The organism is Pseudomonas sp. UBA3153, from assembly GCF_002364635.1.
GTDB lineage: Bacteria > Pseudomonadota > Gammaproteobacteria > Pseudomonadales > Pseudomonadaceae > Pseudomonas_O > Pseudomonas_O kuykendallii.
Genome location: NZ_DEYR01000021.1, coordinates 1 through 48,563, shown reverse-complemented (window position 1 = coordinate 48,563; position 48,563 = coordinate 1). Strand labels below are relative to the sequence as shown.

Here is a 48,563-nt window from a genome sequence, read left to right as displayed (position 1 = left end):
TCTTCCGATCTGTCGACGCCTGGCGTCTTCGCCGCACGCCCTCGCCGCGCCTGCAGCGGCGCCTGCCGGGCAATCTGCCGCTGGGCCGCAGCGAGGAGGTGCGCCTGGACGTGACGCACGACCAGGCGCGGCCGCTGCATATCGAGGTCTTCGACCACGTGCCGGACGGCCTGGCCTTCGAGGAGCTGCCGCAGAGCGTCGAACTGCGTCCGGGCGAAACCACCGAGCTCGGCTATCGCCTGCGACCGCTGGTACGCGGGCATTTCCGCTTCGCCCGCTGCGAGGTCGGCCTGCCCAGCACGCTCGGCCTGTGGCGCGCCCGACGCCTGCTGGAGCTGCCCGGCGAGACCCGCGTCTACCCGGATTTCGCCCGTCTCTACGGCGCACAACTGATGGCGGTGGACGACTGGCTCAGCCAGCTCGGCGTACGCCAGCGTCCGCGTCGCGGCCTGGGCCAGGAATTCCACCAACTGCGCGAATTCCGCGACGGCGACACGCTGCGGCAGATCGACTGGAAAGCCACCGCGCGCAAGCGCACGCCGATCGCCCGCGAATACCAGGACGAGCGCGACCAGCAGATCATCTTCCTGCTCGATTGCGGCCGCAGGATGCGCAGCCAGGACGATGAGCTGGCGCACTTCGACCACGCGCTGAACGCCTGCCTGCTGCTCAGCTACGTGGCGCTGCGCCAGGGCGACGCGGTGGGCCTGGCGACCTTCGCCAGCGAGCACGATCGCCACGTCGCGCCGGCCAAGGGCCATGCGCAACTCAGCGTGCTGCTCAACGCGGTGTACGACCTCGCCAGCAGCCAGCGCCCGGCGGACTATGCGGCGGCGGTCAGCCAGTTGCTCGCCCGCCAGCGCCGCCGCGCCCTGGTGGTGCTGGTCAGCAACCTGCGCGACGAGGACGACGAGGAACTGCTCGGCGCGCTCAAGCGCCTCGGTCGCCAGCATCGGGTGCTGGTCGCCAGCCTGCGCGAGGAGGTGCTCGATCGCCTCCGGCAGACACCGGTTCGGGGCTACGACGATGCCCTCGCCTACTGCGGCACGCTCAACTACCTGAATGCCCGTGGCGGGCTGCATGATCGTCTGGCCGCCAACGGACTGCCGATCCTCGACGCTCGCCCGGGCGAACTCGGTCCGGAACTGGTCGGGCGGTATCTGGCGTGGAAAAAGGCGGGCGTTCTGTAGAGCGGGGATGGCGCCCATCCGTGGGCGCGTGGGGCGTCACTGCGGCGACGTCACCTTGGGGCTGAAAGCGAAGTACTGGCGCAGCACCTGGACCAGCTCGACGTACTCGGCCGGCGGCGCCACCAGGGAAAAGCCCGAATCGTAGCTTCCCGGCGTGGCGTCTTCCTGGCTCCACTGGCAGGTCGCATAGAAGTCGACGAAATGAATCTGCCCGTCCTGGCCGGGAATCTTCAGGCGCATGTCGAAGCGCGCATCGGTCAGCATCGGCCACTCGCTGATGAGCATCAGCCCATCGACCGAGACGTTGCCCAGGTAGCCCATCGGTTTATCGGTATGCCGGTTGAACACCTTCAGGTAGTACGGCAACTGATGGCGCTCGATTCGAGACGGTAGACGCATGATGGCTTATCGCTATGAATGTGGGTCGAGTATGGTCCGAGTTCAGGGTGGCTGAACAGCCGTCAGGCGCAGTCCGCTGCCAGCCGCGCGTCGATTTTGCGACGGGCGGTATTCAATTGCTCGTCGCTGTAGAACACCCGCTCTCCTTTATCGTCGCGGTAGTAGAGCCTCCTGCCGCTGTTCAGCGCACCGAGGTTACCGCGCAGCGCGCGGCAGCGCTCGCTGCGGCTCGACTGTTTCTGTTGCGCCTCGACGGCCTTCTTCGCCTGCTCCTCGCGGCGTGCCCCGAAGAAGCGCTCGGTGCGTTCTTCACGCGCCTGTGTGGCGGCGTCGCGCTCGATCGCCTGCGGGTGCACATCGACCTTTTGCGCGCCAGCCGGCGGCCGCTCCCCGTAATTCAGCGTGCCCTTGGCGTCCGTCCAGCGGTAGATCTCCGCGGTGGCGAGCAGAGGCAGCAGGATCAGGACAAGCCACCAGTGGCGCATGCTCGGTCATCCGTTACGGGCCAAAAGGATCAATGCGGCGGCGGTGCCGGAATCGGCTTGGCGGGCACCGCCGGCCGAGCTTGACCCAACTGGTCGAGGGTTTCCAGCCGCGCCCGCGCCCGATAGGCGTATTCGCTGGTCGGGTAGCGACTGATGATGAACTGGTAGGTCTGCGCCGCATCGACGAACAGGCTCTGGCGCTCCAGGCACTGCCCGCGCAGCAGGGATATCTCCGGCTGCAGGTAGTTGCGCGAGCGGCTCTTGCGCTCGGCCTGGGACAACTCGAGCATCACCTGCTCGCAGTCGCCCTCGTCGTAGGCGCGGTACGCGTTGTTCAGATGGTGGTCCAGGGTAAAGCGGGTGCAACCCGCGACTCCGGCAAGCAACGCCAGGGCGATCAGACATCTCATGGGCAATCTCCTCCGATGGGCAGCGTATCGGCGTGGCGGGGGATTTCTGCAGGGAATGCGCCGCATCATTTCGTCGGTTGCCAGACGCGGGCGACGTAGTGCACGCGAACAATGACTACACCGCCCCGGCATAGTAGCCTCGAAACTTGCCTGAACCACGGAGCTACTGCATGACCTCGCGCCGCACCAAGATCGTCGCCACCCTCGGCCCGGCCAGCAACTCGCCGGAAGTGATCGAACAGCTGATTCTCGCCGGCCTCGACGTCGCCCGCCTGAACTTCTCCCACGGCACGCCCGACGAGCACAAGGCGCGGGCCGCGTTGATCCGCAGCATCGCCGCCCGGCACGGTCGTTTTGTCGCCCTGCTCGGTGACCTCCAAGGGCCGAAGATCCGCATCGCCAAGTTCGCCAACAAGCGCATCGAGCTCAAGGAAGGCGACAGCTTCCGCTTCTCCGTCACCTTCCCGCGCGACGCCGGAACCGAAGAGGTGGTCGGCATCGACTACCCAGACCTGGTCAAGGACTGCGATATCGGCGACGAGCTGCTGCTCGACGACGGCCGCGTGGTCATGCGCGTGGAAGGCAAGAACGACGAGGAACTGCACTGCCGCGTTCTGATCGGCGGCCCGCTGTCCGACCACAAGGGCATCAACCGTCGCGGTGGCGGCCTGACCGCCCCGGCCCTGACCGAGAAGGACAAGGCCGACATCAAGCTGGCGGCGGAAATGGACCTGGACTACCTTGCCGTGTCCTTCCCGCGTGACGCGGCGGACATGGAATACGCCCGCAAGCTGCGCGACGAATCCGGCGGTACCGCCTGGCTGGTGGCGAAGATCGAACGCGCCGAAGCAGTAGCCGACGACGAGACCCTGGACGCACTGATCCGCGCCAGCGACGCGGTGATGGTCGCCCGTGGCGACCTCGGCGTGGAAGTCGGCGACGCCGAACTGGTCGGCATCCAGAAGAAAATCATCCTGCACGCGCGCCGCTTCAACAAGGCGGTGATCACCGCCACGCAGATGATGGAATCGATGATCTCCAGCCCGATGCCGACCCGCGCGGAAGTCTCCGACGTGGCCAACGCCGTGCTCGACTATACCGACGCGGTGATGCTCTCCGCCGAGAGCGCCGCCGGCTCCTACCCGGTGGAAGCGGTGAAGGCGATGGCGCGCATCTGCCTGGGCGCCGAGAAGCAGCCGACCAGCCAGAAGTCCAGCCATCGCCTGGGTCACACCTTCAGCCGCTGCGACGAAAGCATCGCCCTGGCGGCGATGTTCACCGCCAACCACTTCCCCGGCGTGAAGGCGATCATCAGCCTCACGGAAAGCGGTTTCACCCCGCTGATCATGTCGCGCATCCGCTCCGCGGTGCCGATCTTCGCCTTCTGCCCGAGCCGGGAAACCCAGGCACGGGTGGCGCTGTTCCGCGGCGTCTACACCATCCCCTTCGACCCCACCACGCCACGCACCGAAAGCCTTAGCCAGGCAGCGGTCAACGAACTGCTGCAACGCGGCCTGGTGGAACAGGGCGACTGGGTGCTGCTGACCAAGGGCGACAGCTACCACACCATCGGCGGCACCAACACGATGAAGCTGCTGCACGTCGGTGAAGCGCTGGTTTGACGCCCGCGCGCAGGAACGAAAAAGCCGCTCGATGAGCGGCTTTTTCATGTCCGGGCGAGATCAGGCGAAGCGCGAAAAATCGGGCTCGCGGCGTTGCATGAAGGCGCTCAAGGCCTCGGCGGCTTCGGGCGAGCGCAGCCGCTGACCGAACAGCGCGCCCTCTTCCTCAATCACCCGACGCAGTTCCTCACGCCCCGGCGCGCGCATCAGCCGTTTGGCGTCGGCCACCGCCGAAGGGGCCAGTTGGCCGAAGCGCAGCGCCATTTCCCGGGCCTTGTCCAGCGTCGCCTGCCCGCTGCCCAGCGCTTGGTTGGCGATGCCCCACTGGGCCGCCTGCTCGCCGCTGAAGCTCTCGCCGAGCATCAGCAGTTGCGTCGCCCGGGCGTGCCCGAGCAGGCGCGGGAGAATCAGGCTGGAGCCGTATTCCGGGCACAGACCCAGGTTGACGAAGGGCATGCGCAACATCGCATCGCGGCTGACGTAGACCAAATCGCAGTGCAGCAGCAGCGTGGTGCCGATGCCGACGGCCGGCCCGGCGACCGCGGCGACCACCGGCTTCTTCAGCTCGAAGAGCGCACTCATGAAACTGAACACCGCGCTGTCCAGGCCGCTCGGCGGTGCCTGGATGAAATCGGCGAGGTCGTTGCCGCTGGTGAAGCAGGCCTCGCCCCCGGAAATCAGCACCGCACGAATCGCCGGGTCGGCATCCGCGGCCTCGAGTTCTTCGGCCAGGCGCGAATACATCGCGCGGGTCAGCGCATTCTTCTTGTCGGGGCGATTGAGCTGCAGGCTCAGCAATCCCGAATTGCGGTCGGCAAGAACGTGATCGGACATGGTGGCTCCGGGTGGCGAAGGCCCCTCGAATCCCCGTCGACGGTGGAAGGACGGTCAGCGTTCGACGGGCCCTTCAGGCACGTGGCAGGAAGACGTCGGCCAGCAGGTTGGAACGGGGAATGCCGGCCAGGTAAAGCGCTCGGGCGAATTCCTCCACGCGCGCAGGCTGGCCGCAGAGTAAGGCGACGGTTCGCCGCGGAACAAGGCGGAATCCGGCCAAAACACGCGGCAACTCGGCCGCCGTGACCAGCTCGACGCTCAGCTGCGGATGCTCGGCGGCGAGCTCGCCAAGCTCCTGCGCCAGGTAGTGGGCGTGGACGTCCCGGGCCAGGTGGACCAGCTTGATCGGGCCCGTGTGCCCCTGGCGCAGGGCCTCGCGCAACACGCCCCAGAGCGGCGCGAGCCCCGTGCCGCTGGCCAGGATGAGCAACGGACGTTCGCTCCAGTCCGGGTCGTAGTGCAGGGCTCCCCCGCGCACCTCGCCGACGCGCAGCGCATCGCCAACCCGCAGGGTGCGCGCCGCATCACTGAAGGCTCCCGGCTCGCGGCAATCCAGGTGAAACTCCAGCCCGCCGTCGCCCGGCAGGCTGGCGAAGGAATAGGGTCGCGAGGTGCCGTCGGCGGCGAACAGCTGGACATGCTGCCCGGGCTGATAAGCCAAGGGACGCGCAGGCTGCAGGCGCAGGCGAAGCACATCCGCCGGGCGCCAGTCGACCTGCTGCACCTGAGCGGCTACCGCGTCGACGGCGGGATCGAACACTTCGACACGCAGGTCACCGACCACCCGGCACTGACACGACAGCCGCCAGCCCGCCGCGCGGCGGACGTCATCCAGCGCCCCGGGCAACGCATCCTCCACCTCGCCGGCGACGCAGCGCACCATGCAGGCATGGCAACTGCCTGCGCGGCAGCTGTAGGGCACGCGGACTCCGGCGCTGTTCAGGGCATCGAGCAGGTTGCTCCCCGCCGCAACCGACCAGTGCCGGTCGCGGACCTCAAGACGTGGCATCGACGCGCGCCCAGTTCGCCTCGCAACGGTTGCGACCGCCGCGCTTGGCCCGGTAGAGCGCCTGATCGGCACGCTGCAACGCGTCGTCCAGTTCATCGCCAGGCTGCAGCAGGGTCATGCCGATGGACAGGCTCAGACCCCTGACGTCGGCATCGTCCAGTTCGATGCGCGAGAACCCGTCGCGCAGACGCTCGCAGCACAGCAGAACCTGGTCGGCATCGCTGTTGGGCAGCAGCAGCACGAACTCCTCGCCACCATAGCGGGCCAGCACATCGCGATCCCGCAGGCTGGCGCGGGCCATGCTGGCGAACTGCTGCAGCACCCGGTCGCCCACGGCGTGGCCGTGCTCGTCGTTGATGCGCTTGAAGTGATCGAGGTCGATCAGCGCCATGCCATGCTGGCGGCCGGCGGACAGGTTGCTCAGCTCGCGATCGGCAAGACGCAGGAAATGCCGGCGGTTGTAGAGGCTGGTGAGTTCATCGGTGGACGCCAGGTTCTCCAGCTGACGCATCATCCCGCGCAGCGTGTCCTGGTGCGCTTGCAGGGCGAAGCGCCGCTGGCGCATGCGCTCGCGCAACTGCTGCACGTAGTTGGCGATCAGGCTCAACCAGCCGAACACCAGGAACAGCACGCACAGCTGCAGCACCATCGACGACGACAGAGCGCCACCGGCGAGATAGACCTCGAGCCCGGTCATCCCGGCGAAACAGAGGAATGCGAACACGGCGCAGCCGACGAAGCGCAGCGGGCGCAGCTGGAAGATACCGAACAGCAGAATCACGACGTAGAACACCAGCAGCGTGCCGCGACCCTCCGCCATCTGGAAGATAAAGAAGGTATGCCAGGCCGTGGCCACCAGGACTTGGGTCTCGGTGAGGCTCGGGTCATCGAAGCGAAGGTTCAGGTCAAGGCGGAATAGCAGGAAAAAGGCGAACTGGCTGAGGATCACCAACAGCGAGCTGACCACCAGCACGGTCATCGATGAGCGGTACAGCCCGAGGCCCATGCCCAGCCAGGTCAGCGCCAGAACCAGGCCGTAGGTGGCCGCGGCGATTCCGAATCGCCGAAGAAAAAGCCCTTGTAAATCATACCACTTGGACTCGGAAGTCATCTGCTCACGGGCTCCATCCCATACTGGCAAGTGGCCGCCAATGTACCTCTCCACCCCAAGCCTTGCCTAGCGACGGCAGCGAAGGCCAGGGGCGATAGCGACTGTCGACAGGCGGACGTGCGCGGTATACTGCCGCGCCCTTTGCACCGCACCCGCGCGCCAGCATGCAGGCCGGCGCCACAATGATGTTCCCGACGTTCATAGAGGAGCGCGCCCCGTGACCCTGATCAAGCAAGACGACCTGATACAGAGCGTTGCCGACGCTTTGCAGTTCATTTCCTATTACCACCCCGTCGACTTCATCCAAGCCATGCACGAGGCGTACCTGCGCGAAGAGTCGCCGGCGGCCCGCGACTCGATGGCGCAGATCCTGATCAACTCGCGCATGTGCGCCACGGGGCATCGTCCGATCTGCCAGGACACCGGCATCGTCACCGTTTTCGTCAAGGTCGGCATGGACGTGCGCTGGGATGGCGCCACCCTGAGCCTCGACGACATGATCAACGAGGGCGTGCGGCGCGCCTACAACCTGCCGGAAAACGTCCTGCGTGCCTCCATCCTTGCTGACCCTGCAGGCGCCCGGAAGAACACCAAGGACAACACGCCGGCGGTGATCCACTACTCCATCGTTCCCGGCAACACCGTGGAAGTTGACGTGGCGGCCAAGGGCGGCGGTTCCGAGAACAAATCGAAGATGGCCATGCTCAACCCGTCCGACTCCATCGTCGACTGGGTCCTGAAGACCGTGCCGACCATGGGCGCCGGCTGGTGCCCGCCGGGCATGCTCGGCATCGGCATCGGCGGCACCGCGGAAAAGGCGGCGGTGATGGCGAAGGAAGTCCTGATGGACGAGATCGACATCCACGAGCTGAAAGCCCGCGGGCCGCAGAACAAGATCGAGGAGATGCGCCTGGAGCTGTTCGAGAAGGTCAACCAGCTGGGTATCGGCGCCCAGGGCCTGGGCGGCCTGACCACCGTGCTCGACGTGAAGATCATGGATTACCCGACCCACGCCGCTTCCTTGCCGGTGTGCATGATCCCCAACTGCGCCGCTACCCGTCACGCCCACTTCATTCTCGACGGCTCCGGCCCGGCAGAGCTGGAAGCGCCGTCGCTGGACGCCTACCCGGAAATCGTCTGGGAAGCCGGCCCGAGCGCGCGCCGGGTCAACCTCGACACCCTCACGCCCGAGGAAGTGCAGAGCTGGAAGCCGGGCGAAACCGTGCTGCTCAACGGCAAGATGCTCACCGGCCGCGACGCTGCGCACAAGCGCATGGTCGACATGCTGAACAAAGGCGAGCAACTGCCAGTGGACCTCAAGGGCCGCTTCATCTACTACGTCGGCCCGGTCGATCCGGTCGGTGACGAAGTGGTTGGCCCGGCAGGCCCGACCACGGCGACGCGGATGGACAAGTTCACCCGGCAGATCCTCGAACAAACCGGCCTTCTGGGCATGATCGGCAAGTCCGAGCGCGGCCCGATCGCCATCGATGCGATCCGCGACAACAAGGCGGTGTACCTGATGGCCGTGGGCGGTGCCGCCTACCTGGTCGCCCAGGCGATCAAGAAGTCCAAGGTTTTGGCTTTCGCCGAGCTGGGTATGGAAGCGATCTACGAGTTCGAGGTGAAGGACATGCCGGTAACCGTGGCCGTCGACACCAAGGGCGAGTCGGTACACATCACCGGTCCGGCGATCTGGCAGAAAAAGATCGCCGAGAGCCTGGCGGTGGAAGTGCAGTAACTTCCTCGCAAACATGAAAAAGCCCGGCCAATGCCGGGCTTTTTCATGTTCGTCGCCTATAAGAGAACGCGCATAAAAAAGCCGACCTCTCGATCGGCTTTTCTTCGCTGCGCCCGATTACAGGCTCAACTTGCTCCGGTTCTTGTCCAGCGTGGCCGCGCCGATGCCTTTCACTTCGAGCAACTCGTCCACCGAAGCGAACGGGCCGTGCGCCTCACGGTACTCGACGATCGCCTTGGCCTTGACCAGCCCGATCCCCGACAACTCGCGCTGCAGGGTTTCAGCATCGGCGGTATTCAGGTTCACCGAGGCGACCTTGGCGGCCTGCTCCACCGCGGGCTTGTCAGCAGCAGGCTTGGCCGGTTCAGCGGCAAGAAGGGAAAAAGACAGTGAAGTCAGTGTGGCGAGGGACAGGGCAGAAAGCCATTTGCGCATGTGTGTAACTCCTTATGAAATGCGATGGTGCGGTACATCCATAACCGCTGGCTAAAAGTAGCCCACGCACTTTTCGCGTCAATTGGAGTTACGGCTTAATCCCGGTTATGGGCGTGCGTGATAAGGACGCAGGGCGCAGGCATGCAATGCCTCAAGGCTCGCTCTTACGCTTCTGATGGATCCAGTCGACGATCTCGCCTTCCGGCGCATAGCCACTGACGGTCTCCCTTAGAATCTGCCGGACGCGGTCATAGTCGTCAGCGTCCACCGCCGCGAGCAGGTTCGAGAGCACGCCCTTGAAGGCCTCCCACGGCAACCACTCCTCATTGGCGCGCATGATCATCGGATGGTCGGTGGGTGTGACACCCTCGGCTCCGATCAGCAGTTCCTCGTAGAGTTTCTCGCCGGGACGAAGGCCGGTGAACTCGATGGCGATGTCGCCATTGGGATTGCTCTCCGAACGAACGCTCATGCCTGCCAGACGAATCATCTTCTCCGCCAGATCGACGATCTTCACCGGCCAGCCCATGTCCAGGACGAACACGTCGCCGCCCTGCCCCATCGAGCCGGCCTGGATGACCAGCTGCGCCGCTTCCGGAATGGTCATGAAGTAACGGGTGATATTGGGGTGCGTGACGGTCACCGGGCCGCCCTTGCGAATCTGCTCGTAGAAGCGCGGAATCACCGACCCCGACGAGCCCAGCACGTTACCGAAGCGAACCATGGTGAAGCGCGTCTTGTTGACGTGGTGAACCGACGGCTCCGCCTGGAACAGCAATGGCGCGCTCTCACGGCTCAAGGCCTGCAGCACCATCTCCGCCAGGCGTTTCGAACTGCCCATGACGTTGGTCGGCCGCACCGCCTTGTCGGTGGAGATCAGCACGAAGTTCTCGACACCCGCCTTCAACGCGGCCTGCGCGGTGTACAGCGAGCCCATCACATTGTTCAGCACGCCCTCCGCAATGTTGTGCTCGACCATCGGTACATGCTTGTAGGCGGCGGCGTGATAGACGGTGTTCACCTGCCAGGTGCGCATCACATCCTTGAGCCGCTCACGATCCCGCACCGAGCCGAGTATCGGCACCAGTCGCAACGGTAGAGACTCTCGGCGGATGCGTTCCTCGAGTTCGCTGTGAATGCTGTAGAGGTTGAACTCGCTGTGCTCGAACAGCAGCAGCGTGGTCGGTGCATTGAGCAGGATCTGCCGGCACAGCTCCGAACCGATCGACCCGCCCGCCCCGGTGACCATCACGACCTGCCGACGAATGCAGCGCTCGAAGAGGGCCTGGCGGGGGGGAACTGCATCACGGCCCAACAAGTCCGCCACGTCGACTTCCCGGAGGTCACTGACACTAACCCGGCCACTGGCGAGGTCCATGACATCGGGAACCGTACGGACATGAACGGGATAGGCCTCCAGCGAGCTAAGGATCTCTTTACGTCTCGAACGAGACGCCGAGGGAATCGCGAGCAATACCTCCTGGACCCCTGTCTCTTCGACCATCCGAGCGATATCGCACGAAGGATAAACCTTGAGACCCGCAACTATTTGGCCGGCGACACGTTCATCGTCATCGACGAACGCTACGGGGCGCATACCTTTACCCATTCGCAAGGCCGCTAAGAGCTGGTTGCCGGCCGCGCCGCTGCCGTAGATCGCAACTTTGAGCAAACCCTCATCGTGACGAAGAAACGGCACATGCCGTCCGGCCATCAGCCAATCACCCAGGAAGTACTGACGCATAAACAAGCGCAAGCCGCCAAGCATGAGCAGGCTGATCCACCAGTAATTGAATACCAGGGACCTCGGAACTATGACGTCCGCGCGATAGAGGTAGATGTACAGAGTTAGTACCAGCGACGACAGCGTCACCGCCTTGAAAATCGCCAACAGCGCTTCGTTACCGAAGTAACGCATTACTGCCCGGTACATGCCCAGACGAATGAAAATCGGGATGGCAATGAAGGGGGCAATCAGGAACAACCAGGCGTAATCGCCAAATGGGTCAATCGGGTCATCGATACCCAAACGCACGACAAAGGCCAACCACAGCGCTATCCAAACCAGAACCACATCCGCGCACACCTGCAGGACGCGTTTGTATCGTCGCTGCAGATTAATCAGACGGTCTCGCAGCAGAATCCCGCTTTTACTTTTCAACCGCGCCACGCTCAGCCCCATCCATGATCAGATGCCACATTATTGCTGCTCTTGCTTTCCTGCGTTGTATTTCATGGCCAGAAGGACCAGCGGAGTACACGCCAACCCAAAACCCAGAAATCCGTCCAAATAGCCCACACCTACCGCAAGAGCGACAGGCAGTAGCCAACAAACATTGATCGCCAAGACGGTCATCGTCACGGGCAGATGCCCCTCATGTCGGCGTGAGGCGTGCTGGTACGCGTGACTGCGATGGGCCTCGTACACCTTGTCGCCACGCAACAACCTGCGCAGCAAGGTCCAAGTCGCGTCGACGATGAACACCGCCAGCAGGATCATCCAGCACCACAGCAACTGTGGAGCAACCCAACCGGCCTGCAAGGCGAGAACTCCAATCGCCATACCAAGAAACCCGCTGCCGGCGTCACCCATAAAGATTTTCGCTGGAGGAAAATTCCAGTACAGGAAGCCCCCGGCAGCCACCGCCAATAGCAGCGGCAAAAGGGCGAGATCCAGTTGGCCTATGAGCACATAGAGCAGCGCTCCGCTCGCACATACCGTCAGCGTCTCAACGCCAGCGATGCCGTCGATCCCGTCCATGAAGTTATACAGATTGAGCAGCCAAACCAGAAAGAGCACGGCTACCCCATAGCCGGCCCATCCAGCCTCCACGACGCCCCCGAATACGGCCACTGGCGGCAAACCACCAAGCCAGGCCAGCGCCCAGATAGCCGCGACGACATGTGCCAGCAAGCGCCAACGTGCAGCCACATGACCGTGATCATCCAGAAATCCGATGACAGCGACCCAGCCCCCGGAACCCAGCAGGGCGAATGCAGTAGGCCATGACAACGCATCGAGACCAGCGAGAACGAGTACCCCCGGAAGGAAGCTCAATACAATGGCCACGCCTCCACCGCGTGGCGTAGACACGGTGTGGGAGCTTCGGGCGTTGGGTATGTCCATCAAGCTGTGAGCCAGTGCGTAGCGGCGCAGAATGGCGGTAAGCAGTAACGAAAGAACCGCCACGGTGGGAATCAATAGCCACAGCGTCATTTGCGCCGCCGCTTCAGAAAATCCTTCGCCGTGATCCGAAGCGCCGCATCGAGCGCTACTGGCGGCCTCCAATCCAGTAGGGATTTGGTTTTACCGATATCCACCTGTAACGACTCACACAGCCGTCGCGCGACCTCACGTTTGCCGACCAATGAAGCTCCGGCTTGCAAAACCCAGGAAGGAACGGGCAGCAAGCGAGCCGGCTTTCCAAGTGCATGAGCCATGCGTTCAAGCAACTCAGTCGTGGAAATGTCCTCATCATCACTGACCAGAAAGACCTGATTGGCCGCGGCAGGATGGTCGACACAGAGGACGATGAGATCGACCAGATTATCGAGGCCAACCAGGCTGCGACGGTTATCGAGCGCACCGAGAGGCAAGGGGAAACCCTTGTTTAGCCAATTCATCATGCCAAGGAAGTTGGCTTTTACGCCGGGCCCGTAGACCAGCACCGGCCGGATGATCACAACATCCATATCCGTTTCCCGCGCCAAGGCATTCAGTCCTTGCTCAGCTTCCCACTTGGAGATGCCATAGGCATCCAGGGGGGCGGGAGCGTCTGCGCTGGTAAAGGGCGAGCCTGCTGAAGTGGTCTCTCCATTGACCTTGATGGAGCTGAGGAAAATGAAACGTTTCACACCCAAAGCAGCCGCTTGAGTAGCCAGTTTCAATGTGCCCTCGACGTTGACCTTGCGAAACTCGCTGAGTGGATCGGCAACTGTTTCATTGACGACATGCACCCGTGCGGCTGAATGAATGACACAGGAAACCCCAGCGAGCAGGCCGAACCAATCCGTATCACCATCAATGCCGCTAACAAACTCTCTGTCCGAACGCGGCCTCTTCCTATCTGGACAGATCACCGACTCGCCGTTGAGCACTAATGCGCGCAGTATTGCCTGGCCAACAAAACCGGTGGAGCCAGTTAGAAGAACGATACTCATAGCGGCGAGGACGTATCCTTTGCGGCCCGTAGACCGTGGAAGTAAAACCGCCACAGGTAGCGGACCAAACTGCTCACGTACCAACGGAAGTGTTTTGAAAAAAAAGCCCTATTTCGAAAGGCAGCGAAGTGTACAGCGCGAACATTCGGGATATAAAGCACTCTTTGCCCTCGCGCTCTCCATGCTCTCAGGCAGATATCAACATCCTCGAAATACATGAAGTAGCGCTCATCGAACCCTTCAAGCGCCTTGAATAACTGCACAGAAAAAACCAGGAATGAACCAGCAGCCCAATCGCACACTACGGGAGAGGTAATCGTCGACTTATCCAGAGCCGTGCCATCATAGGAAAACAGGACTTTTTTAAGGTAGTCGCCCAGTCGCGGAAATCGGCGTATAGAGGAATCAAAAAACTGGTATTGTTCATCAATAAACAAATTAATACCCGCAATCTGCGGTCTGTGAAGGTCAAGACTGGAGGAAAGCGCCTCGAGCATTCCTGGCAGGATCCATACATCCGGATTACAGCATATGAAATAATCGGCCGCCCGGAAGTGAAAACTTTTCTCGAAGTATCGAAACGCCCTATTATTGTTAGCACCAAACCCCAACCTTACTTCTTGCGCAATATAAGCAATGCCATGTGCACTACAAAAATCACGCAACGAAGATTGCCCAATATTATCCACCACACAAAGATACAGATTCTTTACGCTTAAAAAATTGGGGAGTGCAGAGATCAGAAAGTCGGCATGACCGTGGGAAACAATGCAGGTAAACAATCTGACAGTCACGCACAATCTCCGACACATCGACGGCAACAAAAGCAGCGGGCCCGTCTCGAAAAACAGCACAGATCCAGGGAAGACAGCATCGCAAACTCTACTCCAACGTGTTCCAGCATGGGCACCAGAGAGACGGCGTGTACTGTCATGACCCGATTTTCAACATGGGCGTCGTAAAAACTCAATTATTCGCACCACCATCTGGCTATTTTCTACCACGATCAGTTTGGACGTGGGATCAATACCTTCCGCGCCGACAGGACTGGCAATAACGGTCGCACCCGCATCCAACATCTGCAAGACCTTAATCTTTACACCCGCCCCGAATAGCAATGGCGCGATACAGAGCGCTGCGGCCCGGAATGCAAGAGTCGGATCATCCACCGCACCTGTAACCTTCAAGCCCGGCACTATCCGCCCCAACATCCGCAAGCCCAAGCCTGGAGCAAGGCCAATCACCCAAAGCGTGGCGCTGGGAAAAGCCCGGCGCACTCGCCACAGGCGAAACAGGGCGAAATGAGCAATAGATTGGCCATTCTCAGGGCGGCCCATGTTGCCGAAAAAAACCATATTAGGACCTTCTCCGAACTCAGCGACGACGTCGACAATGGGGCGTCCATTATCGACTCTCCCGACGTTCAGCGCTTGCGCCGGCCACACGCTGATTTCCCCTGTGAATCCGAGTTCCTGCAATAGGTCGCGGTCTTTGTTGGAAAGCACATAGGCGTGGGAAACACGCCGAAAAAGTGATGACTCTATCCGCTTCACAAATGACGAGAACAGTCGCTTCAAGAGCGATCGCGATGTCTTTTGGTTGACGATGTCATGAACAAAGTAGTGGATCGGCAACCCGTCAATATGACCGGAAAATCCCAAAGAAGACGGAAAGTCTATCCAGACCTCCGTAGGCTTCTTTTCCAAGATCAGCCGGCGCAGCGCCGAAACGGCCTCAGGGAAAACACGCGTAAAGAACCAGGGAGCAATCCATGCTCCAGAAAGAAAGTGACCTATCAGCGCGTGCAACGTAGCCCATCGGTTCACCGCCACCTGGGTATAGGAATCACAAAATTCCATGATCTCGATATTCTTTCGCTGATAGTCAGGTGTGACACACAATACGTCCAACTGCTGTACATCGTTACGCAGGCGGCGAATCGTTTCTGCACTGATAGCCTCTCCCGCGCCGATGCGCCCCATCCCACCGGGATGGAAAGAGGTAACAAACAGTACCCGCCTGCGCTGCTCCAAAGATTGCTCCACAAGACCACCTGACAAATCAATCATTCAGACAACGACTACCCAGAATTATCCGTAGAACATTCGCGGCCTTCCTGAACTGGCCTCTCCTTAGCCTATTGAACAAGGCGACAAACAAGCCCAACCACACAGTGATGATGTATTTCGGATCATTCAGCCATGTAAAAAACAGGCGATTTCTGAGCACATAGAAGTCGGCCAATTCCCCGGTTCCGACCTGGGTACTGGCGCCTTCCTTGTGATAGACGATGCTTGACGTGGCGACGCCAATTGAATATCTACCGCGAGCCCGATATGCCAGATCGATCTCTTCGAAATACAGAAAATAGCGTTCCTCAAGTAAACCAAGATCACGGAGGAGACGTGCGCGGATAAACAGTGAAGCGCCGATGACATAGTCGATACGTTGGTCGACCTGATCATCTGGATAAGTGACGGCACTGCTTTCATTGATTTTATAATGCAGGCTGGTGGCGATCCACGGGTTGAACAAACCACCCAGGCCTTGAATCTTGCTGCGATCATGGTGATACACCAGCTTCGAGCCGCAAATACCGATATCGGGACGAGTACTACAGCGCCTAATCAACTGCTGCAGACTATCGACATCCACCTCCGTGTCGTTGTTTAACAGCCATACATACTCAGTATTGGGGTATGCCAGAGCCAGACGAATACCGACATTGTTGCCGCCTGCATAGCCAAGGTTTTCACCGGTCTGCACCAAATAGAAACCAGGTTCTGACCCGTGACTATGTCGCTCCGCCTGAACACGGGACAGCTCCCGCAAAGGATGGCGCCGCAGATAGTCATGCCTGTCGCGCTGTGTGATCAGCCAGTCGCGGATGCGCTCATAAGAGCCGTCGCCCGAGCCGTTGTCACATACGACGATCTGAAAATCCGGGCCCTGCAACTCGAGCAACGATCGCACACAGGCGATGGTGTCGTCGGCACCACGCCAGTTCAACACCACGATAAAGATCATGGGCTACCGATCCGTTTCCCAGGATTGGTCACCTTGATCAGGTACTGGTATTCGAACAACGGCTTGAACAAGCCCAGCGTGGCCCAGTTCAGGTAATGGGTCTTGCGCCCCCTTTCCAGGCCCGTAGAGCTGACTGAGTCCAGTATCAAACCAGACGAGCTCATCAGCTCGATGGCAGTCTGTCTGGTAAAAAAACGCAGATGGGTGCGATCCAGAATCCCGGAGTTCTCGTACTGCCAACGTCCCTGCAACAACAGCGGCAGTACCACGCGAAAGTGACGGACATTGGGAATGCTGGTGATGATGCTTCCCCCCGGAGCCAACAACTCTCCGATACGGCGCACCGCCTTCCAGGGATCTACAAAATGCTCGAGCACATCGAGGCATAGAATCAGGTCAAAACCCGCGAAATCCTCGGGGAGCCCGATCACCTCGAAGTCGCCACAAATGACGCAGTCCACCTTCGCTCTGGCCGCATCCGCCGAATCACTGAAAAGCTCTATGCCGTAGGTGGTTCGCGTGCGGCCCAGATTCCTCACCCACTCGAGGGTATCGCCACGGCCGCAACCGATCTCCAGGACCCTTTCCAGTCTCTCCGGCAGCAGTTGCGCGATCTCGTCGCGAACATGGGAGTAGTAGCCGGCATCATTGCCGCCTGTAACCTCTGCAAGCATGTCCAGCCCTTAGCGTTTTTTGCCGAATACGCGGTAAACCGCCTCGAGAAAGCCCCTGCCATTTCTAAGATCCGGCTCCAGGTGACACCCCTCAGCCCATTCGTTCCAGGCGTTGATAAACACCAATTGCTCGTCTTCTGGATAATCCGCGACGCGGTTTGCGGCATCGCGTAGCCATGTTTCGAACAACTGCGGATCATCGTTCTGAATAACCGTGGCACCGCAGCGGCGGCGTGCGGAGTTGTCCCAGCTGGGAATCACGCACGGGAACAGCCTTGCCGAAGAACGAGCCGCGCCCATCGCTGTTCGGACCAGCGTCCGGTAGTCGAAGCGGTTGACCGTAGGCATTTCAGAAATCGAACTCTCAAGCTTCAGGCGACGCAGCACATGGTTGAACGCCCTTGGCACAACATTACGCACGTAACCCAATGCACTCTGACGCAACAGAGTGCGTGAGTGTGGTTCGAAGCCGACCAAAGCATCAAAACCAAGATCGACGGTTTGCTGGTCGGTCAGAGTGTGCATGTGACTGCGGACTGCGCACAGGTATATGCCGGGCAGCCCCTGGTCAGCGGCAGCTCGACGCCATTGACCGATCGTTCGGGCAATGTCCGGGAACTGGTCGATGCGGTAGATCAGGAACACCGGCTTACCGCCCACTCTGATGTAGCGGCTATCGGCGAAGGCTCTGCCCAGGTACGCGAAATGCGCCTCGGGATCGTAAGCCTCCAGATCCTGGCCGATCAGAATCTCGTGCTCCTGGCCGTCCCAGCGACGGCTCCAGGTTTCATTGGCCCAGCATACGCAGAACGGCAAGTCCGGCTTCTGCTCGGCCAGAACCGCCTCCAAAGGGCGCTCCAGCAGCAGTTGGCCATTGAACCAATAGTGGTAGTAGCAGAACCCACCGATGCCGTACTCCTTGGCCATCTCAGCCTGAGCAATCCGAGTTTCCAGCAGGCGCAAATCATAGAAACCCAGGTCCGCTGGAATATGCGGCTGGTAGTGACCACCGAACCGTGGCTTAGCCTTGGCGACATTGGTCCACTCTGTGAAGCCCTTGCCCCACCAACGATCATTCTCCGGCGTCGGATGAAATTGGGGGAGATAAAATGCGATGGCTTTCATAACGTCCCGAAGCTTCGCTTCTCCATGTGTTTAATCAACATGGCAGGCGCTCCTGCCACGACGGCGCATTCGGGAACATCCCGGGTTACCACCGAATTGGCGCCGATGATGGCGTGATCGCCAATGGTGACCCCGGACAGAATCACCACTCCCTCGCCGATCCACACCCCGGAACCGATCCGCACCGGTCCTTTCGAGTGCAGGCGGCGCTTGGCCGGAGGGATGGCGGGGTCCAGCGAAAAGGTGTCGCCGTGTGCGTGGTCAGTAATAAACACCCGGCTGGCGATCAGCACGTCATTGCCAATGCTGACTTCATCGATACAGCCCACATGGCAGTGGTAACCGAACGTTACCCGATCACCGATGGTGATTCTGGGCATGTATCGCGCCCCGCCGAACTCGTCGAATGCCTCGATGATCAGGCCCGTTTCGGCCCTCACCAATTGCCCCAGAAAAATATGCTGCGGGTTATGGATGCTAGCCGTGGAGCGCAGGTAAGTGCCCTCGCCGACTACGGCGAAACCCCGCGCGCGAATACTCCAGGCCGTGTAGGCGAAAAAACCATCGAACAACCGCGGCAACCGGCCAGGTACAAACGCCGCGACCAAGCGAGCGAGCGTCCTCACGGACGACCTAGGAAGCGACATGACAACTCTCCGAAGTAATCGCCATCAGCCCAGTCATTGCGCGGGCCTGCGTAGAGCCCAATGCATGAACATCGTCACGGAATCCAATTTCAGCAACAGGCACAGCGTCACAAAGACCAGTAAGAACAGGCTGCAGCAAACGATCAGATACGCCAGCGGAATGGGGGTAACGGCAACCATCAATGGCAAGACGCCCCACACCACCGACAAGGCCGTCGCACTGGCAACCGATATCTTGGCCAGCTCACCAAGCACCGACATGATCGGAGCCTGCGGCAGATACACCCAAACGACGATAAACCCGAAAGGTAGAAAATACAGAACTTCGACCAGTAACTTGGCGCTCGGCAGACCGATATAGCCCAACAGCGCGACAGCCGCGAACACCGTACCCATCATTAAAAAATGGCCCAGAGAACCAAACAGCGAAGGCATTTTGGTCTTATGCAGCGCCAGGGAAACTCGGCCGTTGATGGTAAAGACCACGATGCAGGGAATTGCCAGCGAGAACAGTTGTAGCGCATGGGCAGTAATCGCCAGGCTCTCGGAAGAGTATTTGCCCCGTCCCAACAACACGGCGGTTATCTCTGGCGAATTGAAAGCCATCAACACGCTCAACGGCACCATGACCAACAGCGCCACCTTCACCGCTACGCCGTAAAGCATGCTCAGGGCATCCATCTGCTGACTGGCCGCCAGCATGGACAGCCGCGTATTCAAGACCTCTATAACCGGAAAGGCCAGGAGTGCTATGGGCAGGGTGTAGATTTTCTGCGCAAACGCCAGCGCGGTCAGTTGTCCGGCCGGCAAGCCGCTGGCGACATAGTCGAAAAAGAACACCGATATCATGCTGATGATGCTGGCAAACCAGAACGGCTTGACGACTCGCATGAAGTCAGCCATATCGCCGTTGGCGCTCAAGCGCGGCCTCGGCACCCAACCCAGGGCTTTCATACGCCAGAGCAGAAACGCAAACTGCACCACACGCGACGCCGCCGCACTGATCGCCAGGCTTTCATAACCAACGGTACTGGCCATCGCCCACACACCCAGAACGTTGATCGCAGGCTGCAGGACAATGCTCTGCGCCGCCGGAACAAAGGCTTCTTTCGCCTGTAACAGCACCCGCAGATACTCGTTCAGCACCGTCAGAGCAAAAACCACGGAAAAGTAACGAAGAATCCGCTCGTTGGCGATCAACAGCTCCAGGTTGAAGCGGGACACCAGAGCGAACAGCTGCGCCGGGAACAACAGAATGACCGCTGCCCCCAGTGCCGCCAGGATCGCCAGATAAAACAGAAAGGCATTGGCGAAGGCGATGGCCCGCTCGCCATCACCCGCCTGCATCAGCTTGATGTAGAGCGGCAGGAACACCGCGCTGAATACCGTCGTGATCAATGCCGCGACGACCACCACAAAACCCGAGGCGAACACAAAGACGTCGGTTTGCGCCGTGGCGCCAAACATATAGGCCACGAGAACAAACGACAGGTAAGTAAGGATCGACCCTGTCGCACTGATTGCCAAGTTGCCCAAGGCGACCGAAAACAATGAGCGCTGGGGCAGCTCGCCTGCAGATGTCATGGGCGCGGCAGCATCCGTTCGAGCGTCGCCAGAAACATCGAATAGACCTTGTCGCTACTCAGCGTTGTATGGGCGATCTGGTAACCCTGCTCGGCAATCTGCTCAAGCTCATCAGCATGCTGCTGGTAGTACGCCACCCGCTCCAACAGGTGCTCCAGGGTACCGTCATACGCCACATAGTGAACGCCCGGAATCATGCCGATATCCCGGTACATGGGATTGTCCAGCCCGAAATACGCAGTACCACAGGCCATCCCTTCGATAAAGCTGATACCTGGAAGATCACAAATTTCCTCAGGTACGGCGAACATTCGATAGGAGTTGAAGAACTGGACGATGTCGGCGTTGTAGTAGTTGCGTTGCTTGACCAGAGATTGCGCCTCGGAAGCAACCTGCTCATCAGGCGCTGAAGGCGCAGCTTCCTGAACACGGCGAGACTCATCAAGATCGTAGATAAACGAATCAATGAGATTTGACAACTCATCCTGTCGGCCATATATCTCTCGACGCATTGGCTGCAATTCATTCTGTCCGTAAAAAGCAGAAAACTCAGAAGCTTTCATTTTGTACGTGATGGATCCCGTAACGCCCAACTTGTTGATACGCGCACTGAAATCCACTTTTCGCTGGAAGCGCGATGCCGCGACATAAGGTAAATGATGAAAGCAGGCGGAAATATTGCCAAAGTATTTGCCAAAGAAAGGCGAGTTACTTTTAAGGTCATTTTCCGCGAGAAGAAGATCCGGAGAAAGGATGCGCAGATTTTCACTGCCAAGCACCGGATTATAAGCAAAATGAGTCATGTGAACAATTTTCAGTACAGGAACATTGGAAAGACGTCGAGCCAACACCCGCCCCTGCTCTGCCAAAAAATCTGACTCATGGGTAAAGCAACCGTAGTGCATCAAAAACACCGCATCCGCCTTCAACAACTGCTTCGGCGTGAAAACAAGACGCACTTTAAACAGATTGATTCTATTCAAAAGCGCCCAGAGAATGAGCCGCAGCGAATCCTTGAGCAGATCGACAACTCCCAAAATTCCGGGACGAAACCAAAGGCTGGTTGAAATTGAAGCTGAACCGCCTTCAGCGAAATAGTCAAACAAACCTGAATATTTGTTGGGTAGTTTTTGTCGACCTAAGATTCGGCGCGTAGGATTTTTAAACCAAATATCAGAAAACGGTCGATAAAAAACAATATTCATAAATTTTCCAAAAAACAATTATCCCAACAAATATTTGTCGATTTAACTATCCCTTGAACGCTCGAATTGACGAGATGAGACCGATATCGTTGAACCCCAGCACATCTAGGACACGCAGCGGCTCACCTCCATCAAACGAAATCTCCAATTCGGCAAGCACCGTACCGGACTCCGCATAAAGAGCAGTAACCACCACATCAATGGTGCGACAGCTGGCAAAAATCGCAGCGGTTGCAGCCAGCACATCATCAATTCCCTGTTTGCTGATCTCCCAGTCCCTAAGGGTAACGTTTGCTGCCAAAGCGCCTCCTACACCGTTGATATCCCTAGCGGAGAACGCATTGAAGTATTTTTTGGCCAAGTCTTTTAGTGCAGTCATTGGAGAAACTCCGTCGTCGGGTTGAGTGCAGTTATCTGCTCAATGATTTCCTGGGTAAAGGTACCTGCCCGGATGATCACGATCGGGCGATCAACCCCCACCAGAGAGGAAGGAAGCGCCACGCTCAGATCAGTGCCGTAAAGACGCTTGCCGGTTTTGTTTTTGTCATTGTCCAGAACGGCTTTTATTCTCGAAACATCCAAACCAAAACCGATCAGGTATTGAGCCTGCACATGAGCGCCGAAAAGATAAACGTCCCTCCTCTGTTCGGCCGCAACTCGTTTGTTGATCGTATTGACAAGCGCCCTGTGGTGATCAACATAATCGAGATAAAGCTTTTTGTTCTCCTGATACAACGAACTACTTAGCTCGACATCAGACAATTCGTCATCACGAACCGCGGAATAGAAAATACTATGATCGCTACGGAAATACTCTTTGCGCTCAAGCCTGAATCCGTTGCCAGCCAACATAAAATCAATATATTGCTCGGAAAGATAAATCGTATGTTCGAAGTTCAGGACATTGGTGAACTTACGCTCGACCATAACCTTCATGTTCGGCACCGAGAAAATTAGCCTTTTACCGACCTTGATAAACCGCTTCAAATCTCGCAGAAAACTCAAAGGCTCGTAAATATGTTCAAACAAATGCGAGTGAACGACAGCATCAACGCCCTCCCGCAACGTGAAGTTGGAATCAAAAAAACCTTTTAGTATTGTAGCCTTACATTCAGGAATCGGAGTCGGATTCGGTTCCAGAATTGTCCATGGAATCTGGTGCAGCCCGGCATATTTGACGGAAAGTATGCCGTGGCCACCCCCGACCTCTAGCACCGAATCCGGGGTATAGCTGGCGATAAACTCTGCAAACGCCTGATGATGCGCCTCCCACGATGCGCCGATAAATCCCGCGCCATGAGACTCTGGGTAGAGAATTTCCAGGGGAACCAGTGGATTGAGCTGAATCATTCCGCTGCGGCGACTGATATGAAAGGACATATCGACGCAAATATCATCGGTTGACGGGTGTTTCACGCAGCCCATAAAAACTGGAAACTTCTCGAAACTGAATAAAGGTTCAAGATCTTTCTCGCCCAGAATTACATCATGGTCACGGCGTATCATCATGTTATCCAATCGAATTTTTATAAAGTAGCCCATTCAAGTCGCAGACCAAGCCTAACCCTGGCCTGCTAACTCACGTTGCAGCATAGACTTACCCAACGAATACAACAGCCACGTATAAGGGTGATGATGAAGTGGGGCGATGTTCAAGTAAATAAGCGCAGTCAGGACACGAACCTTCCGTACGTCATAACCATTGTTCGCCAGCCACCCTTCGAAATAGCGTTCGCACTCGACCAGCGACTGCCGACGGTGCACATCAAACGTAATGTGGCCCTCCTGCCAATCGGTGTGATACAGGTTCAGGTTGACCAACTCATGGTTAATAATCAGCCCATGAAGGATTTTGGCCAGGTCGTAGTAAACGTCGCCAACGGAAAGATCACCGCCGAAGTCCTGACGCCAGTCGAGAAAGACAAAGCGTTCCTGCTCGGTAACGATGATGTTTTCAAAGTGAAAGTCCCCGTGGAAACGCCCGGCGAGGCCCTTTGCCAGCCAGTTCCAGTCCACGCTATGTAGAAGACGGCTGAGCGTGGGCATTGCCACGCCGTTGATGGCTTCGGTACCGTCCACTTTGCCGCAGGTACGGTAGAACAGTTCCACCCGCTCCAAGGTTTTGTCCCGATAAAAGCGCTGGCAGTTTTCTTCGAACGCGCTTTGCTGCTCGGCGCTGAGCCGTTTTGCAGACCAGAAGCCCTGGCTGAACTCGAGCAGCTGACGGAATCGAGGCAGAGTCACCACCTCGGAAAGCACGCGGCCTTCAACCTTGTCGTAGCGGTACATGTTTTCGCCGACGCCGGTAATCTGCGGCACATAGCCTTGCAGTTCTGCGACGCGCTTGATGCGGTTGGCGATGAACTTCCTGTCGTCGGAGAACTTGATCACCGCGTCGCCTACAAACCAGATGGCCTCATTGGCCTTATCCAGAATGTTCGGTTCATCCGGCTCGCGGAAATGCTCGCGCGCCGCCGCCAGTGCCTGCGGGCTCCCGGTGTCGTGCCAGGTGAAACGGCGAGCTTTAATACCGTAGCCAAGCAATCGGCGCAGACCATAGGCCTCACCCGTTTCAATCGCGGTCGCCCCTCCTTGCTCCATCGCTGACCAGAAAGCCGCAAAGTCATGGATACCGGACAGGCCGATATAGGGCTTGTGGGTCGCCGGTTCACCAACGCCCTTTTCACAAATATCAACCACGTTGCTGCTTTCAAGGCCAACAGTGCGGTAGGCCCGAATATCGTCAGCCTCGGCGAAGCCCATCCAGTTTTCGGCAGGGGCCGGAATGGCCTCGTCAACCAGGGTGTCGCAGGACGTGAAGACGAAGGGTTGCAGCAAATACTCACGGCAGGCCAGCAGGCTCAGACCCAGCCCCGAACTTGGGCCTTCAAAAGGCTCTACGGAAGCGAAATAAAAGGTCCTCTCGGGGTGAGCGAGCCCAAGGTACTCTCTAACCAGATGCCCTTTATGCCCCAATGCGATGACGAATTCGACGCCCTGAGGAAACTGTTCGATCAGGTGAGACAACGTGGGACGATTGGCGATGCTGACCAGTGACTTGTTCAGAAAGCGGGTAAGTTCTCCCAAGCGCGAACCGGTACCCGCACAAGGTATACAAACGCGATAACTCATTGCGGAGCACGCTGGTAGTCATCGACCAAGCGGACCACATCGTCCATTTCTGGCGTGGAGGCTTCCAGATACACGCTGTCTTCAACTCCTTCCATACGATGAATAAGGCCCGGAGGAATGGTGATCGTGTCGCCAGCGCGATAGAGCTTATCTTCCAAAGTATCCTGGCTGGTGCCCTGAACGATCTTCAGAACCCCGGACAATACGTAAATCGTCTCTTTCTTGAAGTTGTGATACTGGAGGCTGCAGCGATGGCCGGCCCACATCGTGAGTTTCTTGACCATATACTTGTCGTTGATCTCGACAACTTCCTCTCTACCCCAGGGCTTTTCAATGACTTTGTATTCGCTCATGGCTCACTCACTCAGACTTTATACCGGGCATATTCGGGGTGGAATTCGAAAAATTTATCGTAAAAGCCCTTTACATACTGCTGCATCGACCATTGACTCGGAAAACCATACTTCCTGCGCATCCACTTACGGCCTTCAGCAACGTAGAGACGAATGTTTTCCTCATAACCCTCGGTCTTGATTTCATCAGCACGATCCAATAGATAGGACTCGTTCTCGCCAGCCCAAACCTCAGCGGTAATCGCAGCTGCCCAATCATTGGCATACGCCTTGGCAATCAATTCGTGCTCCGAGCCGTAACCGCGGAAATTGCTGCCATCGAACAGGAAATTCATTTCATTCGGCGCTTCGGTTTCACAAATACTTTCGATGAACTGACGTCTCAACAAGTAGGCGTTGTTATGGATAAACCAGAAGTATTTCGTGGTTTCCTGCCTGAGCAACAGGCGCTCGCCCCAACGCTCGGAACACGGAGAAAGAATACCGATACGCGGCTGTTCCGATAGAATACGAACAAGAGGCGCCAACGTAGGCCCGGCCTTCAATTCGGTATCGTTGGAGAGCAGAAAGAATGCGCCATATTGCTCGAAGCGCCGCTCCTTCAACAGCTGTACCAACCCGTAGTTCATGCCGCGGCCATAGCGCAGGCCGTTCTGCATGACATCGAGCGTATTGGCGTGCCATGTGGCGTACCGGCTGAGTTTTTCAGGATCAGAACCGGCTTCCACAACAAAAATGTCGGTAAGATCGCTGTCGTGTTGAACCAGATGTTCGTACAGCCGATCCGTCACTTCCGGCAGATTACGATTGAGAATAATGGTTGCGACAGGTTTCATGCGGCCCTCACCAAACGGAAGCTACGTAAGTAACGCAGGATGCTGTTCTTCACCTGTTGTTTCAGATGGGCCTCAAGATCTATGTGTTTCCTGGCCAGCAACTGGCTAGCCTCGGCTTTCAACTCCTTGCACTCTGGCGTCGAGAAAATATAGTGGCCGGCTATCAAGGAACGATCGCGGTCCGTTGCGCTGGTGCCTTCAAGCATCCACTTTTCCCATTTCCTGGACTCATGCGCGACCGCCAGGAAGCGATCAGCCAGATCATCGAAACCGTTGGACTCCAGAATGGCTACCAAGGCCTTGCTTTCGGCCACACCGAACTCAGGAGCAACGTTGGCGGCATGGATACCGAGACGGGGATGCCACTGCAAGGCCTCATCCGACAGGTAGTCGGTATTGTGTTCCTTCATGAAAATGCCGTGACGATTGCAAATCTCGATCATTTTCGGCAGCTGGATTTCGGCCGGAATTTCATTGGCGACGCGCACGGGTGAATCGAAGGACCCCACATTGCGCATTTCCATTACCCGCGTCCCGCACTGAATCACCACGAATGCGGGCGGATCGAATTTATTCTTCACACAAAATTTATTTATTTCATTAAGTGTGTAATCGAGTTCTTCCTGAGAGTTTGTACTACCGCTTTGCTCTTCAGTGCCGACCTCGAAAATTACTTCACGATTCATCTGCTGCGACTGCGTCCAGCAGTAATCGTACAGATCGAAAACTCGATCGAGCACCTCATCAACGTCGGGCTGACCGTGTATATCGATGCTAGGATCAATATGCAGTATCTGGAAACCCGCAGCGATATCCGCACGATACGATGATTTTGCTGACTCCATCGCACGTCTCAAACCCAGTTGCGCACTTTGCTCCTGAGCATTTTGCCAAGGACCACCATGATCGCGCGCAAGCAGAATCTTGCCTTTCTTGTCCTTGTCCGTTACATAACGAGCAAACTCTTCGGTCGTCCAGTTGTTCACATAGCCGCCGCCAAACTCCTCAGCATCGATCTGACGGCGGCTTGCAATCATCATGATTGGAACTTCGTGTTCATTGGCCAACTCGATCGTAGCGTCGACACAATTTACGCTCATCGGACCGACGCCAAGCAGGGTGCAATGTCGCTTTGTCAGGAAGGACTGAAGCCGCTGGTAAATCATACCGTCCACTCCCCCGACAGCTTGCTCTGAGCATCAGGCAAGTTGTCAGGATCAAAAGGGACAAAGAACTTATCAAGGATATGCAGGGCCGCCTCTGCAACGGCACGATCGCCGCCCGACCGCTCGGTTACATATGACGCGAACTGCTTTGCGTTCTTGTCCGCATTGGCGGGGGCTATGCTATAGGCAACCTTGCTCATTACGTAATGGTCGAATATTCCGTCACCCATGTAAATTACAGTATCGAGAGGGTATCTTTCTGCAATCCACTCTACTCTACGAACAGTGCTTACGATATCCAGGTCAAAGCCCATATCATCGACTATCCGCTTCTTGCTGATTGAAAAACCCTTTTTGTCACCGGTAACGAATCGGATATTCAGAAGCCCTTTCAGTAGTGAAAGCCCATCATTATCGTCAGCACCAAAGACCTTCATCACCTTGCCTTCGGCGCTATAGAAAAAATGACCCGTCGTCATCACTCCATCGACATCAAGAATGAAAATTCTTGGTTTGGCCTTCACATACCCCTCCACCATGAAAACTCCCTAAGGAACGAATTTATAGAAACATAATAAACTTAAATCCGTACAACAAAGTAAACGACTACCGGTCCGATCTTCAAAACCTGTTACGCATAATCGTTCAAGGACAATAGTTTATACCCTCAATCATTTATCCAAGCCGAATTTCTGCTTTTTGGGGAAATATTTGGCGGAGCGCCATCGGTCAGGGCGTTTCAGCAAAGACGACGCTAACAATGATGACAAATTGCCAGTAACACCGACTGATCGGCATGTGAAGCGCTCAAGCTACCGAGAAGTACTCACTCATCCTCATTCACCCGATCGCGCAGCTCTTTCCCAGGCTTGAAATGCGGGACGAACTTTCCGTCCAGAGTAACCGACTGGCCGGTTTTTGGGTTGCGGCCGACGCGGGGCGCGCGGTAGTGGAGGGAGAAGCTGCCGAAGCCGCGGATCTCGATGCGGTCGCCAGTGGCCAGCGCCTGGGACATTTGTTCCAGCATGGTCTTGATCGCCAGCTCGACATCCTTGGATGAAAGCTGACCCTGGTGAGTGACGATTCGCTCGATCAACTCCGACTTGGTCATGGTTTTCCCTTCTTTTTCAAGCGGCTAGATCATTACGGGAGCTTCGGTTTTAGCACGCTGAACAGACTTTGAACAGTCTGGAAAAGCGTCTAGCTCGATGATTCGAAAAGAATTTCACCCTTCGGCCTGCTGGGCCATCCGCAACCTCAACGGCATTGCCGTCAGCATCGCCAACGGCAGCGGCGGCGCCACCACGCTCACCACCGCCGGAACCATCAGTTCGATGCTCGTCCTCGGCATGTCCCCTGTTGCCGGGCAAAACACCGTTGATGGCGCTGTAGGGCGGCGCCCAGGCGCGCGACCAACGAGGCGAGTGGTGTGATCAACGGGCGCGTCGCCCTGCAGAGCGACAGCGAGGCAGCACCTTCCCGAACGCGGGAACCATCAGTGGCAGCGTGTCGATGGGCACCAACACCATCACCGCGGTGACCGTTTCCACCGTGAATGGCAGCGGCGGCCTGGCGCTGGATGTGCTCAACGTGGTGGGGCTGAACCTCGCCTTCGCCACCGCCGGGGCGATCGATGGCGGGGCCGGTGGCAACAACACGCTGGCCCTGGAACTCCGCGAGCGGCAAGGCGGTGGCACCGGCGGCCTGCTCGACGGGCAGAGCAGTGCGACGCTCAACGGCACAAATGCCTACACCGGCGGAGCGCAACTCTACGGCGGCCCCCTGGTCGTCGACAACGACGCCACGCTGGGCGCCCGGCGGTACGTTCAGCGTCAGCGGCACGGCGACACTGAACCTCAACGTGGCCGGTATCGACCTGGCCCAGAACATCCAGCCCGGCGCCGCATTGAGCATCGGCGGCAGCCTGATCAAGGACGGCCTCGGCGACCTCCTCCTCACCAGCAGCAGCTACAGCGCACCGCAGCCGGCACCCAGGTCGAGTTCCAGCAGCACAGCGGCGTCACCGATACCTGCGCCGGCGTGCTGAGCGGCGGCGCCGAGCTGATCAAGACAGAAGCCGGCTCGCTGACCCTCAGCGGTGCGAACACCTGCGACGGCAGCATCGACCTCCAGACTGGAACGCTGGTGGGAATTGAGCGGGGAAATCCATGCCAGCACCACATCCGCGCTGATCGAAGCGGCGCGAATGATCGCCTCGGCGGTCACCGATCGCCTGCGTCAATCCTGCTCCAGCGGCGGCCGGATGGACGCCCGCGCCCTGCTCTCGCCCTCCGGCCTGGATCGCAACCTGAACGAACCGTGCGGCGGGCAGGTGTCCGGCTGGAGCATGGCCATTGGTGACGAGCCTGCCGGAAGGGGCGATGAAAGCCTGTGGGACCAGACGCTGGCGAGCCGCGGCAAGCTCAAGGGCGACAGCAACACCGCCGAGCTCGAACGGCGCAGCTCCGGCATCCTGTTCAGCTTCGATCAGAAGCTCGACGAACAGTGGCGCGTCGGCGTCGCCGCCGGCTATGCCGAGACCATGCTGGACGCCAGCGCCCGCGGCTCGAAGAGCGATGTCGACACCTATCACCTGGCGGCCTACTCGTCCTACCGCGAAGGCAACTTCAACGCGCGCTTCGGTGCCTCCTATGCGATGCACGAGATCGACAGCCGCCGCGATGTCGCCTTCAGTGGCTTCTCGGAGCGCGCCAAGGCCGGTTACGACGCCCACACAGCACAGGTGTTCGGTGAACTGAGCTACGTGATCGATACCCAAATGGTCGCGCTGGAGCCCTTCGTCGGTCTCAGCCACAGCCGCTACAAGAGCGACACGATCAAGGAGAAAGGCGGCGACGCGAGCCTGCGTTCGGATGGCGACCAGTCCATCACCCAATCCACCGTTGGCCTGCGCGCGGCGAGGCACATCGACCTGGGCCAGGAGGCGGATCTGATCGTTCGCGGCTCCGTCGGCTGGCAGCATGCCTTCGGCAACGCCCAGGGCGATGCCCAGCATGCGCTTCGCCCTGGGCGGGGACAGCTTCAAGGTGGAGGGCGCGCCCATGGCGAGGTACGCAGCGCTGGTCGGTGCCGGCGTGGACATGGCGATCTCGGCACGCAGCCGTCTTTCGGCCAACTACGCCGGCCAGTTTTCCGACAGGAGCCGTGACCATGCCGTCAGCCTGACCTACGCCTACAGCTTCTGAATTGCCGTCCGCCGGATCGCAGTGGTTTATCGCAGGCACAAAAAAGGGCGACCGAAGTCGCCCTTTTTCTCTGGATCGCTAGAACTCAGTTCTGGCTTTCCATCTGAGCGCGGATCAGATCACCAATGGTGGTCGGACCGGTGCTCTCGGTTTCCTGCTTGGTACGCAGCTCTTTCATCGCGTCTTTTTCGTCTTCGACGTCTTTGGACTTGATGGAGAGGCTGATTACGCGGCTCTTACGGTCGATGCTGATGATCTTGGCCTCGACTTCGTCGCCTTCTTTCAGCACGTTGCGCGCATCTTCGATGCGGTCGCGGCTGATTTCGGAGGCTTTCAGGGTCGCTTCGATATCGTTGCCCAGATCGATGATGGCGCCTTTGGCGTCAACTTCTTTCACGGTGCCGCGAACGATGGTGCCTTTCTCATTGAGCGACGCGTAGTTGGAGAACGGATCGTCCTCCAGCTGCTTGATGCCCAGGGAGATGCGCTCGCGCTCCGGATCGACCGAGAGGATGACGGTGTCGAGCTCGTCGCCCTTCTTGAAGCGGCGAACGGCTTCTTCACCGACTTCGTTCCAGGAGATGTCGGACAGGTGAACCAGACCGTCGATGCCGCCTTCCAAGCCGATGAAAATACCGAAATCGGTGATCGACTTGATGGTGCCGGAGATCTTGTCGCCCTTGTTGAAGCGGCTCGAGAAATCTTCCCACGGGTTGGATTTGCACTGCTTGATACCCAGGGAGATACGACGACGCTCTTCGTCGATGTCGAGAACCTGAACTTCCACTTCGTCGCCAACCTGAACGACTTTGGACGGGTGGATGTTCTTGTTGGTCCAATCCATCTCGGAAACGTGCACCAGGCCTTCCACGCCCTCTTCCAGCTCGGCGAAGCAGCCGTAGTCGGTGAGGTTGGTGACCTTGGCGGTGACACGGGTGCCTTCCGGGTAACGGGCTTTGATGGCAACCCATGGGTCTTCGCCCAGTTGCTTCAGGCCCAGCGATACGCGGTTGCGCTCGCGGTCGAACTTGAGAACCTTGACGTCGATCTCGTCGCCAACGTTGACGATCTCCGACGGGTGCTTGATGCGTTTCCAAGCCATGTCGGTGATGTGCAGCAGGCCGTCCACGCCACCGAGGTCGACGAATGCGCCGTAGTCGGTGAGGTTCTTGACGATACCTTTGACTTGCTGACCTTCCTGCAGGGATTCCAGCAGAGCTTCACGCTCAGCGCTGTTCTCGGCTTCCAGGACACTGCGACGGGAAACGACAACGTTGTTGCGCTTCTGGTCGAGCTTGATGACCTTGAACTCGAGTTCCTTGCCTTCGAGGTGAGTGGTGTCGCGCACAGGGCGGACATCCACCAGGGAGCCTGGCAGGAACGCACGGATACCGTTGACGTCGACGGTGAAACCGCCTTTGACCTTGCCGTTGATGACGCCCTTGACAACTTCTTCCGCTGCGAAAGCCGCTTCCAGAACGATCCAGCACTCTGCACGCTTGGCTTTTTCGCGGGACAGCTTGGTTTCACCGAAGCCGTCTTCAACCGCGTCCAGCGCAACGTGAACTTCGTCACCCACGCTGATGGTCAGCTCGCCCTGTTCGTTGTAGAACTGCTCGACCGGGATGACGCCCTCGGATTTCAGACCGGCATGGACAGTGACCCAGTCACCATCGATGTCGACCACGATGCCGGTGATGATGGCGCCCGGCTGCATGTCGAGGGACTTCAGGCTTTCTTCAAAAAGTTCTGCAAAGCTTTCGCTCATGTTGATTCCTGTTGGTTCAAGGGCGGAGAAAACGCCCATCTGCCACATTCCAGACAACGTGGGATACGTTCATGTAAAAAGAGGCCTGCGGGACTAGGACTGGTCTCCCGCACGCCTCCTTGTCGGGCCTACAGTTCCGGCGCTTTCGCGGACGGCTGCTGCGGCCTGGTTACTCGGCGAGATCGCGCCTGGCGACTTCGCTGAGAATCTTTTCAAGCACCTGCTCGATGGAAAGCACCGTGGAATCCAGCATGATCGCATCATGCGCCGGCTTCAGAGGCGCTACCGCTCGTTGGGTATCGCGTTCGTCGCGCTCACGGATCTCATCAAGAAGACTCGCAAGACTAACATCATCACCCTTGGCCTTCAACTGCATGTACCGGCGGCGGGCACGTTCCTCGACGCTGGCGGTGAGGAATATCTTCAGCGGCGCGTCCGGAAACACCACCGTTCCCATGTCCCGGCCGTCCGCCACCAGCCCCGGATTCTCCTGAAACGCACGCTGGCGCTGCAGCAGCGCATCGCGCACCGCCGGCAGCGCGGCGACCTGCGATGCGGCGGCGCCGATCTGCTCGTTGCGGATCGCCTGGGTGACTTCCTCGCCTTCGAGAATGATGTGCTGCTCCTGCCCCGGCGCGGCGACGGCGAACTGCACGTCGAGGTGCGCGGCCAGCACCTTGAGCGCTTCCTCGTTGGTCAGATCGACGCCGTGGTTGCGCGCGGCGAACGCCAGCAGGCGATAGAGCGCGCCGGAATCCAGCAGATTCCAGCCGAGATGCCGGGCCAGCAGGCCGGCGATGGTGCCCTTGCCCGAACCGCCCGGTCCATCGATGGCTATGACTGGTGCCTGGGTGTTCATGATGCGCCCTCTTCGCTTACTCGGATGCCGACTTCCGCCGCCAGGGCGAGGAAGTTGGGGAAAGATGTCGCCACATTGGCGCAGTCGTGGATGCGGATCGGCGCGCTGGCGCGCAATGCGGCCACACTGAAGGCCATCGCGATGCGATGATCGCCATGGCTGTAGACCTCGCCGCCGCCCAGGGTGCCACCCTCGATGACGATGCCATCGGCCGTCGCCTCGGCCTTCACGCCGAGGGCGAGCAAGCCATCGGCCATGACCTGGATACGGTCGGACTCCTTGACCCGAAGCTCCTCGGCGCCACGCAGTACGGTGCGTCCAAACGCCACCGCGGCGGCGATGAACAGCACCGGGAACTCGTCGATGGCCAGTGGCACCAGGTGCCGTGGAATCTCGATGCCCTGCAGGCGCGCGGCGCGCACGCGGATGTCCGCCACCGGTTCGCCGCCGACGTCACGCGGATTCTCCAGAGTGATATCCGCGCCCATCAGCCGCAGGATGTCGATCACGCCGGTGCGCGTCGGATTGACGCCGACGTGCCGCAGCAGCACTTCCGAGCCTTCGGCGATGCTGGCGGCGACCAGGAAGAACGCCGCCGAGGAAATGTCCGCCGGCACTTCGATGGCGCAGGCCTGCAGCCTGTGGCCGGGCGCGATGGTCACCGTGGCGCCATCCACCGTCAGCGGATAACCGAAGCCACGCAACATGCGCTCGGTGTGGTCGCGGGTCGGCGCCGGCTCGGTCACTGAGGTGTTTCCCGTGGCGTACAGACCGGCGAGCAGCAGGCAGGATTTGACCTGGGCACTGGCCATCGGCATCGCATAATTCAGCCCTTGCAGGCGTTGGCCGCCACGAATGCTCAGCGGCGGACGACCATCGGCGGCGGTCTCGACCTGCGCGCCCATCTGGCGTAACGGTTCGGCGATGCGCCCCATCGGACGCTTCGACAGCGACTCGTCGCCGGTCAGCACGCTGTCGAACGGCTGCGCCGCCAGCAGCCCGCTGAGCAGGCGCATCGACGTGCCGGAATTGCCCAGATACAGCGGCCCCGGCGGCGCCTTCAGGCCGTGCAGCCCGACGCCATGGATGGTCACGCGGCCGTGGTGCGGCCCCTCGATCACCACGCCCATGTCGCGGAACGCCTGCAACGTCGCCAGGGCGTCCTCGCCTTCGAGGAAACCGTCGATCTCGGTGGTGCCTTCGGCCAGCGAGCCGAGCACGATCGAACGGTGGGAAATCGACTTGTCGCCCGGCACCCGAATGCTGCCGCTGACGCGCCCGCCGGGTTGGGCGAGGAATACGAGGTCGCCGTTGGCCTGCACCGAATCGACGTAGGCACGCCGGGCGAGAATCTTGCCGAAATGCTCGCGGGCGACGCGGGCGCGAGTGAACACGCCGAGCAACTGATGGCCGTCGCCACTGTCGATCGCCTCGCGCAAGGCGTCGAGATCGCCACGGAAGGCGTCGAGCGTACGCAGCACGGCGTCGCGGTTGGCGAGGAAGATGTCGTGCCACATCACCGGATCGCTGCCGGCGATGCGGGTGAAATCGCGAAAACCACCGGCGGCGTAGCGGAAGATTTCCAGGTTCTCGCTGCGTTTGGCCAGCGAGTCCACCAAGCCGAAGGCCAGCAGATGCGGCAGGTGGCTGGTGGCGGCGAGCACCTGATCGTGGTGTTCGACGTCCATGTGTTCGACGTCCGCGCCCAGTTCGCGCCAGAGCCGGTCGACCAGCGCCAGGGCCTCGCCGTCGGTGGAGGCCAGCGGCGTGAGGATCACCTTGTGGCGGCGGAACAGCGCGCCGTCGGCCGCTTCGACGCCGCTGCGCTCGGAGCCGGCGATCGGATGGCCGGGGACGAAGCGCGCCGGCATGTCGCCGAAGGCCTCGACGGCGGCACGCACCACGTTGCCCTTGGCGCTGCCGACATCGGTGAGCACGGCGTTGCCGAGGTCGAGCCGGGCCAGTTCGCCGAGGACTTTTTCCATCGCCAGGATCGGCACGGCCAACTGGATCACATCGGCGGCGCGGCAGGCGGCGGCCAGGTCGGTCTCGCAGCGATCGACCACGCCCTGCTCCACCGCCAGGCGGCGCGATTGCGGATCGAGGTCGAATCCCACCACTTCGCCGAACAGGCCTTTCTCGCGCAGGCCCTTGGCGAACGAGCCGCCGATCAGGCCGAGCCCGACCACCACCAGGCGGCCGAGCGCGCGCCCGGCCTGTGGCAGCGGCGTCATATCAGCCACGGGCGAGAATCCGTCCCAGCGCATCCAGGCAACGGGCGTTCTCTTCGGCCAGGCCGATGGAGATGCGCAGGTGATTGGGCATGCCGTAGGCGCCGACCGGCCGCACGATCACGCCTTCGCGCAGCAGCGCCTGGTAGACCGGCGCCGCATCGCGGCCGAGATCGACGGCGATGAAGTTGGCCTTCGAAGCGATCCACTGCAGGTCCAGCGCGCGGAAGCCCTGCTCGAGCTGCTGCATGCCGGCATCGTTCAGCTCGCGGCTGCGCTGCAGGTATTCGGCGTCGTCGAGCGCGGCGCAGGCGGCGCTCAGGGCCAGGCTGTTGACGTTGAAGGGCTGGCGCACGCGGTTCAGCACGTCGGCGATCTGCGTCGACGACAACCCGTAACCGACGCGCAACGCGGCCAGGCCGTAAGCCTTGGAGAAGGTCCGCGAGACCAGCAGGTTGGGATACTGCGCCAGGTAATCGAGGCCGTCGGGCAGCTCGTCGCCCTCGGCGTACTCGATGTAGGCCTCGTCCAGCACCACCAGCACCCGCTCGGGCACCTGGGCAAGGAAATCGGCCAGCGCCGCCGGGCCGAACCAGGTACCGGTCGGGTTGTTCGGGTTGGCGATGAACACCACGCGGGTGTTCTCGTCGATCGCCGCGAGCATCGCCGGCAGATCGTGGCCCCAGTGCCTCGCCGCGACCGAGCGGCCTTCGGCGCCGACGGCCTGGGTGACGATCGGGTAGACGGCGAACGCGTGCTGGCTGAACACCGCGTTCAGGCCCGGCGCCAGGTAGGCACGCGCGACCAGTTCGAGGATGTCGTTGGAGCCGTTGCCCAGGGTCACCTGCGCGGCCGTCACCCGGCAGCGTTCGGCGAGCTTGTGCTTCAGCTCGAAGCCGTTGCCGTCGGGGTAGCGGGTCAGTTCGGCCAGTTCGGCGCGGATCGCCGCCAGCGCTTTTTCGCCGGGGCCCAACGGATTCTCGTTGCTGGCCAGCTTGACGATGCTCGCCGGCTCCAGGCCAAGCTCGCGCGCCAGCTCGTCGACCGGTTTGCCCGGCACGTAGGGGGACAGCTTCTGCACGCCGGGCTGGGCCAGACGAAGGAAATCACAACTCATGCGAACCTCTGTTCAAGCGGCGCCGCGCGCCGGTCAACTGATTGCCGAATAGCGGCCTGGCCGGTGATTGACCGCCAGCACCATGTTCAGTACCACCGCGCCGACGATCGACAGCGCGATGGCGTGCAGATCGACGACGAACAGCGCCACCAGCAGGATCAGGCAATCGATGACCATCTGCACCTTGCCGGCGCGCCAGCCGAAATGATCCTGGAGATAGAGCACCGCGATGTTCACGCCGCCCAGGCTTGCCCGGTGGCGGAACAGGATCAGCAGGCCGATGCCCATCAGGATGCCGCCCAGAATACTGGCATACAGCGAGTTGAGCGCCTGGAAACCGATCAGTCGCGGGGTCAGGTCGGCGAACAGCGAGACCAGGGTCACCGACGTCAGGGTACGCAGCGTGAACGGCCAGCCCATGCGCCGGATCGCCAGCCAGTAGAACGGCAGGTTGATCACGAAAAAGGCCACGCCGAAGCTGACCACGCCGGTGTACTGGGTGAGGAACGCCAGCCCCGCGGTGCCGCCGGTGAGCAGGCCGGCGGCACGATAGAGATTGATCGCCAGGGCGATCATCAGGGTGCCGCTGACCAGCGCCTGGGCATCCTCGAACAGGCTGTGGCGGTCGGCCGGCGTGCTTTCCAGCGTCATGCCGCCACTCCGCACGGGCGCGCCAGGTGCCGCGCGCCGTTCAGAGCACGGCCTTGGGGTAGGAACCCAGCACTTTCACCGCGACCGCTTCCTGGCTGAGGCGCTCGAGCAGGTCCTTGATCAGCGGGTCCTTGTGGTGGCCGACGAAGTCGATGAAGAACACGTAGGTCCACTTGCCGCTGCGCGACGGGCGCGTCTCGATGCGCGTCAGGTCGATGCCGTTGCTGTGGAACGGCACCAGCAGCTCGTGCAGCGCGCCGGGCTTGTTGCGCATGGAGACGATCACCGAGGTCTTGTCGTCGCCGGTCGGCGGGACTTCCTGGTTGCCGATGATGAGGAAGCGCGTGGAGTTGTCCGGGCGGTCCTCGATCTTCTCCTGCAGCTTGGTCAGGCCGTAGAGGCTGGCCGCCATGTCGCCGGCGATGGCCGCCGAGCTCCACTCGCCCTTGACCCGCTTGGCGGCGTCGGCGTTGCTGGAAACCGCCACGCGCTCGACGTTCGGGTAGTGCGCATCGAGCCACTTGCGGCACTGCGCCAGGGACTGGGCGTGCGAATAGATGCGGCTGATGTTGTCGGTCTTGGTGTTGTCGCCGACCAGCAGGTGATGGTGGATGCGCAGCTCGACTTCACCGCAGATCACCATGTCGTGCTCGAGGAAGCTGTCCAGCGTGTGGTTAACCGCGCCCTCGGTGGAGTTTTCCACCGGCACCACGCCGAAATTGACCGCACCTGCGGCAACCTCGCGGAACACCTCGTCGATGGCGGCCATCGGCGTGCTGATCACCGCGTTGCCGAAATGCTTGATCGCCGCGGCCTGGGTGAAGGTGCCCTCGGGGCCGAGGTAGGCGACCTTCAGCGGATTCTCCAGGGCCAGGCAGGACGACATGACCTCACGGAACAGCCGTGCCATCTCCTCGTTGCTGAGCGGGCCCTTGTTGCGTTCCATCACGCGCTTGAGCACCTGCGCCTCGCGCTCGGGCCGGTAGAACACCGGCACCTCGCCTTCGGCCAGCGCGGCCATCTTGACCCGGGCGACCTCTTCGGCGCAGCGCGCACGGTCGCTGATCAACTCGAGGATCTTCTCGTCGAGCTTGTCGATGCGTACCCGCAGCGCCTTCAGCTCAAGCTCGGAGTTCGCATCGGACATCAGCCACGCTCCTTCTCGAACTCCGCCATGTAGCCGACCAGCGCCTCGATGGCGTCCAGGCCGAGGGCGTTGTAGATGGACGCGCGCATGCCGCCCACCGAGCGGTGCCCCTTGAGGTTGAGCAGCCCGCGGGCATCGGCGCCGGCGAGGAAATCCTTGTCCAGGCGCTCGTCGGCGAGGCGGAACGGCACGTTCATCCACGAACGCGCCTCACCGGTGATCGGGTTGCTGTACAGGCCGCTGGCGTCGATGAAGCCGTACAGACGTTCCTTCTTCGCGCGGTTGCGCTGTTCCATGGCGGCGACCCCGCCCTGCTCCTTGAGCCACTCGAAGACCAGCCCGGAGAGGTACCAGGAGAAAGTCGCCGGGGTGTTGTACATCGAGCCATTGTCGGCCGCGATCTTGTAGTCGAGCATGGTCGGGCAGACGCTGCGCGCGTGACCGAGCAGGTCTTCGCGAACGATCACCACGACCAGGCCGCTGGGACCGATGTTCTTCTGCGCGCCGGCGTAGATCAGGCCGAACTTCGACACGTCGAGGGGGCGCGAGAGGATGTCCGAGGACATGTCCACCACCAGCGGCACGTCGCCGGTTTCGGGAATCCAGTTGAATTCCAGGCCGCCGATGGTCTCGTTGGAGGCGTAATGCACGTAGGCGGCCTTCGCATCCAGCTGCCATTCGCTCTGCGGCGGGATGGCGAAGTAGTCGTACGGCTTGGCGCTGGCGGCGATGTTGACCTTGCCGTAGCGGCGCGCCTCTTCGACGGCCTTGCGCGACCAGATGCCGGTGTCGATGTAGTCGGCCGAAGCGCCTTCGGGCAACAGGTTCAGCGGGATTTCAGCGAACTGCTGACTGGCGCCGCCCTGGAGGAACAGCACCTTGTAGTTCGCCGGCACCGACAGCAGGTCGCGAAGGTCCTGCTCGGCCTTGACCGCGATCGTCGTGTAGTCGTCGCTGCGATGGCTCATCTCCATCACCGAAAGGCCCTTGCCGTTCCAGTCGAGGAGTTCGGCCTGGGCACGTTTCAGTACCGCCTCGGGAAGCGCGGCCGGGCCGGCGCAGAAGTTGAAAGCGCGATTGCTCATCGTTGATGTCTCTCAAAAAAGCAGGGCTTGGCCCTTTCACTCGTTCGAACCCCGCGTTGCGGGCAGAAGCCCGGACGTCGCCGCCCGGCCCCTGCCTGCACGGGAACGCCGCCGACGTTACTCGTCTTCGCCGTCACCGGGGACCACGTCCGGCGACACGTCGCCGCCGCCACCGAGCAGTTCATCCTCGTCCGGCTCGGCGCTGACCACGGGCAGCTCCTTGTCGAGCACGTCCTCGGCCAGAGCCGCTTCGTTTTCCTCGAGGTCTTCCTCGACCGAAGGCTCCTGCACCCGCTCCAGACCGACCAGGGTTTCGTCCTTGGCGAGTTTGATCAGGGTCACGCCCTGGGTGTTGCGGCCCAGCGAGGACACCTCGGAGACGCGGGTACGCACCAGCGTGCCCTGGTCGGAAATCAGCATGATCTCCTCGCCTTCCTGGACCTGGATGGCGCCCACCAGAATGCCGTTGCGCTCGTTGCTGACCATGGCGATCACGCCCTGGCCGCCACGTCCGCGGCGCGGGAACTCGGCGATCGCGGTGCGTTTGCCGTAGCCACGCGCCGAGGCGGTGAGAATCTGCGCGTTGGGCTCGGGGATCAGCATGGAGATGATGTGCTGGCCTTCCGGCAGGCGCATGCCGCGCACGCCACGGGCGTTACGGCCCATGATGCGCACCTTGCTTTCCTTGAAGCGGATCACCTTGCCGCCGTCGGAGAACATCATCACGTCCTGCGCACCGTCGGTGACGGCGGCGGCGATCAGGGTGTCGCCCTCTTCCAGCTTCAGGGCGATCAGGCCGACGCTGCGCGGCTTGCTGAACTGCACCAGCGGGGTCTTCTTCACGGTGCCGTTGGCGGTGGCCATGAAGATGTAGCTGCCGGTGGGCTCGTCGGCGGTTTCGTCGTCGCCCTCTTCGTCTTCGCCGACTTCCTCGATCTCTTCCGGCTCGGCCAGTACGCCTTCGATGACATCATCGGCGTCTTCGCCTTCCGGCAGTTGCTGACGCACCGCATCAAGGTCGACCTGCAGCATCGCGGTAATGCGCTCGCCTTCGCTCAGCGGCAGCAGGTTGACCAGCGGCCGGCCACGCGCGGTGCGCGAGGCTTCGGGGATTTCGTAGGTCTTCATCCAGTAGACCTTGCCCTTGCTGGAGAACAGCAACAGCGTGGCGTGGCTATTGGCGACCAGCAGGTGTTCGACGTAGTCCTCTTCCTTGACCCCGGTCGCCGCCTTGCCGCGGCCACCACGACGCTGCGCCTGGTAGGCGTGAAGCGGCTGGGACTTGGCGTAGCCGCCGTGGGAGATGGTTACCACGCGGTCCTCTTCGGTGATCAGGTCGGCGATGGTCAGGTCGACCTGCGAGGCGACGATTTCGGTGCGACGCTTGTCGCCGAACTCGGCCTTGACACCTTCCAGCTCCTCGCGGATGACTTCCATCAGGCGCACGGGGTTGGTCAGGATACGGATCAGCTCGCCGATCAGGGTGAGGATTTCCTGGTACTCGGCCAGCAGCTTCTCGTGCTCCAGGCCGGTCAGGCGGTGCAGGCGCAGATCGAGGATCGCCTGGGCCTGGTCGGGCGACAGGTAGTACTTGCCGTCGCGCAGGCCGTACTGCGGATCGAGATCGTCCGGACGGCAGGAATCGGCACCGGCGCGCTCGACCATCGCCTCGACGGCGCTGGATTCCCAAGCGCGGGCGATCAGGCGTTCCTTGGCTTCGCCCGGCGTTGGCGATGCCTTGATCAGCTCGATCACCGGGTCGATGTTGGACAGCGCGACCGCCTGGCCTTCGAGGATGTGGCCGCGCTCGCGCGCCTTGCGCAGCTCGAACACGGTACGCCGGGTCACCACTTCGCGGCGGTGGCGGATGAACACCTCGAGCATGTCCTTGAGGTTCATCGTGCGCGGCTGGCCGTCGACCAGCGCCACCACGTTGATACCGAACACGCTCTGCAGCTGGGTCTGGGCGTAGAGGTTGTTGAGGATCACCTCCGGCACTTCGCCGCGACGCAGCTCGATGACCACGCGCATGCCGTCCTTGTCGGACTCGTCGCGCAGCTCGGTGATGCCTTCGATCTTCTTCTCTTTGACCAGCTCGGCGATCTTCTCGATCAGACGCGCCTTGTTCAGTTGGTACGGCAGTTCGCGGATGACGATCTGCTGGCGGCCACCGGCCTTGTCGATGTCCTCGATCTCGGCGCGCGCGCGGATATAGATGCGCCCGCGACCGGTGCGGTAGGCCTCGATGATGCCGGCACGGCCGTTGATGATCCCCGCGGTGGGGAAGTCCGGGCCGGGAATGTAGTGCATCAGTTCGTCGACGGTCAGCTCGGCGTTGTCCATCAGCGCCAGGCAGCCGTCGATCACTTCGCCGAGGTTGTGCGGCGGGATGTTGGTGGCCATGCCCACGGCGATACCCGACGAGCCGTTGACCAGCAGGTTGGGGATCTTGGTCGGCATCACCGCGGGGATCATCTCGGTGCCGTCGTAGTTCGGCACCCAGTCGACGGTTTCCTTCTGCAGGTCGGCCAGCAGCTCGTGGGCCAGCTTGGTCATGCGCACTTCGGTGTATCGCATGGCCGCGGCGTTGTCGCCGTCCACCGAACCGAAGTTGCCCTGACCGTCGACCAGCAGGTAGCGCAGCGAGAACGGCTGGGCCATGCGCACGATGGTGTCGTACACGGCGGTGTCGCCGTGCGGGTGATACTTACCGATCACGTCACCGACCACACGGGCGGATTTCTTGTACGGCTTGTTCCAGTCGTTACCCAGTTCGCTCATGGCGAACAGCACGCGCCGATGCACGGGCTTCAGGCCGTCGCGCGCATCCGGCAGGGCACGCCCGACGATCACACTCATCGCGTAGTCGAGATAGGACTGTTTCAGCTCGTCTTCGATATTGACCGGGAGGATTTCTTTGGCCAGTTCACCCATGAGAAGCCTGGTTCCTTTTGTCTGCGAGGTGCTGCGAATAAGCGCGGGATATTATCACAAGGCGGCGTTCGAAAGCCGCCTAGAGACGTGTCGAATGGATGAGCAGGCGCCCCTTCAGTGCAGGCGCTTTCGGCTCATCAGGGCGGCCATCTTCGTCGCGTCGGGGCGTTCGACCACGCCCTTCTCGGTGACGATGGCGTCGATCAGGTCGGCCGGGGTGACATCGAACACCGGATTCAGCGCCTCGACGCCGGCAGCGACGCGCACGCCGCCGACCTCAAGCAGCTCTGCGCCGTCGCGCTCCTCGAGGGGAATGTCGTCGCCGCTCTCCAGCGCCATGTCGATGCTCGAGCTGGGCGCCACGACCATGAAGCGCACGCCGTGGTGCATGGCACAAACGGCCAGTTGATAGGTGCCGATCTTGCTCGCCACGTCGCCGTTGGCGGTGATCCGGTCGGCGCCGACGATGACCCAGGTGATGCCCTTGGTCTTCATCAGGTGCGCGGCGGCGGAGTCGACGCCGAGGCTCAGCGGGATGCCTTCGCTGGCCAGCTCCCAAGCGGTCAGGCGCGAGCCCTGCAGCCAGGGCCGGGTTTCGTCGACGTAGACGCGCTCCACCAGCCCCTCGAGGAAGGCCGCGCGAATCACCCCGAGCGCGGTACCGAAGCCACCGGTGGCGAGCGCGCCGGTGTTGCAGTGAGTCAGCAGCGTCTGCAGGTTGCCCTGCTGCTTGCGAATCAGCTCCATGCCCAGCTGGGCCATGGTCAGGTTGGCCTCGCGGTCGCTGAGGTGGATGGCCATGGCTTCGGCTTCCAGCGCCTTCAGCGGGTCTTCGCCGTGCTTGAGCTTGTCGAGCCGTTCGCGCAGGCGGTTCAGCGCCCAGGACAGGTTGACCGCGGTCGGTCTGGCGCCCTTCAGCACGGCGAAGTCCGCCTCCAGCCCGGCGCGCCAGTCGCCGCCCTGCGCCAGGCGCGCCCGCGCGCCGAGCACCAGCCCGTAGGCCGCGGCGATGCCGATCACCGGCGCCCCCCGCACGAGCATGCCGCGAATCGCCTCAGCGACACCGGCGGCCGAGTCGAAGGTGAGCCAGGTTTCCTCCAGCGGCAGCCGGCGCTGGTCGAGCAGACGCAGCTCGCCCGCGCGCCATTCGATGGACGTGACCTTCTCTGCCGCCAGCAATTGCTCGCGCATGCTCAACCTCGTACCGGAACAAAAGCGGCGAATTATACGCACAAGCCTACGGCGGTGGCGGGCGACGCGGTGGCGGGCGACGCGGTGGCGGGCGACGCGGTGGCGGGCGAGCCGACCGACCGCTGCCTTCGCCTTTCCAGCCCCGTGCGGCTTCAATACACTGTCCGGCCCCCTGACCTGGAACGCCAGCCCATGCCCGACGCGCCCCTCGACCTGTTGCTGCTGCCGTCCTGGCTGGTTCCGGTGGAGCCGGCGGGCGTGGTCCTCAGCGACCACGGCCTGGGCATCCGCGACGGACGCATCGTGCTCATCGCGCCACGCGCCGAGACCCTGCGCCAGCCGGCGACAGAAATCCGCGAGCTGCCCGGCATGCTGCTCGCGCCGGGACTGATCAACGCCCACGGCCACGCGGCCATGAGCCTGTTCCGTGGCTTCGCCGACGACCTGCCGCTGCAGAGCTGGCTGGAGCAGCACATCTGGCCGGCCGAGGGCCGCTGGGTCGACGAGGACTTCGTCCGCGCGGGCACCGAGCTGGCGATCGCCGAACAGCTCAAGGGCGGCATCACCTGCTTCTGCGACCAGTACTTCTACCCGAAGATCGCCAGCGAGGTGATGCACAACGCGGGCGTGCGCGCGCAGATCAGCCTGCCGATCCTCGACTTCCCGATCCCCGGCGCGGCGGACCCGGCCGACGCCATTCGCCGCGGCCTAGAGCTGTTCGACGACCTACGCCACCACCCGCGTCTGAAGGTCGCTTTCGGCCCGCACGCGCCCTATACGGTGAGCGACGACAAGCTGGCGAACATCCTGATGCTCGCCGATCAGCTGGACGTCGGCATTCATATGCATGTCCACGAAACCGCCGGCGAGGTGCAGCAGGCCGTCGAGCGGACCGGCGAGCGGCCGCTGGCGCGCATCGCCCGCCTCGGCCTGCTCGGCCCGCGCTTCCAGGCCGTGCACATGACCCAGGTGAACGACGAGGATCTGGCGCTGCTGGTGGAAAGCAACAGCAGCGTGATCCACTGCCCGGAGTCCAATCTCAAGCTGGCCAGCGGTTTCTGCCCCGTCGAGAAACTCTGGCAGGCCGGTGTCAACGTCGCCCTCGGCACCGATGGCGCGGCCAGCAACAACGACCTCGACCTGCTGGGCGAAACCCGCACCGCCGCGCTGCTGGCCAAGGCCGTCGCCGGTTCGGCCACCGCCCTGGACGCGCACCGCGCGCTGCGCATGGCCACGCTCAACGGCGCGCGCGCCCTCGGGCTGGACGCCTGCTGCGGTTCGCTGGAGGTCGGCAAGTTCGCCGACCTGGTCGTCTTCGACCTGAACGGCCTGGCCCAGCAGCCGGTTTACGATCCGGTATCGCAACTGATCTACGCCTGCGGGCGCGACTGCGTGAAGCACGTCTGGGTCGGCGGCAAGCCACTGCTCGACGACGGACGCCTGACCCGCATGGACGAACAACGCATCATCGCCACTGCGCGGCAGTGGGGCTCGCGCATCCGCGGAGGCTGACGCCGACCTGCGACAAACTGGCATACATTGGGCTGACGTCGATGAGCCTATCGACGCCGTCAAGCTGGCAACATGTCCGCCCGGCCGCGCCCTCCTCTTTCTCGTTTCGATGGAACTACATCATGAGCAATGTCGATCACGCCGAAATCGCCAAATTCGAAGCCCTGGCCCACCGCTGGTGGGACCGCGAAAGCGAGTTCAAACCCCTGCACGACATCAACCCGCTGCGGGTCAACTGGATCGACGAACGCGTCGGCCTGGCCGGCAAGAAGGTCATCGACATCGGCTGCGGCGGCGGCATCCTCAGCGAAGCCATGGCCCAGCGCGGCGCCGAGGTGATCGGCATCGACATGGGCGAGGCGCCGCTGTCGGTGGCACGCCTGCACCAGCTCGAATCCGGCGTGCCGGTGGAATACCGGCAGATCACCGCCGAAGCGATGGCGGCGGAAATGCCCGGCCAGTTCGACGTGGTCACCTGCCTGGAAATGCTCGAGCACGTACCCGACCCGGCCTCGGTGATCCGCGCCTGCCACACGCTGGTCAGGCCCGGCGGCCAGGTTTTCTTCTCCACCATCAACCGCAACCCCAAGGCCTGGCTGTTCGCCATCGTCGGCGCCGAGTACCTGATGCGCCTGCTGCCGCGCGGCACACATGACTTCGCCAAGTTCATCCGTCCTTCCGAGCTGGGCACCTGGAGCCGCGACGCCGGGCTGCAGGTCCGCGACATCATCGGCCTGACCTACAACCCGCTGAGCAAGCGCTACAGGCTGGCGCCGGACGTGGACGTCAACTACATGGTCCAGACCCTGAGGGAGGCGTGAGCGGCATGCGCATTCGAGCAGTGCTCTTCGACATGGACGGCACCCTGCTGGACACCGCGCCCGACTTCATCGCGGTGATCCAGGCGATGCGTGCCGCGCGCGCGCTGCCGCCGATCGAGGACAAGACGGTGCGCGACGTGGTGTCCGGCGGTGCGCGGGCGATGGTGATCAGCGCCTTCGAGGTCGACCCGCTGTCCGACGCGTTCGAGACCCTGCGCCTTGAATTTCTCGAGCGCTACCAGAGCCACTGCGCGACCTTCAGCCACCTCTACGACGGCATGGCCGAGGTGCTCGCCGATATCGAAAGGGCCGGGCTGATCTGGGGCGTGGTGACCAACAAGCCGCTGCGCTACGCCGAACCGATCATGCAGCGGCTCGGCCTGGCCGAGCGCTCGGCGCTGCTGATCTGCCCGGACCACGTCACCCACAGCAAGCCGGACCCGGAAATGCTCGCCCTGGCCTGCCAGCGCCTGGAGCTGGAGCCGGCCAGCGTGCTGTTCGTCGGCGACGACCTGCGCGACATCGAATCCGGCCGCGCCGCCGGCACGCGCACGGTGGGCGTCAGCTACGGCTACATCCATCCGCAGGACAACCCGCGCAGCTGGGGCGCCGATGCCGTCATCGACCACCCGCTGGAACTGCGTGCCCTGCTCGACCGCGCCCTCTGCGGCTGCTGACAGGCGCCGTTCCATCCACCGACCCGCTAGCCACCCGCGCGGCCAAGGCGTGCCGCGCCCGAAGGAGCCCTCCATGTTCGACTACACCGCCCGCCCCGATCTGCTGCAGGGCCGCATCATCCTGGTCACCGGCGCCGGCCGCGGCATCGGTGCGGCCGCCGCCAAGGCCTATGCCGCGCATGGCGCGACGCTGTTGCTGCTGGGCAGCAACGAAGACAACCTGAACCTGATCTACGACGAGATCGAAGCGGCCGGCCACCCGCGGGCCGCGGTGATCCCGCTGAACCTGGAAACCGCCCAGCCGCACCAGTTCGGCGAACTGGCGGCGATGATCGAAAGCGAATTCGGCCGCCTCGACGGACTGCTGCACAACGCGTCCATCGTCGGCCCGCGCACGCCGCTCGAGCAGCTCTCGGGCGAGAACTTCATGCGCGTCATGCAGATCAACGTCAACGCCATGTTCATGCTCACCAGCGCCCTGCTGCCGTTGCTCAAGCTGTCGGAGGACGCCTCGGTGGTGTTCACCTCCAGCAGCGTCGGCCGCAAGGGCCGCGCCTACTGGGGCGCCTACGCGGTTTCCAAGTTCGCCACCGAGGGGCTGATGCAGGTCCTCGCCGACGAAGTCGACGGCACCTGCGCCGTGCGCTCCAACAGCATCAATCCCGGCGCCACCCGCACCGCGATGCGTGCCCATGCCTACCCGGGCGAGAATCCGGCGAACAACCCGGAGCCGGAGTCGATCATGCCGGTCTATCTGTACCTGATGGGCCCGGACAGCAAGGGCGTCAACGGCCAGCAGTTCGACGCCCAGTGAGCACGCGGGCGGTGGCCGGGCCACCGCCAGTTTTACGTCGAAAGCGGCAACGTACCTTCCAAATAGCGGCCATTGCGCGCCGGATAACCGGCGAAATCTTGCCACAGCCTCCGCAAGAGACGCTCAAGTCACTGTTAAATAACGATAAAAATATCCTGGCACACATTTCGCTCTTGTCCCCTCACGAAACGCATACCAGCGTTGAAGGAAGAGCGCTCATGGTCCCTCCCAGCAAGAAGAACACGATCGATTTCGACGCCGCCCGCCTGCAGCGCATGGGCTACTCGGAATCTCGCCCCGTTGCCCTGCTACCGGTAACGCTGAGCGAGCTGCACCGCCAACTGACCCTGCAGCTGCAGACCAGTCTGGAGGTGGAGCGCATTCTCGAGGTGTTCTTCCGCGAGGTTCAGCGCCTGGTACCGCTGGACGCCATGACCTTCTCCCATCCGCGCAGCGAGCTTTCCCTGCAGTTCGGCGAACGCGGCACCCACAGCGCCAGCTACAAACTCAACCAGGCCGGCGAATACATGGGAGAACTGGTGTTCCGCCGCAACCAGCGTTTCGACGACTTCGAGCTTGGCCAGGTGGAATCGCTGCTGTCCTGCCTGGTGTTCCCGCTGCGCAATGCGCTGCTCTACCGTTGCGCCCTGCAGAACGCCCTGCACGACCCGCTGACCGGCACCGGCAACCGCTTCGCCATGAACCAGTCGCTGGCTCGCGAAGTGGACATGGCCCACCGTCATTCGCAGCCGCTGTGCGTGCTGATGCTCGACCTCGACCACTTCAAGCTGATCAACGATGGCTACGGCCACGGCGTCGGCGACGACGTGCTGCGCGCGGTTTCCGTCGCGCTGAAGAACCAACTGCGCAACATCGACATGATCTTCCGTTTCGGTGGCGAGGAATTCATGGTGCTGCTCTCCAACACGTCCCTCGAGGCCGCCAGCCTGGTAGGCGAGCGCCTGCGCAGCACCATCGAGACACTGCAATACCTGAGTCAGGGCCAGGCCATCAGGATGTCGGTCAGCCTGGGCTGCGCCCTGCTGCGACCCCTCGAATCCGCGGAAAGCCTCACCCGCCGCGCCGACGATGCGCTTTATGCCGCCAAACGCGAAGGCCGCAACCGGATGATGCTGGCGGGCTGAGCAGCGCCAGCACAGAAACGAAAAACCCCGCGAGAGCGGGGTTTTTCGTTACGCCATCCGTTTACGGACGCTTGCGACCGAAGCCTGGACGCTGGCCGTCGGCCACCGGGCCACGGCGCTTGGCCGGAGCGCCCGCCGACACCTTGCGGGGCGCACCACGTTCGCCGCCGGCGTCTTCGGCAGGGCGGCGCTTCTTGTTCACATCCTGCGGCCGCTCGGCGACGGTGCTGCCGGCGCCGCGCGGCGTGCTGCGTTCCGA

45 protein-coding genes and 1 pseudogene are annotated in these 48,563 nt (G+C 61.3%); 10 read left to right on the top strand and 36 right to left on the bottom strand.

Annotation, left to right across the window (positions count from 1 at the left end; all coding sequences use genetic code 11):
* Positions 1–1,190 (top strand): DUF58 domain-containing protein (locus B2X67_RS04890; protein ID WP_286784784.1); only part of this gene is annotated, 1,190 nt, incomplete at its 5' end.
* A 36-nt stretch (positions 1,191–1,226) separates the two neighbouring features.
* On the opposite strand, the gene B2X67_RS04885 is transcribed toward B2X67_RS04890, so the two are convergent.
* From B2X67_RS04885 to B2X67_RS04875, 3 genes are all read right to left on the bottom strand, one after another.
* Positions 1,227–1,589 carry a PilZ domain-containing protein gene (locus B2X67_RS04885; RefSeq protein ID WP_090231704.1) on the bottom strand — a complete coding sequence of 121 codons (363 nt, stop codon included), beginning with the start codon at positions 1,587–1,589 and terminating at the stop codon, positions 1,227–1,229.
* A 62-nt stretch (positions 1,590–1,651) separates the two neighbouring features.
* Positions 1,652–2,074 carry a DUF4124 domain-containing protein gene (locus tag B2X67_RS04880; protein ID WP_286784783.1) on the bottom strand — a complete coding sequence of 141 codons (423 nt, stop codon included), beginning with the start codon at positions 2,072–2,074 and terminating at the stop codon, positions 1,652–1,654.
* 29 nt (positions 2,075–2,103) lie between these two features.
* Entirely contained in the window at positions 2,104–2,484 is a 381-nt protein-coding gene (locus B2X67_RS04875; protein ID WP_273233864.1) for a tetratricopeptide repeat protein, read from the bottom strand.
* A gap of 170 nt (positions 2,485–2,654) precedes the next feature.
* Between B2X67_RS04875 and pyk the strand changes: the two genes are divergently transcribed.
* A complete protein-coding gene (pyk, locus tag B2X67_RS04870) occupies positions 2,655–4,106 on the top strand; it encodes a pyruvate kinase (RefSeq protein ID WP_286784782.1) in 1,452 nt (483 codons plus the stop codon).
* A 60-nt stretch (positions 4,107–4,166) separates the two neighbouring features.
* Here the strand turns inward: pyk and B2X67_RS04865 are convergent, their stop codons facing one another.
* The 3 genes from B2X67_RS04865 to B2X67_RS04855 form a co-directional block, all read right to left on the bottom strand.
* On the bottom strand, positions 4,167–4,940 hold the full coding sequence (locus B2X67_RS04865; RefSeq protein ID WP_286784781.1) for an enoyl-CoA hydratase-related protein: 774 nt from the start codon (positions 4,938–4,940) through the stop codon (positions 4,167–4,169).
* Positions 4,941–5,013: 73 nt separating this feature from the next.
* On the bottom strand, positions 5,014–5,949 hold the full coding sequence (locus B2X67_RS04860; protein WP_286784780.1) for an iron-sulfur-binding ferredoxin reductase: 936 nt from the start codon (positions 5,947–5,949) through the stop codon (positions 5,014–5,016).
* A complete protein-coding gene (locus B2X67_RS04855) occupies positions 5,936–7,060 on the bottom strand; it encodes a GGDEF domain-containing protein (RefSeq protein ID WP_286784779.1) in 1,125 nt (374 codons plus the stop codon). The genes B2X67_RS04860 and B2X67_RS04855 overlap by 14 nt, the downstream gene beginning before the upstream one ends.
* 217 nt (positions 7,061–7,277) lie before the next feature.
* Here B2X67_RS04855 and B2X67_RS04850 point away from each other — a divergent pair, with 217 nt between their 5' ends.
* Entirely contained in the window at positions 7,278–8,801 is a 1,524-nt protein-coding gene (locus B2X67_RS04850; protein ID WP_090231711.1) for a fumarate hydratase, read from the top strand.
* A gap of 117 nt (positions 8,802–8,918) precedes the next feature.
* Here B2X67_RS04850 and B2X67_RS04845 read toward each other — a convergent pair whose 3' ends face one another.
* The 20 genes from B2X67_RS04845 to ihfB form a co-directional block, all read right to left on the bottom strand.
* A complete protein-coding gene (locus B2X67_RS04845; RefSeq protein WP_286784778.1) occupies positions 8,919–9,236 on the bottom strand; it encodes a ComEA family DNA-binding protein in 318 nt (105 codons plus the stop codon).
* 151 nt (positions 9,237–9,387) lie between these two features.
* Positions 9,388–11,406, bottom strand: coding sequence for a polysaccharide biosynthesis protein (locus B2X67_RS04840; protein WP_414704001.1), 2,019 nt, complete (start codon positions 11,404–11,406; stop codon positions 9,388–9,390).
* A gap of 30 nt (positions 11,407–11,436) precedes the next feature.
* Positions 11,437–12,453, bottom strand: a complete 1,017-nt coding sequence (locus tag B2X67_RS04835; protein WP_286784777.1) for an MraY family glycosyltransferase — start codon at positions 12,451–12,453, stop codon at positions 11,437–11,439.
* Positions 12,450–13,397, bottom strand: coding sequence for a UDP-glucose 4-epimerase family protein (locus B2X67_RS04830; protein ID WP_286784776.1), 948 nt, complete (start codon positions 13,395–13,397; stop codon positions 12,450–12,452). Before B2X67_RS04830 ends, B2X67_RS04835 begins: the two co-directional genes overlap by 4 nt.
* Positions 13,394–14,191, bottom strand: coding sequence for a glycosyltransferase (locus B2X67_RS04825; RefSeq protein ID WP_286784775.1), 798 nt, complete (start codon positions 14,189–14,191; stop codon positions 13,394–13,396). The genes B2X67_RS04830 and B2X67_RS04825 overlap by 4 nt, the downstream gene beginning before the upstream one ends.
* A 150-nt stretch (positions 14,192–14,341) precedes the next feature.
* A complete protein-coding gene (locus B2X67_RS04820) occupies positions 14,342–15,466 on the bottom strand; it encodes a glycosyltransferase (RefSeq protein ID WP_286784774.1) in 1,125 nt (374 codons plus the stop codon).
* Positions 15,459–16,424, bottom strand: a complete 966-nt coding sequence (locus B2X67_RS04815; RefSeq protein WP_286784773.1) for a glycosyltransferase family 2 protein — start codon at positions 16,422–16,424, stop codon at positions 15,459–15,461. The genes B2X67_RS04820 and B2X67_RS04815 overlap by 8 nt, the downstream gene beginning before the upstream one ends.
* Positions 16,421–17,098, bottom strand: a complete 678-nt coding sequence (locus B2X67_RS04810; protein ID WP_286784772.1) for a class I SAM-dependent methyltransferase — start codon at positions 17,096–17,098, stop codon at positions 16,421–16,423. The genes B2X67_RS04815 and B2X67_RS04810 overlap by 4 nt, the downstream gene beginning before the upstream one ends.
* Positions 17,099–17,107: 9 nt before the next feature.
* Positions 17,108–18,223 carry a glycoside hydrolase family 99-like domain-containing protein gene (locus B2X67_RS04805; protein ID WP_286784771.1) on the bottom strand — a complete coding sequence of 372 codons (1,116 nt, stop codon included), beginning with the start codon at positions 18,221–18,223 and terminating at the stop codon, positions 17,108–17,110.
* A complete protein-coding gene (locus tag B2X67_RS04800; RefSeq protein ID WP_286784770.1) occupies positions 18,220–18,795 on the bottom strand; it encodes an acyltransferase in 576 nt (191 codons plus the stop codon). The genes B2X67_RS04805 and B2X67_RS04800 overlap by 4 nt, the downstream gene beginning before the upstream one ends.
* A gap of 108 nt (positions 18,796–18,903) precedes the next feature.
* On the bottom strand, positions 18,904–20,454 hold the full coding sequence (gene murJ, locus B2X67_RS04795; RefSeq protein ID WP_286784769.1) for a murein biosynthesis integral membrane protein MurJ: 1,551 nt from the start codon (positions 20,452–20,454) through the stop codon (positions 18,904–18,906).
* A complete protein-coding gene (locus B2X67_RS04790) occupies positions 20,451–21,659 on the bottom strand; it encodes a glycosyltransferase (RefSeq protein ID WP_286784768.1) in 1,209 nt (402 codons plus the stop codon). Before B2X67_RS04790 ends, murJ begins: the two co-directional genes overlap by 4 nt.
* A 46-nt stretch (positions 21,660–21,705) precedes the next feature.
* A complete protein-coding gene (locus B2X67_RS04785) occupies positions 21,706–22,038 on the bottom strand; it encodes a nuclear transport factor 2 family protein (protein WP_286784767.1) in 333 nt (110 codons plus the stop codon).
* Entirely contained in the window at positions 22,035–23,168 is a 1,134-nt protein-coding gene (locus tag B2X67_RS04780; RefSeq protein ID WP_286784766.1) for a class I SAM-dependent methyltransferase, read from the bottom strand. Before B2X67_RS04780 ends, B2X67_RS04785 begins: the two co-directional genes overlap by 4 nt.
* A 51-nt stretch (positions 23,169–23,219) precedes the next feature.
* Positions 23,220–24,791: a phosphotransferase gene (locus B2X67_RS04775; protein WP_286784765.1), complete on the bottom strand. Its 1,572-nt coding sequence runs from the start codon at positions 24,789–24,791 to the stop codon at positions 23,220–23,222.
* Positions 24,788–25,144, bottom strand: a complete 357-nt coding sequence (locus B2X67_RS04770; protein WP_286784764.1) for a cupin domain-containing protein — start codon at positions 25,142–25,144, stop codon at positions 24,788–24,790. The genes B2X67_RS04775 and B2X67_RS04770 overlap by 4 nt, the downstream gene beginning before the upstream one ends.
* An 11-nt stretch (positions 25,145–25,155) precedes the next feature.
* Entirely contained in the window at positions 25,156–25,980 is an 825-nt protein-coding gene (locus B2X67_RS04765) for a hypothetical protein (protein ID WP_286784763.1), read from the bottom strand.
* Positions 25,977–27,146 carry a class II D-tagatose-bisphosphate aldolase non-catalytic subunit gene (locus B2X67_RS04760; RefSeq protein WP_286784762.1) on the bottom strand — a complete coding sequence of 390 codons (1,170 nt, stop codon included), beginning with the start codon at positions 27,144–27,146 and terminating at the stop codon, positions 25,977–25,979. The genes B2X67_RS04765 and B2X67_RS04760 overlap by 4 nt, the downstream gene beginning before the upstream one ends.
* Positions 27,143–27,685 (bottom strand): HAD hydrolase family protein, encoded by a 543-nt coding sequence (locus B2X67_RS04755; RefSeq protein WP_273233840.1) that lies wholly within the window; start codon positions 27,683–27,685, stop codon positions 27,143–27,145. The genes B2X67_RS04760 and B2X67_RS04755 overlap by 4 nt, the downstream gene beginning before the upstream one ends.
* A gap of 287 nt (positions 27,686–27,972) precedes the next feature.
* Positions 27,973–28,257 (bottom strand): integration host factor subunit beta, encoded by a 285-nt coding sequence (gene ihfB, locus B2X67_RS04750; RefSeq protein WP_090231724.1) that lies wholly within the window; start codon positions 28,255–28,257, stop codon positions 27,973–27,975.
* A gap of 97 nt (positions 28,258–28,354) precedes the next feature.
* On the opposite strand from ihfB, the gene B2X67_RS04745 reads away from it, so the two are divergent.
* Positions 28,355–28,579 carry a hypothetical protein gene (locus B2X67_RS04745; RefSeq protein ID WP_286784761.1) on the top strand — a complete coding sequence of 75 codons (225 nt, stop codon included), beginning with the start codon at positions 28,355–28,357 and terminating at the stop codon, positions 28,577–28,579.
* 773 nt (positions 28,580–29,352) lie between these two features.
* Complete coding sequence (locus tag B2X67_RS04740) at positions 29,353–30,315, top strand: autotransporter outer membrane beta-barrel domain-containing protein (RefSeq protein ID WP_286784760.1); 963 nt, start codon at positions 29,353–29,355, stop codon at positions 30,313–30,315.
* 122 nt (positions 30,316–30,437) lie between these two features.
* Here B2X67_RS04740 and rpsA read toward each other — a convergent pair whose 3' ends face one another.
* The 9 genes from rpsA to mtnA form a co-directional block, all read right to left on the bottom strand.
* Entirely contained in the window at positions 30,438–32,120 is a 1,683-nt protein-coding gene (gene rpsA / locus B2X67_RS04735) for a 30S ribosomal protein S1 (RefSeq protein ID WP_090231726.1), read from the bottom strand.
* Between the two features lie 169 nt (positions 32,121–32,289).
* Positions 32,290–32,979 carry a (d)CMP kinase gene (gene cmk, locus B2X67_RS04730; protein WP_282341123.1) on the bottom strand — a complete coding sequence of 230 codons (690 nt, stop codon included), beginning with the start codon at positions 32,977–32,979 and terminating at the stop codon, positions 32,290–32,292.
* On the bottom strand, positions 32,976–35,213 hold the full coding sequence (locus B2X67_RS04725) for a bifunctional prephenate dehydrogenase/3-phosphoshikimate 1-carboxyvinyltransferase (RefSeq protein ID WP_286784785.1): 2,238 nt from the start codon (positions 35,211–35,213) through the stop codon (positions 32,976–32,978). Before B2X67_RS04725 ends, cmk begins: the two co-directional genes overlap by 4 nt.
* 1 nt (position 35,214) lies before the next feature.
* Entirely contained in the window at positions 35,215–36,327 is a 1,113-nt protein-coding gene (hisC, locus tag B2X67_RS04720; protein WP_286784759.1) for a histidinol-phosphate transaminase, read from the bottom strand.
* Positions 36,328–36,360: 33 nt separating this feature from the next.
* Positions 36,361–36,978, bottom strand: coding sequence for a YitT family protein (locus B2X67_RS04715; protein ID WP_286784758.1), 618 nt, complete (start codon positions 36,976–36,978; stop codon positions 36,361–36,363).
* A 40-nt stretch (positions 36,979–37,018) separates the two neighbouring features.
* On the bottom strand, positions 37,019–38,125 hold the full coding sequence (gene pheA / locus B2X67_RS04710; protein ID WP_090231731.1) for a prephenate dehydratase: 1,107 nt from the start codon (positions 38,123–38,125) through the stop codon (positions 37,019–37,021).
* Positions 38,125–39,210 (bottom strand): 3-phosphoserine/phosphohydroxythreonine transaminase, encoded by a 1,086-nt coding sequence (gene serC, locus B2X67_RS04705; RefSeq protein ID WP_282341116.1) that lies wholly within the window; start codon positions 39,208–39,210, stop codon positions 38,125–38,127. The genes pheA and serC overlap by 1 nt, the downstream gene beginning before the upstream one ends.
* A 117-nt stretch (positions 39,211–39,327) precedes the next feature.
* Positions 39,328–42,144: a DNA gyrase subunit A gene (gyrA, locus tag B2X67_RS04700; protein WP_286784757.1), complete on the bottom strand. Its 2,817-nt coding sequence runs from the start codon at positions 42,142–42,144 to the stop codon at positions 39,328–39,330.
* 114 nt (positions 42,145–42,258) lie between these two features.
* Positions 42,259–43,335: an S-methyl-5-thioribose-1-phosphate isomerase gene (gene mtnA / locus B2X67_RS04695; protein WP_282341113.1), complete on the bottom strand. Its 1,077-nt coding sequence runs from the start codon at positions 43,333–43,335 to the stop codon at positions 42,259–42,261.
* Between the two features lie 192 nt (positions 43,336–43,527).
* Here mtnA and B2X67_RS04690 point away from each other — a divergent pair, with 192 nt between their 5' ends.
* The 5 genes from B2X67_RS04690 (at position 43,528) to B2X67_RS04670 (ending at position 48,304) form a co-directional block, all read left to right on the top strand.
* Positions 43,528–44,847 (top strand): TRZ/ATZ family hydrolase, encoded by a 1,320-nt coding sequence (locus tag B2X67_RS04690; protein WP_286784756.1) that lies wholly within the window; start codon positions 43,528–43,530, stop codon positions 44,845–44,847.
* A gap of 122 nt (positions 44,848–44,969) precedes the next feature.
* Positions 44,970–45,668 (top strand): bifunctional 2-polyprenyl-6-hydroxyphenol methylase/3-demethylubiquinol 3-O-methyltransferase UbiG, encoded by a 699-nt coding sequence (gene ubiG, locus B2X67_RS04685; protein WP_286784755.1) that lies wholly within the window; start codon positions 44,970–44,972, stop codon positions 45,666–45,668.
* A gap of 5 nt (positions 45,669–45,673) precedes the next feature.
* Positions 45,674–46,345 carry an N-acetylmuramic acid 6-phosphate phosphatase MupP gene (gene mupP / locus B2X67_RS04680; protein ID WP_282341109.1) on the top strand — a complete coding sequence of 224 codons (672 nt, stop codon included), beginning with the start codon at positions 45,674–45,676 and terminating at the stop codon, positions 46,343–46,345.
* Positions 46,346–46,418: 73 nt separating this feature from the next.
* Positions 46,419–47,159 (top strand): YciK family oxidoreductase, encoded by a 741-nt coding sequence (locus tag B2X67_RS04675; RefSeq protein ID WP_286784754.1) that lies wholly within the window; start codon positions 46,419–46,421, stop codon positions 47,157–47,159.
* 218 nt (positions 47,160–47,377) lie between these two features.
* On the top strand, positions 47,378–48,304 hold the full coding sequence (locus B2X67_RS04670; protein WP_286784753.1) for a GGDEF domain-containing protein: 927 nt from the start codon (positions 47,378–47,380) through the stop codon (positions 48,302–48,304).
* 61 nt (positions 48,305–48,365) lie between these two features.
* On the opposite strand, the pseudogene B2X67_RS04665 reads toward B2X67_RS04670, so the two are convergent.
* Positions 48,366–48,563: pseudogene (locus B2X67_RS04665) on the bottom strand (23S rRNA pseudouridylate synthase B); the annotation flags it as partial.

What these genes read in the sequence shown, in the direction of transcription:
- B2X67_RS04885 (WP_090231704.1), bottom strand. Translation starts at nt 1,589, where the DNA reads ATGCGTCTACCGTCTCGAATCGAGCGCCATCAGTTGCCGTACTACCTG.
- B2X67_RS04880 (WP_286784783.1), bottom strand. Translation starts at nt 2,074, where the DNA reads ATGCGCCACTGGTGGCTTGTCCTGATCCTGCTGCCTCTGCTCGCCACC.
- B2X67_RS04875 (WP_273233864.1), bottom strand. Translation starts at nt 2,484, where the DNA reads ATGAGATGTCTGATCGCCCTGGCGTTGCTTGCCGGAGTCGCGGGTTGC.
- pyk (WP_286784782.1), top strand. Translation starts at nt 2,655, where the DNA reads ATGACCTCGCGCCGCACCAAGATCGTCGCCACCCTCGGCCCGGCCAGC.
- B2X67_RS04865 (WP_286784781.1), bottom strand. Translation starts at nt 4,940, where the DNA reads ATGTCCGATCACGTTCTTGCCGACCGCAATTCGGGATTGCTGAGCCTG.
- B2X67_RS04860 (WP_286784780.1), bottom strand. Translation starts at nt 5,949, where the DNA reads ATGCCACGTCTTGAGGTCCGCGACCGGCACTGGTCGGTTGCGGCGGGG.
- B2X67_RS04855 (WP_286784779.1), bottom strand. Translation starts at nt 7,060, where the DNA reads ATGACTTCCGAGTCCAAGTGGTATGATTTACAAGGGCTTTTTCTTCGG.
- B2X67_RS04845 (WP_286784778.1), bottom strand. Translation starts at nt 9,236, where the DNA reads ATGCGCAAATGGCTTTCTGCCCTGTCCCTCGCCACACTGACTTCACTG.
- B2X67_RS04835 (WP_286784777.1), bottom strand. Translation starts at nt 12,453, where the DNA reads ATGACGCTGTGGCTATTGATTCCCACCGTGGCGGTTCTTTCGTTACTG.
- B2X67_RS04830 (WP_286784776.1), bottom strand. Translation starts at nt 13,397, where the DNA reads ATGAGTATCGTTCTTCTAACTGGCTCCACCGGTTTTGTTGGCCAGGCA.
- B2X67_RS04820 (WP_286784774.1), bottom strand. Translation starts at nt 15,466, where the DNA reads ATGATTGATTTGTCAGGTGGTCTTGTGGAGCAATCTTTGGAGCAGCGC.
- B2X67_RS04815 (WP_286784773.1), bottom strand. Translation starts at nt 16,424, where the DNA reads ATGATCTTTATCGTGGTGTTGAACTGGCGTGGTGCCGACGACACCATC.
- B2X67_RS04810 (WP_286784772.1), bottom strand. Translation starts at nt 17,098, where the DNA reads ATGCTTGCAGAGGTTACAGGCGGCAATGATGCCGGCTACTACTCCCAT.
- B2X67_RS04805 (WP_286784771.1), bottom strand. Translation starts at nt 18,223, where the DNA reads ATGAAAGCCATCGCATTTTATCTCCCCCAATTTCATCCGACGCCGGAG.
- murJ (WP_286784769.1), bottom strand. Translation starts at nt 20,454, where the DNA reads ATGACATCTGCAGGCGAGCTGCCCCAGCGCTCATTGTTTTCGGTCGCC.
- B2X67_RS04790 (WP_286784768.1), bottom strand. Translation starts at nt 21,659, where the DNA reads ATGAATATTGTTTTTTATCGACCGTTTTCTGATATTTGGTTTAAAAAT.
- B2X67_RS04785 (WP_286784767.1), bottom strand. Translation starts at nt 22,038, where the DNA reads ATGACTGCACTAAAAGACTTGGCCAAAAAATACTTCAATGCGTTCTCC.
- B2X67_RS04780 (WP_286784766.1), bottom strand. Translation starts at nt 23,168, where the DNA reads ATGATGATACGCCGTGACCATGATGTAATTCTGGGCGAGAAAGATCTT.
- B2X67_RS04775 (WP_286784765.1), bottom strand. Translation starts at nt 24,791, where the DNA reads ATGAGTTATCGCGTTTGTATACCTTGTGCGGGTACCGGTTCGCGCTTG.
- B2X67_RS04770 (WP_286784764.1), bottom strand. Translation starts at nt 25,144, where the DNA reads ATGAGCGAATACAAAGTCATTGAAAAGCCCTGGGGTAGAGAGGAAGTT.
- B2X67_RS04765 (WP_286784763.1), bottom strand. Translation starts at nt 25,980, where the DNA reads ATGAAACCTGTCGCAACCATTATTCTCAATCGTAATCTGCCGGAAGTG.
- B2X67_RS04760 (WP_286784762.1), bottom strand. Translation starts at nt 27,146, where the DNA reads ATGATTTACCAGCGGCTTCAGTCCTTCCTGACAAAGCGACATTGCACC.
- B2X67_RS04755 (WP_273233840.1), bottom strand. Translation starts at nt 27,685, where the DNA reads ATGGTGGAGGGGTATGTGAAGGCCAAACCAAGAATTTTCATTCTTGAT.
- ihfB (WP_090231724.1), bottom strand. Translation starts at nt 28,257, where the DNA reads ATGACCAAGTCGGAGTTGATCGAGCGAATCGTCACTCACCAGGGTCAG.
- B2X67_RS04745 (WP_286784761.1), top strand. Translation starts at nt 28,355, where the DNA reads ATGATTCGAAAAGAATTTCACCCTTCGGCCTGCTGGGCCATCCGCAAC.
- B2X67_RS04740 (WP_286784760.1), top strand. Translation starts at nt 29,353, where the DNA reads ATGATCGCCTCGGCGGTCACCGATCGCCTGCGTCAATCCTGCTCCAGC.
- rpsA (WP_090231726.1), bottom strand. Translation starts at nt 32,120, where the DNA reads ATGAGCGAAAGCTTTGCAGAACTTTTTGAAGAAAGCCTGAAGTCCCTC.
- cmk (WP_282341123.1), bottom strand. Translation starts at nt 32,979, where the DNA reads ATGAACACCCAGGCACCAGTCATAGCCATCGATGGACCGGGCGGTTCG.
- B2X67_RS04725 (WP_286784785.1), bottom strand. Translation starts at nt 35,213, where the DNA reads ATGACGCCGCTGCCACAGGCCGGGCGCGCGCTCGGCCGCCTGGTGGTG.
- hisC (WP_286784759.1), bottom strand. Translation starts at nt 36,327, where the DNA reads ATGAGTTGTGATTTCCTTCGTCTGGCCCAGCCCGGCGTGCAGAAGCTG.
- B2X67_RS04715 (WP_286784758.1), bottom strand. Translation starts at nt 36,978, where the DNA reads ATGACGCTGGAAAGCACGCCGGCCGACCGCCACAGCCTGTTCGAGGAT.
- pheA (WP_090231731.1), bottom strand. Translation starts at nt 38,125, where the DNA reads ATGTCCGATGCGAACTCCGAGCTTGAGCTGAAGGCGCTGCGGGTACGC.
- serC (WP_282341116.1), bottom strand. Translation starts at nt 39,210, where the DNA reads ATGAGCAATCGCGCTTTCAACTTCTGCGCCGGCCCGGCCGCGCTTCCC.
- gyrA (WP_286784757.1), bottom strand. Translation starts at nt 42,144, where the DNA reads ATGGGTGAACTGGCCAAAGAAATCCTCCCGGTCAATATCGAAGACGAG.
- mtnA (WP_282341113.1), bottom strand. Translation starts at nt 43,335, where the DNA reads ATGCGCGAGCAATTGCTGGCGGCAGAGAAGGTCACGTCCATCGAATGG.
- B2X67_RS04690 (WP_286784756.1), top strand. Translation starts at nt 43,528, where the DNA reads ATGCCCGACGCGCCCCTCGACCTGTTGCTGCTGCCGTCCTGGCTGGTT.
- ubiG (WP_286784755.1), top strand. Translation starts at nt 44,970, where the DNA reads ATGAGCAATGTCGATCACGCCGAAATCGCCAAATTCGAAGCCCTGGCC.
- mupP (WP_282341109.1), top strand. Translation starts at nt 45,674, where the DNA reads ATGCGCATTCGAGCAGTGCTCTTCGACATGGACGGCACCCTGCTGGAC.
- B2X67_RS04675 (WP_286784754.1), top strand. Translation starts at nt 46,419, where the DNA reads ATGTTCGACTACACCGCCCGCCCCGATCTGCTGCAGGGCCGCATCATC.
- B2X67_RS04670 (WP_286784753.1), top strand. Translation starts at nt 47,378, where the DNA reads ATGGTCCCTCCCAGCAAGAAGAACACGATCGATTTCGACGCCGCCCGC.